Origin of the sequence: Bacillus sp. RO1 (assembly GCF_012524115.1) — a bacterium.
GTDB lineage: Bacteria > Bacillota > Bacilli > Bacillales > Bacillaceae_I > Sutcliffiella_A.
On sequence record NZ_JAAZWB010000078.1, the window covers coordinates 57,672 to 115,342 of the forward strand.

General features: G+C 39.2%; 62 protein-coding genes and 2 other annotated features (2 of these 64 cut by a window edge). Of the genes, 7 read left to right on the forward strand and 55 right to left on the reverse strand.

Annotated features, from left to right (window positions below; translation table 11 throughout):
• The 6 genes from HC179_RS12880 to HC179_RS12905 form a co-directional block, all read right to left on the reverse strand.
• On the reverse strand, window positions 1–351 hold the 5' end (the start) of the coding sequence (locus HC179_RS12880) for a thiamine pyrophosphate-dependent dehydrogenase E1 component subunit alpha (RefSeq protein WP_168864667.1). It extends 642 nt beyond the left edge of the window; 351 of the gene's 993 nt are visible here — the first part of the coding sequence; its start codon is at window positions 349–351; its stop codon lies beyond the left edge, outside the window.
• A 275-nt stretch (window positions 352–626) separates the two neighbouring features.
• Complete coding sequence (lpdA, locus tag HC179_RS12885) at window positions 627–2,051, reverse strand: dihydrolipoyl dehydrogenase (protein WP_168864668.1); 1,425 nt, start codon at window positions 2,049–2,051, stop codon at window positions 627–629.
• Between the two features lie 16 nt (window positions 2,052–2,067).
• Window positions 2,068–3,195, reverse strand: coding sequence for a butyrate kinase (gene buk, locus HC179_RS12890; RefSeq protein WP_205825323.1), 1,128 nt, complete (start codon window positions 3,193–3,195; stop codon window positions 2,068–2,070).
• Between the two features lie 75 nt (window positions 3,196–3,270).
• Entirely contained in the window at window positions 3,271–4,374 is a 1,104-nt protein-coding gene (gene bcd, locus HC179_RS12895) for a branched-chain amino acid dehydrogenase (RefSeq protein WP_088018743.1), read from the reverse strand.
• A 178-nt stretch (window positions 4,375–4,552) separates the two neighbouring features.
• Entirely contained in the window at window positions 4,553–5,452 is a 900-nt protein-coding gene (gene yqiS / locus HC179_RS12900) for a phosphate butyryltransferase (protein ID WP_168864669.1), read from the reverse strand.
• Window positions 5,453–5,587: 135 nt separating this feature from the next.
• A complete protein-coding gene (locus HC179_RS12905) occupies window positions 5,588–7,639 on the reverse strand; it encodes a sigma 54-interacting transcriptional regulator (RefSeq protein ID WP_168864670.1) in 2,052 nt (683 codons plus the stop codon).
• A 182-nt stretch (window positions 7,640–7,821) separates the two neighbouring features.
• Between HC179_RS12905 and HC179_RS12910 the strand changes: the two genes are divergently transcribed.
• Entirely contained in the window at window positions 7,822–8,064 is a 243-nt protein-coding gene (locus HC179_RS12910; protein WP_148988147.1) for a DUF2627 domain-containing protein, read from the forward strand.
• Window positions 8,065–8,089: 25 nt separating this feature from the next.
• Here the strand turns inward: HC179_RS12910 and HC179_RS12915 are convergent, their stop codons facing one another.
• Window positions 8,090–8,815 carry a glycerophosphodiester phosphodiesterase gene (locus HC179_RS12915; RefSeq protein ID WP_168864671.1) on the reverse strand — a complete coding sequence of 242 codons (726 nt, stop codon included), beginning with the start codon at window positions 8,813–8,815 and terminating at the stop codon, window positions 8,090–8,092.
• A 93-nt stretch (window positions 8,816–8,908) separates the two neighbouring features.
• Between HC179_RS12915 and HC179_RS12920 the strand changes: the two genes are divergently transcribed.
• Window positions 8,909–9,064: a YycC family protein gene (locus HC179_RS12920; RefSeq protein WP_168864672.1), complete on the forward strand. Its 156-nt coding sequence runs from the start codon at window positions 8,909–8,911 to the stop codon at window positions 9,062–9,064.
• A 92-nt stretch (window positions 9,065–9,156) separates the two neighbouring features.
• Here the strand turns inward: HC179_RS12920 and spo0A are convergent, their stop codons facing one another.
• From spo0A to accB, 16 genes are all read right to left on the reverse strand, one after another.
• Complete coding sequence (gene spo0A / locus HC179_RS12925; protein WP_168864673.1) at window positions 9,157–9,948, reverse strand: sporulation transcription factor Spo0A; 792 nt, start codon at window positions 9,946–9,948, stop codon at window positions 9,157–9,159.
• A gap of 272 nt (window positions 9,949–10,220) precedes the next feature.
• Window positions 10,221–11,516 (reverse strand): SpoIVB peptidase, encoded by a 1,296-nt coding sequence (gene spoIVB, locus HC179_RS12930; protein ID WP_168864674.1) that lies wholly within the window; start codon window positions 11,514–11,516, stop codon window positions 10,221–10,223.
• A gap of 707 nt (window positions 11,517–12,223) precedes the next feature.
• Entirely contained in the window at window positions 12,224–12,394 is a 171-nt protein-coding gene (locus HC179_RS12935) for a hypothetical protein (protein ID WP_168864620.1), read from the reverse strand.
• Window positions 12,395–12,917: 523 nt separating this feature from the next.
• Window positions 12,918–14,624: a DNA repair protein RecN gene (gene recN / locus HC179_RS12940; RefSeq protein WP_168864675.1), complete on the reverse strand. Its 1,707-nt coding sequence runs from the start codon at window positions 14,622–14,624 to the stop codon at window positions 12,918–12,920.
• A 22-nt stretch (window positions 14,625–14,646) separates the two neighbouring features.
• On the reverse strand, window positions 14,647–15,096 hold the full coding sequence (gene ahrC, locus HC179_RS12945) for a transcriptional regulator AhrC/ArgR (protein WP_010194884.1): 450 nt from the start codon (window positions 15,094–15,096) through the stop codon (window positions 14,647–14,649).
• 92 nt (window positions 15,097–15,188) lie between these two features.
• The gene (locus HC179_RS12950) at window positions 15,189–16,025 is read right to left on the reverse strand and encodes a TlyA family RNA methyltransferase (RefSeq protein WP_168864676.1); all 837 of its coding nucleotides are present in this window, start codon (window positions 16,023–16,025) and stop codon (window positions 15,189–15,191) included.
• A 6-nt stretch (window positions 16,026–16,031) separates the two neighbouring features.
• Window positions 16,032–17,924 carry a 1-deoxy-D-xylulose-5-phosphate synthase gene (gene dxs / locus HC179_RS12955; protein ID WP_168864677.1) on the reverse strand — a complete coding sequence of 631 codons (1,893 nt, stop codon included), beginning with the start codon at window positions 17,922–17,924 and terminating at the stop codon, window positions 16,032–16,034.
• A 22-nt stretch (window positions 17,925–17,946) separates the two neighbouring features.
• A complete protein-coding gene (locus HC179_RS12960) occupies window positions 17,947–18,546 on the reverse strand; it encodes a hypothetical protein (protein ID WP_168864678.1) in 600 nt (199 codons plus the stop codon).
• 769 nt (window positions 18,547–19,315) lie between these two features.
• A complete protein-coding gene (locus tag HC179_RS12965) occupies window positions 19,316–20,200 on the reverse strand; it encodes a polyprenyl synthetase family protein (RefSeq protein WP_168864754.1) in 885 nt (294 codons plus the stop codon).
• Between the two features lie 12 nt (window positions 20,201–20,212).
• Window positions 20,213–20,449: an exodeoxyribonuclease VII small subunit gene (locus HC179_RS12970; RefSeq protein ID WP_168864679.1), complete on the reverse strand. Its 237-nt coding sequence runs from the start codon at window positions 20,447–20,449 to the stop codon at window positions 20,213–20,215.
• Complete coding sequence (gene xseA, locus HC179_RS12975) at window positions 20,442–21,797, reverse strand: exodeoxyribonuclease VII large subunit (protein ID WP_168864680.1); 1,356 nt, start codon at window positions 21,795–21,797, stop codon at window positions 20,442–20,444. The genes HC179_RS12970 and xseA overlap by 8 nt, the downstream gene beginning before the upstream one ends.
• 85 nt (window positions 21,798–21,882) lie before the next feature.
• Entirely contained in the window at window positions 21,883–22,758 is an 876-nt protein-coding gene (folD, locus tag HC179_RS12980; RefSeq protein WP_168864681.1) for a bifunctional methylenetetrahydrofolate dehydrogenase/methenyltetrahydrofolate cyclohydrolase FolD, read from the reverse strand.
• 27 nt (window positions 22,759–22,785) lie between these two features.
• Window positions 22,786–23,187: a transcription antitermination factor NusB gene (gene nusB / locus HC179_RS12985; RefSeq protein ID WP_168864682.1), complete on the reverse strand. Its 402-nt coding sequence runs from the start codon at window positions 23,185–23,187 to the stop codon at window positions 22,786–22,788.
• A 379-nt stretch (window positions 23,188–23,566) separates the two neighbouring features.
• Window positions 23,567–23,971, reverse strand: a complete 405-nt coding sequence (locus tag HC179_RS12990; protein WP_010194870.1) for an Asp23/Gls24 family envelope stress response protein — start codon at window positions 23,969–23,971, stop codon at window positions 23,567–23,569.
• 21 nt (window positions 23,972–23,992) lie between these two features.
• Window positions 23,993–25,345, reverse strand: a complete 1,353-nt coding sequence (accC, locus tag HC179_RS12995; protein WP_168864683.1) for an acetyl-CoA carboxylase biotin carboxylase subunit — start codon at window positions 25,343–25,345, stop codon at window positions 23,993–23,995.
• Window positions 25,346–25,361: 16 nt separating this feature from the next.
• Window positions 25,362–25,880 carry an acetyl-CoA carboxylase biotin carboxyl carrier protein gene (gene accB / locus HC179_RS13000; protein ID WP_168864684.1) on the reverse strand — a complete coding sequence of 173 codons (519 nt, stop codon included), beginning with the start codon at window positions 25,878–25,880 and terminating at the stop codon, window positions 25,362–25,364.
• 1,009 nt (window positions 25,881–26,889) lie between these two features.
• Between accB and HC179_RS13005 the strand changes: the two genes are divergently transcribed.
• On the forward strand, window positions 26,890–27,867 hold the full coding sequence (locus HC179_RS13005; protein WP_168864685.1) for a nuclease-related domain-containing protein: 978 nt from the start codon (window positions 26,890–26,892) through the stop codon (window positions 27,865–27,867).
• Between the two features lie 62 nt (window positions 27,868–27,929).
• Here HC179_RS13005 and HC179_RS13010 read toward each other — a convergent pair whose 3' ends face one another.
• The 9 genes from HC179_RS13010 to HC179_RS13050 form a co-directional block, all read right to left on the reverse strand.
• Window positions 27,930–28,574: a SpoIIIAH-like family protein gene (locus tag HC179_RS13010; RefSeq protein WP_168864686.1), complete on the reverse strand. Its 645-nt coding sequence runs from the start codon at window positions 28,572–28,574 to the stop codon at window positions 27,930–27,932.
• Window positions 28,575–28,577: 3 nt separating this feature from the next.
• Window positions 28,578–29,246 carry a stage III sporulation protein AG gene (gene spoIIIAG, locus HC179_RS13015; RefSeq protein WP_168864687.1) on the reverse strand — a complete coding sequence of 223 codons (669 nt, stop codon included), beginning with the start codon at window positions 29,244–29,246 and terminating at the stop codon, window positions 28,578–28,580.
• Window positions 29,247–29,252: 6 nt separating this feature from the next.
• A complete protein-coding gene (gene spoIIIAF / locus HC179_RS13020; RefSeq protein WP_168864688.1) occupies window positions 29,253–29,876 on the reverse strand; it encodes a stage III sporulation protein AF in 624 nt (207 codons plus the stop codon).
• Window positions 29,877–29,889: 13 nt separating this feature from the next.
• A complete protein-coding gene (spoIIIAE, locus tag HC179_RS13025; RefSeq protein ID WP_168864689.1) occupies window positions 29,890–31,062 on the reverse strand; it encodes a stage III sporulation protein AE in 1,173 nt (390 codons plus the stop codon).
• A 27-nt stretch (window positions 31,063–31,089) separates the two neighbouring features.
• Window positions 31,090–31,479 (reverse strand): stage III sporulation protein AD, encoded by a 390-nt coding sequence (gene spoIIIAD / locus HC179_RS13030; RefSeq protein ID WP_082380912.1) that lies wholly within the window; start codon window positions 31,477–31,479, stop codon window positions 31,090–31,092.
• A gap of 16 nt (window positions 31,480–31,495) precedes the next feature.
• The gene (spoIIIAC, locus tag HC179_RS13035; protein ID WP_010194848.1) at window positions 31,496–31,699 is read right to left on the reverse strand and encodes a stage III sporulation protein AC; all 204 of its coding nucleotides are present in this window, start codon (window positions 31,697–31,699) and stop codon (window positions 31,496–31,498) included.
• Window positions 31,700–32,026: 327 nt separating this feature from the next.
• Window positions 32,027–32,542, reverse strand: coding sequence for a stage III sporulation protein SpoIIIAB (gene spoIIIAB, locus HC179_RS13040; RefSeq protein WP_168864690.1), 516 nt, complete (start codon window positions 32,540–32,542; stop codon window positions 32,027–32,029).
• Window positions 32,539–33,471 (reverse strand): stage III sporulation protein AA, encoded by a 933-nt coding sequence (gene spoIIIAA, locus HC179_RS13045; RefSeq protein WP_168864691.1) that lies wholly within the window; start codon window positions 33,469–33,471, stop codon window positions 32,539–32,541. The genes spoIIIAB and spoIIIAA overlap by 4 nt, the downstream gene beginning before the upstream one ends.
• A gap of 77 nt (window positions 33,472–33,548) precedes the next feature.
• Entirely contained in the window at window positions 33,549–33,830 is a 282-nt protein-coding gene (locus tag HC179_RS13050) for a YqhV family protein (protein ID WP_148988124.1), read from the reverse strand.
• A 154-nt stretch (window positions 33,831–33,984) separates the two neighbouring features.
• On the opposite strand from HC179_RS13050, the gene HC179_RS13055 reads away from it, so the two are divergent.
• Window positions 33,985–35,490 carry a glycine betaine uptake BCCT transporter gene (locus HC179_RS13055; RefSeq protein ID WP_168864692.1) on the forward strand — a complete coding sequence of 502 codons (1,506 nt, stop codon included), beginning with the start codon at window positions 33,985–33,987 and terminating at the stop codon, window positions 35,488–35,490.
• A 45-nt stretch (window positions 35,491–35,535) separates the two neighbouring features.
• Window positions 35,536–35,709 (forward strand): hypothetical protein, encoded by a 174-nt coding sequence (locus HC179_RS13060; RefSeq protein WP_168864693.1) that lies wholly within the window; start codon window positions 35,536–35,538, stop codon window positions 35,707–35,709.
• 44 nt (window positions 35,710–35,753) lie between these two features.
• Here HC179_RS13060 and HC179_RS13065 read toward each other — a convergent pair whose 3' ends face one another.
• From HC179_RS13065 to HC179_RS13100, 8 genes are all read right to left on the reverse strand, one after another.
• Window positions 35,754–36,461, reverse strand: a complete 708-nt coding sequence (locus tag HC179_RS13065) for a nitroreductase family protein (protein ID WP_168864694.1) — start codon at window positions 36,459–36,461, stop codon at window positions 35,754–35,756.
• A 110-nt stretch (window positions 36,462–36,571) separates the two neighbouring features.
• Complete coding sequence (locus HC179_RS13070; RefSeq protein ID WP_168864695.1) at window positions 36,572–36,985, reverse strand: RrF2 family transcriptional regulator; 414 nt, start codon at window positions 36,983–36,985, stop codon at window positions 36,572–36,574.
• 385 nt (window positions 36,986–37,370) lie between these two features.
• The gene (locus tag HC179_RS13075) at window positions 37,371–37,724 is read right to left on the reverse strand and encodes a hypothetical protein (protein ID WP_168864696.1); all 354 of its coding nucleotides are present in this window, start codon (window positions 37,722–37,724) and stop codon (window positions 37,371–37,373) included.
• Between the two features lie 29 nt (window positions 37,725–37,753).
• Complete coding sequence (locus tag HC179_RS13080) at window positions 37,754–38,056, reverse strand: hypothetical protein (protein ID WP_168864697.1); 303 nt, start codon at window positions 38,054–38,056, stop codon at window positions 37,754–37,756.
• A 178-nt stretch (window positions 38,057–38,234) separates the two neighbouring features.
• The gene (locus HC179_RS13085) at window positions 38,235–38,663 is read right to left on the reverse strand and encodes a hypothetical protein (RefSeq protein WP_168864698.1); all 429 of its coding nucleotides are present in this window, start codon (window positions 38,661–38,663) and stop codon (window positions 38,235–38,237) included.
• 51 nt (window positions 38,664–38,714) lie between these two features.
• A complete protein-coding gene (gene metG / locus HC179_RS13090; RefSeq protein ID WP_168864699.1) occupies window positions 38,715–40,361 on the reverse strand; it encodes a methionine--tRNA ligase in 1,647 nt (548 codons plus the stop codon).
• A gap of 54 nt (window positions 40,362–40,415) precedes the next feature.
• Window positions 40,416–40,685, reverse strand: a binding site (T-box leader).
• Between the two features lie 373 nt (window positions 40,686–41,058).
• The gene (locus HC179_RS13095; RefSeq protein ID WP_168864700.1) at window positions 41,059–41,790 is read right to left on the reverse strand and encodes a class I SAM-dependent DNA methyltransferase; all 732 of its coding nucleotides are present in this window, start codon (window positions 41,788–41,790) and stop codon (window positions 41,059–41,061) included.
• A gap of 651 nt (window positions 41,791–42,441) precedes the next feature.
• Window positions 42,442–42,813, reverse strand: a complete 372-nt coding sequence (locus HC179_RS13100; protein WP_168864701.1) for a hypothetical protein — start codon at window positions 42,811–42,813, stop codon at window positions 42,442–42,444.
• 280 nt (window positions 42,814–43,093) lie between these two features.
• On the opposite strand from HC179_RS13100, the gene HC179_RS13105 reads away from it, so the two are divergent.
• On the forward strand, window positions 43,094–43,948 hold the full coding sequence (locus tag HC179_RS13105) for a glycerophosphodiester phosphodiesterase (RefSeq protein WP_168864702.1): 855 nt from the start codon (window positions 43,094–43,096) through the stop codon (window positions 43,946–43,948).
• Between the two features lie 74 nt (window positions 43,949–44,022).
• Here the strand turns inward: HC179_RS13105 and lysS are convergent, their stop codons facing one another.
• From lysS to HC179_RS13170, 13 genes are all read right to left on the reverse strand, one after another.
• Complete coding sequence (gene lysS, locus HC179_RS13110) at window positions 44,023–45,480, reverse strand: lysine--tRNA ligase (RefSeq protein ID WP_168864703.1); 1,458 nt, start codon at window positions 45,478–45,480, stop codon at window positions 44,023–44,025.
• Between the two features lie 285 nt (window positions 45,481–45,765).
• Window positions 45,766–46,034 (reverse strand) — a binding site (T-box leader).
• Between the two features lie 79 nt (window positions 46,035–46,113).
• The gene (locus HC179_RS13115; RefSeq protein ID WP_168864704.1) at window positions 46,114–47,265 is read right to left on the reverse strand and encodes a PstS family phosphate ABC transporter substrate-binding protein; all 1,152 of its coding nucleotides are present in this window, start codon (window positions 47,263–47,265) and stop codon (window positions 46,114–46,116) included.
• A 113-nt stretch (window positions 47,266–47,378) separates the two neighbouring features.
• Complete coding sequence (locus tag HC179_RS13120) at window positions 47,379–47,870, reverse strand: arsenate reductase/protein-tyrosine-phosphatase family protein (RefSeq protein ID WP_168864705.1); 492 nt, start codon at window positions 47,868–47,870, stop codon at window positions 47,379–47,381.
• A 16-nt stretch (window positions 47,871–47,886) separates the two neighbouring features.
• Window positions 47,887–48,852, reverse strand: a complete 966-nt coding sequence (locus HC179_RS13125) for a quinone oxidoreductase family protein (protein WP_168864706.1) — start codon at window positions 48,850–48,852, stop codon at window positions 47,887–47,889.
• 24 nt (window positions 48,853–48,876) lie between these two features.
• Window positions 48,877–49,599, reverse strand: a complete 723-nt coding sequence (locus tag HC179_RS13130; protein WP_168864707.1) for an alpha/beta fold hydrolase — start codon at window positions 49,597–49,599, stop codon at window positions 48,877–48,879.
• A 58-nt stretch (window positions 49,600–49,657) separates the two neighbouring features.
• On the reverse strand, window positions 49,658–50,104 hold the full coding sequence (locus tag HC179_RS13135; protein ID WP_205825318.1) for an NUDIX hydrolase: 447 nt from the start codon (window positions 50,102–50,104) through the stop codon (window positions 49,658–49,660).
• A 15-nt stretch (window positions 50,105–50,119) separates the two neighbouring features.
• Complete coding sequence (locus HC179_RS13140; protein ID WP_168864708.1) at window positions 50,120–50,596, reverse strand: GNAT family N-acetyltransferase; 477 nt, start codon at window positions 50,594–50,596, stop codon at window positions 50,120–50,122.
• A gap of 76 nt (window positions 50,597–50,672) precedes the next feature.
• The gene (locus tag HC179_RS13145) at window positions 50,673–51,596 is read right to left on the reverse strand and encodes a hypothetical protein (protein WP_168864709.1); all 924 of its coding nucleotides are present in this window, start codon (window positions 51,594–51,596) and stop codon (window positions 50,673–50,675) included.
• 61 nt (window positions 51,597–51,657) lie between these two features.
• Entirely contained in the window at window positions 51,658–52,116 is a 459-nt protein-coding gene (locus HC179_RS13150) for a hypothetical protein (RefSeq protein ID WP_168864710.1), read from the reverse strand.
• Between the two features lie 26 nt (window positions 52,117–52,142).
• Window positions 52,143–52,604, reverse strand: a complete 462-nt coding sequence (locus HC179_RS13155; protein WP_168864711.1) for an SRPBCC family protein — start codon at window positions 52,602–52,604, stop codon at window positions 52,143–52,145.
• Window positions 52,605–52,844: 240 nt separating this feature from the next.
• Entirely contained in the window at window positions 52,845–53,276 is a 432-nt protein-coding gene (locus tag HC179_RS13160; RefSeq protein WP_168864712.1) for a hypothetical protein, read from the reverse strand.
• Window positions 53,277–53,644: 368 nt separating this feature from the next.
• Window positions 53,645–54,607, reverse strand: coding sequence for a lysozyme inhibitor LprI family protein (locus HC179_RS21290; RefSeq protein WP_346775143.1), 963 nt, complete (start codon window positions 54,605–54,607; stop codon window positions 53,645–53,647).
• 49 nt (window positions 54,608–54,656) lie between these two features.
• Entirely contained in the window at window positions 54,657–54,836 is a 180-nt protein-coding gene (locus tag HC179_RS13170) for a hypothetical protein (protein ID WP_168864713.1), read from the reverse strand.
• Window positions 54,837–55,053: 217 nt separating this feature from the next.
• Here HC179_RS13170 and HC179_RS13175 point away from each other — a divergent pair, with 217 nt between their 5' ends.
• The gene (locus HC179_RS13175; RefSeq protein ID WP_240948528.1) at window positions 55,054–56,835 is read left to right on the forward strand and encodes an extracellular catalytic domain type 1 short-chain-length polyhydroxyalkanoate depolymerase; all 1,782 of its coding nucleotides are present in this window, start codon (window positions 55,054–55,056) and stop codon (window positions 56,833–56,835) included.
• Window positions 56,836–57,041: 206 nt separating this feature from the next.
• Here HC179_RS13175 and HC179_RS13180 read toward each other — a convergent pair whose 3' ends face one another.
• Both HC179_RS13180 and HC179_RS13185 read right to left on the reverse strand, forming a co-directional pair.
• Entirely contained in the window at window positions 57,042–57,215 is a 174-nt protein-coding gene (locus HC179_RS13180; RefSeq protein WP_168864714.1) for a hypothetical protein, read from the reverse strand.
• A gap of 369 nt (window positions 57,216–57,584) precedes the next feature.
• Window positions 57,585–57,671, reverse strand: partial view of a carbonic anhydrase gene (locus HC179_RS13185; protein WP_168864715.1) — the 3' end only. The gene runs 387 nt beyond the window's last position; the window shows 87 of its 474 coding nt (coding positions 388–474); the start codon falls outside the window, past its right edge — the gene reads right to left on this strand; its stop codon occupies window positions 57,585–57,587.

Here is a 57,671-nt window from a genome sequence, read left to right on the forward strand (position 1 = left end):
GCGGTTTTTCTTTTGACCAAAGTGACCTGGCATTTGACGTCCGCCTGAGTTTGGATCTTCTGCTTTTGCGAAACCGGAAAGCATTAATTCCGTTGCTGTCATACCAAAAGTAAGTACAACACCCATGTCACGGTAGTAAGGTAGTACGTAGTCTTTTTCGCGATCTAGAGCGAATGCCGCTCCTACTTGAGCAGCTTCTTGACCTTGGCAGGAGATTACGAATGGGATTTTCCCTGCACGGTTAAGTAACCACATGCGCTCATCGATGCGGCGAGCTAATAACATTGTTTCAAACATTTCTAGTACATTTTCATCTGTAAGCCCTAGAGCTTGGTGACGATTTTCTGCCATTTAAGTTTACCTCCTATATGTAGAGAGTTGGTAGCGTGTAGCTCCTCTAACAATTAAATCAATATCGATGTAGGCTGTTGATTTCCGCTGCACGCACTCGCTTTCCGCGGGCGGTCCGGGAGCCTCCTCAGGCTTTGCCTTCCGGGGTCTCCCATGTCCCTTCCTCCCGCAGGACAAGGAATGCTTCGACAGCAAGACATCGCACGAAGAAAATGCGTAGCATTTTCGAGGAGTCTCGTGCCTTCCGCTTCAATCAACGTTCCTTCTTGCAATTTTTAAGAATGTATCGCTTTTCCATCTACTGCAAGGGCTGCTTCGCCGATAGCTTCAGACAAGGATGGATGCGGGTGGATAGTGTGTCCGATTTCCCATGGTGTAGCGTCAAGGACGCGCGCAAGGCCAGCTTCAGAAATCATATCTGTAACATGCGGTCCAATCATGTGAACGCCTAGGATATCATCGTTTTCTTTGTTGACTACCAGTTTCACAAATCCATCAGATTCACCATAAACAAGTGCTTTTCCGATTGCTCGGAAGGAGAATTTTCCAGTTTTTACGTCGAAGCCTTTTTCTTTTGCTTCTTCTTCTGTATATCCGACAGATGCCACTTCAGGACTTGAGTACACACATTTTGAAATCATGGAATAATCGATTGGCGCAGGATTTTCATTTGCCATATGCTCCACTGCGACAATTCCTTCGTGTGAAGCAACGTGTGCAAGCTGTAAACCACCGATAACATCACCAATTGCATAGATGTGGGATTCTTTTGTTTGGAAAAAGTCATTTGTATTAATGAAACCTTTTTCTACTTGAATGTCTGTATTTTCAAGGCCAATGCCTTCTACGTTAGCTTGACGGCCAACGGATACTAGCATCTTTTCTGCCGTAAAGGATTTCTCTTCTCCTTTATGCTCCGCTTTGATTGTAACCGAACCTTCAGCTTTTTCTAAAGTTTCTGGTAGAACCTTCGCACTAGTTACCACTTTAATGCCACGCTTTTTCAACAAACGTTGCATTTCTTTGGAAACTTCTTTATCTTCTGTTGGCAGTACGCGATCAGCATACTCTAGTACTGTTACCTCTACGCCGAAGTCATCTAGCATGGACGCCCATTCAATACCGATTACTCCTCCACCAACGATGATAATTGATTTAGGAAGTTCTTCTAGTGATAATGCTTCATCAGAAGTCATTACTTGTGCCCCATCAATTTCAAGTCCAGGTAGAGAACGTGGACGAGATCCCGTTGCCACAATTACGTTCTTAGGGATTAGCATTTCATTCTCATCACCATTTTCAAACTCAACGGAGATTGTTCCTGGCATTGGAGAGAAAATAGAAGGTCCTAAGATACGCCCTGTTCCGTAAAACACATCGATTTTACCTTGCTTCATTAGGTGTTGCACACCACCGTGAAGCTGGTCGATGATTTTTTGTTTGCGTTCTTGCACTTTGAAGAAGTCTAGTTTCACTTCTCCTGAGATTACGCCGAACTCTTCACTGTTCTTTGTTTGCGCAAACACTTCTGCACTGCGAAGTAATGCTTTACTTGGGATACATCCTGCATGAAGGCATGTTCCGCCGATTTTCTTCTTTTCTACTACTGCTGTCTTTAAGCCAAGTTGAGATGCACGAATAGCCGCGACATACCCGCCTGTTCCGCCACCTAGGATGACTAAATCATATTCTTGTGCCATTATTCCTTGCTCCCTTCTAGCTCTGTACTACTTTTGTGTCTACGACCGTACCAGGGTATTCTTTTGCTTCTTCTTCCCCACGTAATACGCGAAGTGCTCCTTCTGTAAGAGCTTGTAATTCATTTTCGCCTGGTTGTACAATGACGTCTGCAATCCAGCTAATGCGCTCGGAGATCTGTTTTACAAACCCTTTTCCGTAGGCTAGTCCACCTGTCAAAATGATGGCATCTACTTTCCCTGCCAGTACTGCACTTGCTGATCCGATTTCCTTGGCAACCTGATAAGCCATTGCATCATATACTAAAGCGGCCTTTTCATCGCCTGCTTCAATCATTTGTTCGACTTTCACTGCATCATTGGTTCCAAGGTAACCAACAAGGCCTCCTTGTCCTACTAGCTTCTTCATTATTTCATCACGATAATAGTCACCAGAGAAACATAGTGATACAAGATCACCAGCTGGAACTGTTCCAGCACGTTCTGGACTGAACGGGCCGTCTCCATGAAGACCGTTATTCACATCGACAACTCGGCCTCCAACGTGTGTCCCCACTGTGATACCTCCACCCATGTGCGTGACAATCAGGTTCAGATCTTCGTATTTTTTACCAAGATCTTTGGCTACCCTGCGTGCAACGGCCTTTTGATTCAAGGCGTGGAAAATACTTTTGCGCTCGATTAGAGAGAATCCTGAAATACGAGCGATGTCAGACAGTTCGTCCACTACCACCGGGTCAACGATAAAAGATGGGATATTCAACCCTGTAGCTATTTCATAGGCGATGATTCCACCAAGATTAGATGCATGCTGACCAGCAAAACCTATCTTCAAATCATGTAACATTTCTTTATTAACAGAGTATGTTCCCCCTTCGATTGGACGTAGAAGTCCACCGCGACCACATACTGCACTAAGTTTGGAAATGTTGATCCCTTCTTGATCTAATGTCTCAAGAATGGTCGTTTTTCTAAATTCATATTGATCATAGATACTTGCAAAGGAATTAATCGTTTCGCTATCGTGACGTAATGTTTTTTCAAATACAGAACGTTCATTATCAAATACGCCGATTTTCGTTGATGTGGATCCTGGATTGATGACAAGTATGCGATATTCCTTTTCTAACACTGTTGAAACCTCCATTTCAGACGGACGGCAAACGAGAGAATTCATCATCACCCCGTTTGCCCCTTCTGAGAAACTTAATATTTGTTTATATTAGCGTCCGTTACGACGGCTTAAAATATGATGTCCATTTTGTAAAAATTGACTACGAGAATTTTTCATTCTTTCAATACGCTCTTCAGCAAGACGATCTGCCGCACGGTATGTTGGGATACCGTCACGTTTTGCAATTTCAATAACTCTCTCAATGTTGTCGTAGATTCCTTCTACTTTTTTCATTGCACGCTCACGGTTGTAACCGTATAGCTCATCCGCTACGTTAATAACACCACCAGCATTGATTACATAGTCAGGAGCATAAACGATACCCATTTCATGGATGATATCTCCGTGTTTTGTATCAAGCAACTGGTTATTAGCTGCACCAGCGATAACTTTTGCTTTCAATTGAGGAATCGTTTCGTCATTGATTGTTGCTCCAAGTGCACATGGTGCATAGATGTCGCAGTCTACACTGTAGATGTCGTTGATGTCTACTGCTCTTGCACCGAACTCTTCAACTGCACGGTTAACAGCTTCTTTATTGATATCTGTTACGATAAGCTGAGCACCTTCTTCGTGAAGATGACGGCAAAGGTTGAATGCCACGTTACCTACACCTTGAACAGCTACAACTTTTCCTTCTAATGAATCTGTACCAAATGCTTCTTTCGCTGCAGCTTTCATTCCGCGGTACACTCCAAATGCTGTTACAGGAGATGGGTTACCGGAAGAACCGAATGCAGGTGATACGCCTGTTACATAGTCTGTCTCTTCATAAATCAAGTCCATGTCTGCTACAGTTGTACCAACATCTTCTGCAGTGATGTAGCGTCCGTTTAATCCTTGGATGTAACGGCCGAAAGCACGGAACATTTCTTCGTTTTTGTCAGTGCGTGGGTCACCAATGATAACTGTTTTACCTCCACCAAGGTTCAATCCAGCTGCAGCGTTTTTGTAAGTCATCCCTTTTGCAAGACGAAGTGCATCTTCAATCGCTGCACCCTCATTTGCATAAGTCCACATGCGTGTTCCACCAAGTGCTGGCCCAAGTGTTGTATCGTGGATAGCTATGATTGCTTTAAGTCCTGATTGTTTGTCTTGGCAGATCACCAGTTGTTCGTAGTCGTAAGTCTCCATATATTTGAAAATTTCCATGATAAAATTCCTCCCCAAGATAGTAAATGATTTTTAGTTTTAGAATTTGCTCTACACCGCTGTTGATTTCCGATAAAGGCTTCGCTTTCCTAGGGGCTGACGAGAATCTCCTCAGCTTCGCCTGTGGGGTCTCCGCCTTTTTCTCCAATCAGTAGCTATGTTTTTTATGAACTTTGATTTATTTCACAGAACAAACCGCAAGGGCTAGTGAGTTTAGTTTACTCTCTGCTGAGTCAGCTCTGGATGTTAACACAATCGGTGCTTTTGCGCCGGCAATGATTGCTCCGACTTTTGCTTTTGCAAAGTAGATTAATGATTTATATAAGACATTTCCAACTTCAATGGTCGGAACAAACAGGATGTCCGCTTGTCCTGCCACGTCACTTTGAATTCCCTTGTGCTCAGCAGCAAGTGCTGATACTGCGTTATCCAATGCTAGTGGGCCATCAATGAGGCAGTCTTTTATTTGACCTCTATTATTCATTTGTGTAAGAAGTGCTGCATCCACCGTAGCTTGCATCGCTGGGTTCACTACCTCAACAGCAGCGAGTGGCGCAACTTTCGGGAGTTCAATCCCTAGCGCTCTTGCCACCTGAACAGAGTTTTGAACAATCTGCACTTTTTGTTGAAGATCTGGTGCCACATTCATTGCTGCATCAGTTACAAATATTAATTGTTCATAACCCGGCACTTCAAATGCGGCAACATGGGATAACACATTCCCCGTACGCAAACCATACTCTTTGTTTAACACTTCTTTAAGAATGGTTGCTGTTGGGACATTTCCTTTCATCAGCACATCCGCTTCGCCGCTTGAAACAGCTTTTACAGCAAGTTCTGATGCCTTCTTAGCACCATCAGCAGAAACAATTTTCAGTGCATGGTGTGATGCATCCACATTGTGTTCTTTCAGTAATGCTAGTATTTTCTCCTCATGTCCAAACAGTATAAAGGAAGCCAACTGCTTGTTTAAGGCATGAGAAACCGCTTCGATCACTTCTTCATCTTCGGCTGCTGCAATTGCTACCACTTTAGAAGTGAGCTGGGTTGCTTTGGTGATAAGTTCCTCTAGTTTCATTTTCTCAACCCTTCCTTTCTACTCCAATATTATCTATGCAAGAAACGTGCCAACTCGTTTTTTGTGAAAACGCTTTATTTTACCGCTTTTCACCAAGCAACATTTTTCATACTGTGCAGTTTTTTGCATGCAACATTATTCAATCATGAATTTCTCCATTTTGTAATAAAGATTTCTAATCGACACTCCCAGCTCTTTAGCAGTCTTTGTTTTGTTACCTTTATTCTTCTTCAATATCTTTTGAATTATTTTCGCTTCATACCCTTCCAGCATTTCTGCTAAAGTGTAATCACTAGTGACTGTTTCAGCTGAATCCTGCACTGCTTTGTCGCCGCTGGTAGCCAAGTCCGGAATATGTTCCATGTCGATAAACACTTCATTAAATTTCATAAAAATAATGGCTCGTCCCAGAACATTTTCAAGCTCCCTCACATTGCCTGGCCATTCGTAGGCAGCAAGGTGATTGATGGCTCGTGGAGTTAACCCTTCCACATTTCTACCGTAATCTTGATTTATTTTTCTTATAAGATGTTCACTTAGCGCTTCTATATCTTCTTTTCTTTTACGAAGCGGGGGAATGTGTATAGGCATTCTATTTAAACGATAATAAAGATCCTCACGGAATGACCCGTCTGCAATCCCTTTTTCAAGATTAACATTCGTGGCAGCAATCACTCTGACGTTAATGGTAATTGCTTTTGTTCCACCTACGCGTATGATTTCATTTTCTTGTAGAACCCTTAATAGTTTTGCTTGAGTATTGGCAGATAATTCTCCAATCTCATCTAGGAAAATACTACCGTTATTCGCTTCTTCAAAAAGCCCTTTTTTCCCGCCTCGCTTGGCACCAGAAAATGCACCTTCTTCATAACCGAACAATTCACTTTCCAATAAAGATTCAGAAAGGGCAGCACAATTAACTCTGATAAATTTGTTATATTTGCGACTGCTTGCGTTATGGATAGCATGGGCAAAAAGTTCTTTCCCCGTGCCGGACTCACCTCGCAATAAAACAGTTGCTGGTGTTTTCGCGCCAAGTTTTGCTTGTTCAATGGCAAGGCTCATCTCTTCAGAAGATCCGATGATATCCTCAAAAGAATACTTCGCTTCGAGCGTTCTGATAATCTGTCTTGCCCGGTCTAACTCAGTGGTAAGCGTCTGTATTTCGGAGACATCATGGATAACACCGACACTCCCTTTTAACTTACCATCCACTATTATTGGAGCGACGTTTACAATGACTTCTTTTTTTGACGGACCTACTTTTAAGTTCACACCACGAACAGCTCTTCTCGTTTCCAGTACCTTCATATGCATACTGTCACCTTCATAAATATCTGCTGTTGCAGGCTTACCAATTATTTGTTGTTCTTCAAGTCCAGTCAACCTCGAGTATGCAGGATTTATCATCAACCCCCTGCCAAATTCATCTACCACGGAAATCGCTTCATCAGACGACTGAATGATTGCTTCAAGCATAGTCTGAATACCTTTTAGGTTTGTCACTTCTTCTGCAAGGTTCATAACTTCTGTGATGTCCTTGAAAACAGCAAAGGCTCCAATTACCCTTCCATCTTCATCAATGAGAGGAGATCTTGTAGTGATGATTTTTTTACCGTTTTCAAGTAGCATTTCTTTGTTTTTTTCTACTTTTTGCGTATGTATCACATCTTGCAGTCTGCTTGTTGGAACATTTTCCAAGATATGTTGACCAAGCATATGCGCTTTTTTTATTCCTACTATTTTTTCAGCACTTTTATTGTAGATGATAACCTTACCGTGTTGATCAACCACCATCAAACCATCATGTAGTAGATTAAATATGAGGTCGCGTTTGTGGGATTCATATTTCATTTTTGCAATCAGTTCTTCTTTTTCTTCCACCAAAGTTGCTGTTATGTGAGCTACCGTTCCAGGAACAAGAACCGTTCTCGGGTTCTTCGCCTCACGAATCTCACGAAATACCTCGTCCGAACCAGTCGCTTCAATAATGATGTCTACCTTCTCAGATAAGAAATCTTTCCAATCTCTCCCGACTGTAATCCCCATGTCTTTTGCAAGCTCCAAGCCAGGTGCCGCCTGGTTGATATCAACAACAGCCAGCAAATGGAACATTCCTGAATGCGTTAACATTTTTAATATCGCAGAACCACCTTTACCAGCACCAACTACTAATACTGTCTGCATAAAAAACCCCTCTACACCTGTTACATATATTCTCTTGCCAAATTGAAAGAAAATTCACAGTCTTCTATAAAAGGTATGAAATTTCTTGCACACTTTTATCTTAATAGTTTTTACTCTTCTATGCAAGGTATTTTCTGCTATAATGGAAACCGAAAGCTTTGAAAGTGAGGCCAACAATTGATATGCAACGAATAATTGCTTTAATTATTTTATTGATTCCAGGAATCATAGCTGTATATGGAATAAAATTGATGCGTGACATGGTATTTAATATTGCACACCCATTAATCCCCTCTTTAACCTTACAATTCATTATCGGATTTCTATTTTTTTTAGTGGGATTATGGTTTGTCGCTGGTTTCATTTTTCACAGAGACCGCAAGCGGAACAATGTTCAAAAACGGTTCCAAAAGAGAGAGAAATAAGAAAACCGGCTGCAGAGCAGCCGGTTTAATTTTGATATTTTAACTGTACAGCCTTCTTCGGATAATCCGTGAAGAATCCTGCACACCCTTCTTTGAACAATCTATTCATGACTTTTTCATCATTGACCGTAAAAGGCCTGACAGGTACTCCCGCATGTTGAGAGCGCTGAATGATACTAGTAGTTGCTGCCTTAATATGAGGATGAATACCGCTTCCCCCAACCCATTTTGTATAATCCCACGGTTTATAGATTCCTTCCATATACAAAACAGCTTTTTCTATGTTTGGCGCTAACGTATTCAATCGAGCGATACTGTAGTGATTAAAGCTTGAGAAGATTACCAGGTGAGCCATCTTATATTTTTCTACTAAATCAAGGACTTTCTCCTCCATGCCAGCATATGGAAGAATGCTGTTTTTCAGTTCTATATTCACAATCGTCTGCTTTCTTGAAGCCCACTCCATCACTTCTTCCAATGTAGGGATTTCCGCATGTTTGTATTGCTTTTTAAATTTATGTAGAGCGTTTAATTTCTTTAATTCATTTAATGTTAAATCTTGTACAAAGCCTTTGCTGTCTGTTGTTCGATTCACTTTTTCATCATGTATGACAACAGGAATGCCGTCTTTGCTTAATTGAACATCTAATTCAATCCCATCTGCTCCGTCTTTATATGCTTGTTCAAAGCTGATCATCGTATTTTCCGGATGAGTACCCGCTGATCCCCTATGACCAAAAATTTTCGTCATTTTTTACACACCTTTCTACTTCAATCTTGTCAGAAATAATTGTAAACGAACGTATTATTTAGTAAAATTTTTAAATGAAGCGAGGTGAACAGAATGCGCCCATTACAAATTTCCGCTGAAACCGCTCAAAAACTTGCTGAGGCTTTAGATGTGCCTATTGAACAAGTCATGCATCTTCCGCAACATATCCTTATTCAAAAGCTTGTAGAATTAGAGCGAAATGAATCTAATAACAGCAATAATGAGTAATCCTACTTTTTTGATATATGTAACATAAAGAAACCCAACATACAAATTGCATGTTGGGTTTTTATTTTGCTGCTACTTTATATCTTACCCTCTCAAGAAGCTCTGTGCTCCAGTCTTAACTTATCCGCAACCATCGCAATGAACTCACTATTCGTAGGTTTGGCTTTTGACATTGATACTGTATAACCGAACAAAGAAGAAATGCTGTCAATATTACCACGTGACCAGGCGACTTCAATCGCATGGCGGATGGCACGCTCTACACGGCTCGCTGTTGTATTGTATTTTTTCGCGATATCAGGATAAAGGACCTTTGTGATGGAGCCCAATAATTCGATATCATTGTACACCATGGAAATTGCTTCGCGTAAGTATAGGTAACCTTTGATGTGAGCAGGCACTCCAATTTCATGAATGATACTTGTAATGTTTGCATCAAGATTTCTACCTTTAGGTTCTGGGCTGGAGGAACGAACAGATGATGAACTCGATCTCTTAAGGATTGGTGAAGCTTTTCCACTCACTTGACGAATGTTGCTCACTAGATTTTCCATATCAAATGGCTTTAAAATAAAATAGGAAGCTCCCAAGTCTACCGCTTTCTTTGTCACATCTTCCTGTCCAAAAGCTGTCAACATAATAACGTTAGGAGATTTTTCTAAGTTTAAGCCACGCATTTTTTCAAGTACTCCTAAGCCATCTAGGTGAGGCATAATGATGTCGAGTACTAACACATCTGGATTTTTATCTTGAAGCAACTGAAGACACTCTTGACCATTGTGAGCTACCCCTACAACTTCCATGTCCTCTTGCGCTGAAATATACTCTTCCAATAGACCGACCAATTCGCGGTTGTCACCTACAACACATACTTTAATTTTCATATAACTAGTTTCCTCCTCAGTCCCTATACTTTCATAAAGCATTAAGTCTTAAATTTTATTCTAAATGTTAAATTCGACAATGCAACCTCTTTTCCTTTAAAAAATTTAAAAAACCGTAAAAATTATATAAAATCTTTATTTTTCTCCAGAATACTCTTAAATTCGACGCGAACCGCATTATGTTACATTTATTGGATAATATGTCGAATAATCTTTACCATTTTTATTTTAACGTAATTTTAAGCAAAACAAAAGAAAAAAAGTGAGCTGCCTTAGCCCACTTTCTTCTCTTTGTCTTTTTGATAAATATCAATTCCCGCTTCATTCAGCATCCATTCGATATGAACACCATAACCGCTTGTAGGGTCATTAACGAATACATGTGTAACCGCACCAATCACTTTGCCGTTTTGTATGATAGGACTTCCACTCATTCCTTGAACGATCCCCCCTGTTTTTTCCAAAAGGGCTGGGTCCGTAATCTTTATGACCATCCCCTTGGTGGCTGGGAATTTCTGTGGAATGCTACTCAGAACTTCTACATCAAACTCTTCAACCTTATCCCCTTCGACCACCGTCAAAATCTTGGCAGGGCCTTCCTTCACCTCAGAAGATAATGCGATTGGCAAAGCTTTGTCCATAATGCCATTTTCGATATCTTTATGCAAGGTACCAAAAATACCGAACGGACTATTCCTTGAGATATCACCAATGGCCGAACGATCGCTTGAAAATCGTGCAAGCTTTTCACCCGGAACACCGTTACTACCTTTATCAATGGAAGTTACTGTAGACCTTACGATTTGCCCATCTTGGACAATGATTGGTTTTTTTGTATCCATATCTGATATTACATGACCTAATGCTCCATATTTCATGGTGATGGGGTCATAAAATGTCATGGTTCCAATACCCGCTGCTGAATCCCGTATATATAATCCAATTCTAAAGGAACTTTCTTGCTTGTCTTTTAAAGGAATAAGTTTCGTCTCAATGGTTTCTTTTTCACGTGTGATGACAACATCAAGGGGATTTCCGGTTTTTCCGGACTCTTGTACGAATGGAGCAACGTCACTCATTTGTTCAATGGTTTTCCCATTTATCTTTGTGATGATATCGCCAACCTGAATGCCCGCTATCTCTCCAGGCGATTTTTTTCCATCTTCTGTGTCCACTTGGTGATGACCTACTACCAATACACCTAAGGTATTTAACTTGACGCCGATTGATTGACCACCAGGATACACTTTATATTCAGGTATGACATCTACATTGACTTTCTTGACTGGGATTCCTGCCAGTTGTAGAACAACCTGACCTTCTCCAGCCTGTTTGCCTTGAAATGCTAACGTTTTATCGGTTGCCTCAATCCCGAGAGAGGAGGAAGAATCTTCATTTACTTTGGCAGTCACTGGAACAGATGACTGGAAATGTAATCCTTGTCCTTCAAACATCGTTATTTTATTTGGGATTTGGACATACTCTTTAAATGGTTGACTTACACATAATACCATGACTGAAACAAGGAGAAATACACCAACAATTTTTCTAAATATATCTTCTCTCAAACATTTTCACTCTCCTCGGTCCTATCCCACACCATTCATGGCTACATTATTTAATTTTGCCTTGTCAGGCTACATTTATAACAACGATATTAATTTAAATGCTACCCTTTATGGATAGTTATGTTATTTGAGGGGAATGGGGATAATAATTGGGAGTAGGGATGGGGAATATTTTGTAAATATGGGTCGGCTTTGGAGTCGTCGCTTCGCATGATTTCGCTTTTTAAGTAGCGCCAGGGCAAATGTCCGAAGATTTTCAATAGATGACTGAAGTTTTTGTATTCTAGAACAAAACCAATAGTGCAAAATCGCTATCACGACCGAAAACCACGTCACAAGTAAGATTTTAATCTCTACTCTTGGGATGTTTCTCGCTTTTGGCATAGCTTTGATATATCAGCCTTGGCCGGATATTGCCTTTGCACTTAATCTTTGACCATTTCAATGAAATTTCTATGTGGTCAAGGTTTTCATATCGACGATGAGGACTTCTCTGATCCTTTTTCCTCGTCACTGAGGTGTTCATAAGGGCGATGAGGACCTCGCTTCTCCTTTTTCCTCGTCATTAAGGTCTTCATATTGGTGATGAGGACTTCTCTTCTCTTATTTCATCGTCATTCAGGTCTTCATATCGGCGATGAGGACCTCGCTTCTCTTACTTCTTCGTCACTGAGGTCTTCATAAGGGCGATGAGGACTTCTCTTCTCTTATTTCATCGTCATTGAGGTCTTCATATCGACGATAAGAACCTTTTTCTCCTCACAAAGGTCTTCATATTGGGGTGAGGACTTCTCTCCTCCACTTTCCTCGTCATTAAGATCTTCATTTAGGCGATGAGGACTTCTCTTCTCCTTTTTCCTCATCACTGAGGTCTTCATAAGGGCGATGAGGACCTCTCTCCTCTTACTTCATCGTCATTCAGGTCTTCATATCGGCGATGAGAACCTTTCTCCTCTTACTTCATCGTCATTCAGGTCTTCATATCGGCGATGAGGACTTCACTTCTCCTTTTTCCTTGTCATTCAGGTCTTCATATCGGCGATGAGGACCTCACTTCTCCTTTTTCCTCGTCACTGAGGTCTTCATAAGGGCGATGAGGACCTCTCTCCTCTTATTTCCTCGTCATTCAGGTCTTCATATCGGCGATGAGGACCTCGCTTCTCTTACTTCATCGTCGTTGAGGTCTTCATATCGACGATGAGGACCTTTTTTCTCCTCACAAAGGTCTTCATAACGGGGTGAGGACTTCTCTCCTCCTTTTTCCTCGTCACTGAAGTCTTTCATCCCAACCATCAAGAATGACGCTAAAACTATACCATTATTTTACAATTTCTTAAACAACAAAAAACCGTCCACACCTCTAAGTGCAAACGGCTTACTATAATTATAAGGTCTAATTCCTTACCCCTGCTTAATACTGCCCGCGATCTCCAACAACTCGCGTGCATGCTCCTTCGTCAAAGAGGTAATCTCCACACCCGAAATCATCCTGCCAATTTCACGTACCTTTTCATCCTGATTTAGTCCCCGAACCTTTGTTTTCGTGCGTTCACCAGACACTTCCTTGCTGATGAACAGATGGGTGTCAGACATTGCAGCAACTTGCGGTAAGTGGGAGATGCAAAGAACCTGGGAATCGACAGAAACCTGATATATCTTCTCGGCGATAGCTTGTGCCACCCTGCCACTGACTCCTGTATCAACCTCGTCAAAAATAATGGAGGTAATGCCTTGGTGCCTGGAGAAGATACTCTTTAATGCGAGCATGATCCTGGAAAGCTCCCCACCAGAAGCAACTTTTGCCATTGGCTTCAACGGTTCCCCCGGGTTTGTTGTAAGGTAAAACTCGACAACATCCACGCCATTTCTACCAAACACAACATCACCTGATGCCTTTTCCTTTTTCACATCCATGTTCACATCAAAGATGGCTTTTTCCAAGTACAGGTCTTTAAGCTCTTTATGGATGCTCTTCATCAATTTCTCGGAAGCTTTTCTTCGTGCATCAGTGAGTGATTTCGCTTCAAGTGCTAGATCTTGTTTAAGCGACTCTAATGATTCTTGCAACTGATGAATGTGTGAATCACGGTTTTGCAAAGTCTCGAGCTCTTCTTCTATCTTTGCACCATACTCTAATATCTCCGAAACCGAACTTCCGTATTTACGCTTCAACTGTTTAATTTCATTCAATCTTCCTTCAATAAAATCCAAACGGTTTGGATCATACTCAAGCTGATCTATTTCATCCCTAATACGATATGATAATTCTTCTAATTGATAATAAGAATTGGATATGATTTCATGAACATCTTTAAGGTTTTTATCGATTTCTTCCAGACCTTCCGATTCAGACATAGCTTGTCCAACCCAATCAAGTCCCTTTTGTTCCCCGTGCATCGCGTGGTAACAGTTGTTGAGCGATTGATAAAGGCGTTCATAGTTACTTATTTTGTTTCGTTCTTCCACCAACTCATCTTCTTCATTAATGGTTAGTTGTGCATTGTTGATCTCTTCTGCCTGGAACTGCAATAAATCAAGGCGATGAGCAACTTTTTGTTCATTTTCGGTGAGTTCTAGGAGCCTTTTTTCAACGTCCTTAAAAGAAGTATAAATATTTCTATACTCTTGGAGTTCCTTTTGGATAGCCACTCCGCCAAACTGATCTAAGAGAGAGAGATGCAAGTCCGGATCCATCAATTCCTGATGTTCGTGCTGACCATGCATATCCACTAATGTTTGTCCTACTTCCCTTAATAGTGCAATGGTGACTAGCTTTCCATTAACACGGCAAACACTTTTTCCGGTAGCATGAATTTCTCTTCGCAAGACAACCATTTCGTCTTCTATTTCTATTCCAAGCTCCTGACAAACCTTATAAGCAGGGTGATTTACATCTTCAAGTAGAAATAAGCCCTCTAGTTCCGCTCTTTTTTCACCAAATCGGACAAATTCGTGGGATCCCCTTCCACCTGCCAACAAGTGGATGGCATCAATGATAATTGACTTACCCGCGCCGGTCTCTCCGGTTAAAACTGTTAACCCTTTGTCAAATGATACGGAAAGGGCTTCAATAATAGCAAAATTTTTAATGGTTAACTCAGCAATCATAACATCACATCCTCGCGTGATTTTATAGCATATTTATAAAGCGGTCCGATAACTCTTTTGCATCCTCTGGTGTACGGCAAATGATCAAACATGTATCATCACCACAAATAGTACCTAGAATTTCCGACCAATCAAGATTATCAATTAAAACACCGATAGCATTTGCATTACCGGGCATTGTTTTCATCACAATCATATGACCTGCTATATCTATTTTCACAAACGCATCCATCAATGAACGTTTTAGTTTTTGCAGAGGATTAAAGCGTTGATCTGCTGGGAGGCTATATTTATATCTGCCGTCAAGAAGTGGAACTTTTACAAGATGAAGCTCTTTGATATCTCTTGAAACGGTCGCTTGAGTCACATTGAAACCTAAACTTTTCAAACGATCAACTAGCTCGTCCTGTGTTTCTATTTCGCTGTTTGTAATTAATTCTCTAATCTTTATGTGTCTTTGGCCCTTTGTCATGTTGGCACCCCTTAATAATCTATATAACCTAGCTTTATGTTAATGGAAACCTTTCAATATGTAAAAGAAAAAAGGAACAACCATCGTAATAGTTATTCCCCTTTTTCGACCTTCAATTGTAGGTGCGCATCTGCAACTAGAGCGGATATGGAAGTTTCGAGATTATTTTCTGCGTTTTCTTCTGTATGTCCATTCCATTGCAAATGAAGGAGGAATTCAATGTTACCCTCTCCTCCCTTAATCGGGGAGTAAGAGGCATTCATCACGTCATACCCTTCCTTCAAGCTGAAGTCAATAATCTTATCCATCACCGCTTCGTGTATCTTCGGTTCACGGACAATACCTTTTTTGCCGACCTGCTCTCTTCCTGCTTCAAATTGAGGCTTAACAAGCGCCACTACGTCGCTGCCTGATACAAGCAGGGTTTTTAAAACCGGTAATATTAGTTTCAATGAAATAAATGAAACATCAATGCTGGCAAAATCCGGCATGCCTTCATTTAAGTCCACCGGTGTAACGTATCTGAAATTGGTTCGTTCCATCACCACTACCCGTTCATCTTGACGGAGTTTCCATGCCAGTTGATTATACCCTACATCAAGTGCGTAGCTAAGCTTTGCTCCATTTTGCAGGGCGCAATCCGTGAATCCACCTGTAGAAGCACCGATATCAAGAAGTATCTTGTCTTTCACATCCAAGTTAAAGACTTTTAGTGCTTTCTCCAGTTTTAAACCACCTCGACTAACATATGGCATGACATTGCCTTTGACTGTCAACGGTGCATCTATTGCTACTTTTTCACCAGGCTTGTCCAGCCGTTGTTCGTTTGAAAATACAAGTCCTGCCATTATGGAGCGCTTTGCCTTCTCACGCGTTTCCACAAGCCCGCGCTCCACTAAAAGTACATCTACTCTTTCTTTTTTCGCCATATATTCTTAAGCCCTTTTTTGTTTTCTTCTAGCTGCAATCAATTTAACATTTTCCACGACTTTTTCTGTTGTTAAATCTATTTCCTGTAGCAGCTCCTTCACACTTCCATGCTCAATGAAGCGATCCGGAATTCCCATTCTTACGATACGGTTCGTATAGCCATTATCGTTTGCAAACTCGACAACCGCACTACCGAATCCACCTTGAAGAACTGCTTCTTCGATTGTTACAAAAGGTATTCCTGATTTAAAGAGGTCGTGCAATAACGCCTCATCCATCGGTTTAATAAATCTCGCATTGACAATTTTTACTGACAGGTTTTCCTTTTTCAGATAATCGGCAGCTTCAAGTGCCATTCCGATTGTCGTTCCAAATGTAAGGATGACTGCATCCGTTCCTTCTTTCAGAACTTCCCAAGAACCAATTGGCAGCTCTTTTAATTCCTCATCCATTTTGACACCTAATCCGTTTCCACGTGGATAGCGAAGTGCAATCGGGCCATCGTCATACTTATTGGCCGTATATACCATGTGTTGGCCTTCGTTTTCATCTTTAGGCATCATAAGAACCATGTTTGGTAAATGTCTTAGGAAGGCGATGTCAAATACACCTTGATGTGTTTCGCCATCTTCCCCAACTAAACCGGAACGATCAATCCCAAAGAAAACATTTAAGTTTTGACGGCATACATCATGCACTACTTGATCGTAACCTCTTTGCAAGAAGGTGGAATAAATGGCTAGGAATGGTTTCATTCCTTGTGTTGCTAGACCAGCTGCCATCGTGACAGCATGCTGCTCTGCAATTCCGACATCAAACATGCGATCTGGAAATTCTTTTGCAAAACCTTCAAGCTTAGATCCTACTGGCATTGCAGGTGTCAGGGCCACGATACGCTCGTCTTCACGCGCAAGTTTACGGACTGTTTCACTGACTACACTGCTCCACGCTGGCGGACCGCCAACTGGCTTCAGGAAATCACCTGTTTCAATTTTATACGGCCCAGTTCCATGCCACGTACCGATAGTGTCCAATTCAGCCGGCTCGTAGCCTTTTCCTTTTTTCGTAACCACATGAATAAGGACAGGGCCTTCTGTTTTCTTTGCATATTTTAGATTTTCAATTAAATCGTTGTAATTATGTCCATCAATTGGTCCAAGGTAAGTAAAACCAAGTTCTTCAAAAAACATCCCGCTGACAACAAGGTACTTCAAACTGTCTTTGATGCGCTCAGCCGTTGACGCCAGTTTCCCGCCAACTGCAGGTATTTTCTTAAGAAGCACTTCCAGTTCGTCTTTTACCCAATTGTACTTACCAGCAGTACGCATTCTTCCAAGCGCACTATGCAATGCACCGACATTTGGAGCAATGGACATTTCATTATCATTTAAGATAACAATCATGTCTTTCTTTTCATGACCAATATGATTTAATGCTTCTAGTGCCATTCCGCCTGTTAAGGCACCATCGCCGATAATCGGAATAACATACTCATCGGTTCCTTTGATGTCACGAGCGGCCGCCATACCCATCGCTCCAGAAAGAGAGGTGGAAGAATGTCCCGTTTCCCAAACATCATGCTCAGACTCATTCCTTTTCGGAAACCCACAGAGACCTTTATATTTACGCAACGTACCAAAATCACAGGCTCTTCCTGTCAAAATTTTATGGACATAGGCCTGGTGACCAACATCCCATAAAAACTTGTCTTTAGGGCTGTCAAACACTTTGTGCAAAGCAACAGTGAGTTCGACTACCCCAAGGTTCGGCCCGATATGGCCGCCTGATGTGGAGAGCTGTTCTATCAGAAAACGTCTGATATCCTCGCTAAGGCTCTCCAGTTCATCTATAGACATTTTCTTTAAAAATTGCGGATTTTTAATCTTTGTAAGATCCAAAAGGGATCACTCTCTTTCCTTGCTAATTTCGCTTATTTTTACGCTTTTTATTTTCTTTTAAGACCACAATGTTAAATTTGTCTTCTAGTATATAAAACAGCCTTCCCACTTGAAACAGAATAGGTGTAGAATACCGAATTGCCATCGACTTTCCAAAAGCCTTTCCTCCAACTGTAACAGCTGCCACAACGCTTGTGAAGACAACAGCCACAATATAATGGAACAAAGAGTCTTCGGTTTGCCCCACCGAAAGGGTGAAGGAAATGACTACAATGGCAGATGCAGTTCCACTGATAATCCCAGAAATATCACCGATAACATCATTACAAAAACTTGCAAACCGATCCGCATTCCTGACAATCTGTATGGCTTGTTTGGAACCGTTTACCCTTTCCGCTGCCATCGCATGAAATGGAGTTTCATCTGCAGCTGTGGAAGCAATACCAAGCATATCAAAAAAAATACCGATAAAGACGATGATAAATACAATGACCATCCCTACTGCCCATGTTACTCCTGAAAGTAAGTAGGTGGAAACGATTGAAAAAATAGCCGCTAACACGAGTGTGATAACGGCGATAGCTAAACTCCAATTTATTGCATCTTTCCATTTATTAACCATAGTATAAAATCCCAACTCTATATAAGTAAGCTTTTGTAGTTATCTTACATTTTATTATAGACAAAAATTTTTAATCCACCAAACTTCAATAGTTTTTATGTAAAAGTGGTCATGCATTGAGTAAAAACTGCGGCTTAGGTCCAGTAGGTTTTCCCAAGCAAGTACCAGATGTCGCCATACTGGCGGTTTCCCTTTAAACCTGCCTTAGCCGTGTCGCCATCGACTAGACTGGATTACCACTTAGTCCGCACTATAATCCCCAATACATGTCTTATATTTAGAACAGTCTAGGAGTTTTCCTCTACAGCCCTTAAACCTTGTCTTAGCCTCTTTTGCAGAACGGATTTCATATGGAATACATAGATAGATTCACCGGCCTAGTGAAAAAATCCCCTACCATAATCCCCTCCGATTCCACTCAAGGCAGGCTACGCTGCTTATACCTAACCCAGTTAGATATAATACAGGTTTATCACCATTCCACTACTTGCTCCCCAAGGGGATTAACAAGCGTAAGAATGGGCCTCCACGGAAGTAGGGTCTTCGCCCACATGCCATTGTGGATCGCCCTACTACCTTAACTCCCAGCATCAACCCAAGGCTGGGCGCCTCAAGCCGACACAAGGAACTTCATCGATGTGCCCTTTAGCGGATTTTTAGGCCCGCCTTCAGAAAAGGTGGACTGACTAGAATACTGCACCACTCATTTGTACCATATACTATACCACAAAAAGAGGAAATGCTCAATTTTGACTGCTACTTTTGTCGATTAATGGTCCCTTTTGGCAATTAGATCGCAAAGTTGTACCAAAAGATCAGACTCTAATGGTATGTCAGATAGAATTTGCTTCGCCTCATTAATATGATATTCCAACTTTTCTTTTGCGCCATTCATGGTTAGTAGAGATGGATAAGTCACTTTTTCGTTAAGGGTATCTGACCCTACGGGCTTACCAATCTTAGACGCATCCCCTTCAATATCAAGAATGTCATCCCTGATTTGGAATGCAAGGCCTAAGTGGTCGGCGAATTGTTCTAATTTCGAAATCTGTTCTTCTGTTGCATCCCCCAGTATGGCACCTGCAACAATGCTATATCCGAGAAGCTTCCCTGTTTTGTTTCTATGTATATATTCAAGGTCCTGAAGTGAGAGTTGTGCGCCTTCTCCCTCCATATCCGCAACCTGTCCTCCGACCATACCTCTTGGCCCTGCAGCTTTGGCTAACTCTTTCATCAAGGTAACAACTTTCATTGGCTTGACGTCTAGATTCAATAGATCCTCCATGACCTCAAAGCTATGAGTGAGTAGGGCATCACCAGCCAGTATTGCCATCGCTTCACCAAACATCTTATGATTAGTAGGCTTTCCGCGTCTAAAGTCGTCATCATCCATACTCGGAAGATCATCGTGCACTAGAGAATAGGTGTGTATCATCTCCACGGCACAAGCTACTGGTATTCCCAGTTCTTCCGGTTTTCCAAAAGACTTTAACGTCGCAAGCACTAACAAAGGTCGAAGTCTTTTTCCGCCTGCTTTCAGTGAATAATTCATGGATTCCAGTAAAACTTCTGGTGCTTGAACAGAATTCATATAGGAATAGAGGGCATCCTCCACCAATTTCTTTCTATCTTTCATAAAAGTTTGTAGATCCATCAGCTGTGACAATTAAGCTTCATCCTCCTGTACTTGGAATGACTCCAATTCACCGTTTTCTTTCAAAATCTGCTCCATCTCTTCCTCTACATGAGAAAGCTTGTCATGACAAAGCTTGGACAATTTCATTCCTTCTTTGTAAAAAGAAATGGCTTCTTCTAATGGAACATCACCTTCTTCAAGTTTTTCTACAATGGTTTCCAAATCTTTCATTGCTTCTTCAAATGTAACTTCCTTTTTTTCACTCATTTCCTTTTCGCTCCTTCACTTCTTGTATTTCACATTCTAATCGGCCATCTTGAAGGTGAACTTGAATGGTATCTCCTTTTTCTGCCTGATTCACATTTTTAATAATAGTGCCATCTTCCTGGTATGCAAGACTGTAACCCCTGTTCATTATTTTAAGAGGACTTAAGGCGTCCATTTGGGAAAGTTTATGTTGAAATTCCCATTGTTTCTTTTGGAGTGTTTGTTGCATCTGCCTCGTTAGCAACTTCGTCTGCTGTTCAAGTGTAAGTTTATTTGCTTCCCATTGCTTTTTAGGATGGTTTCTAGCAAACCTTCCGGCAAGTTGCTCCCACTTATCATGCTTGCGTTCTGCCATTCTTTTCATCGCCATTTCTAAATTATCCATTGTGCGATCTAGGTCTTGTTGCTTTTGCGCATATAGATTCTTCGGAAACCTGAAGGCATACGATTTTTGTAAAGCTATCAACCTGTCTTTGTAATGTTGCATTAGCTTGTTGGAAGCTCTGTGCAACCGGAATTTACGATCGGATAGTCTCTCCATCAATTCGTTTATATGCGGAACAGCCAATTCTGCCGCTGCAGTTGGGGTAGGTGCACGCATATCCGCTACGAAATCAGCTATCGTAAAGTCTGTTTCATGTCCAACTGCTGAAATAATCGGTAGCTTCGACGCAAAAATTTCTCTAGCTACGACTTCTTCATTAAATGCCCATAACTCTTCAATGGACCCTCCACCACGGCCCACAATAAGCACATCAAGATTAGGTATTTTGTTAGCCGTTTGAATGGCCTTCACGATGGAAGGAGCTGCATTCACCCCTTGTACTAATGCGGGGATAACGATTATTTTCGTTAGTGGATATCTTCTCTTCAAGGTAGTGATGATATCCCTGACAGCTGCTCCCGTTGGGGAAGTGATGACCCCTACAGCACGCGGGTATTTTGGTAGCGTTTTTTTGTAATCAGGAGAAAACAACCCTTCCTTGGATAGCTTCTTTTTCAGCTCCTCATAAGCTAAAAACAGACTACCAACGCCATCTGGCTGCATTTCTTTTATGTACATCTGATAGGATCCATTTGCCTCATAGACCGTAACTTCCCCACGAACAAGGACCTTCATCCCTTCTTGCGGTTTAAAGGCAAGATTGCGGTTCTGCCCGGCAAACATGACTACCTGGAGTCTAGCGTTTTGGTCTTTTAGCGTGAAGTACATATGCCCTCTGCTATGTTGCTTGAAATTGGAAATCTCCCCTTTCAGCCATACATCTTGCAAATGAGGGTCCACATCAAACTTTCTTTTTATGTATTTTGTTAAAGCAGTAACCGTTAAGTACCTGCGTTCACTCATAATCGTTAACTCCTTTTTGAAGCATGGTGATACGAAAAAAAAGACGGAAGAACCTTAAGTCCCATCCATCTTCTAAGATACCATATTACCTGGAAAACGTCTTGTTTTCACACGCCTCGTTTTGTGCTGATTGTAGCGTATTATGCAACAACATCGTAATCGTCATTGGACCGACCCCTCCAGGAACAGGTGTGATATAGCTTGCTTTTTCTTTCACCGCTTCAAAATCCACATCTCCACACAGTTTACCTGTATCTAGTCTATTAACGCCAACATCAATCACAATAGCCCCACCCTTCACGTATTGAGGACCGATTAGTTTTGCGCGACCAACTGCAGCAATTAAGATATCAGCCTGTTTAGTAATGGAAGCCAAATCCTTTGTACGAGAATGACAATAAGTAACAGTCGCATCCTCTTTTAAGAGTAATTGCCCTACCGGCTTCCCAACTATATTACTTCTTCCAATAACCACGACATGCTTCCCAGAAATAGAAACGTCGAGTGACTTAATCATTTCCACTATTCCATATGGCGTACAAGGGAGAAATGATTTCTGATCAATCATCATTCTACCGATATTTACAGGATGAAACCCATCCACATCTTTATTAGGGGAAATATGTTCAATAACAGCCAGTTCGTCTATGTGATCAGGCAAAGGTAATTGCACCAGAATGCCATGCACAGAAGCATCACCGTTAAAATGAGTGATTCTTTCCAGCAATTCTTCTTGTGTGATTGAACTTGGATATTTTTCCAAAATACTCGTAATACCAGCTTCCTCACAAGCTTTCTGTTTCGCTCGAACATAGGATTGAGAAGCAGGGTCCTGCCCTACCAAAATAACAGCCAAGCTTGGTTGGATATTCTTTTCCGTATGTAGCTCAGTAACCTTTTCTTTAATAAAAGCTCTCTTTTCCTTTGCAAGATCTTTACCTGATACTATAACTGCTGACATGAATAGCTCCCCCTTTTATGCTACTACTTATGCATTATTTTCAATGGTAGTTTTTACTTTAGATAGGACTGCGTTAATAAATCCGCTTGATTTGTCATCACCAAATGTTTTAGCAAGTTCTATCGCTTCATTCATGCTGACATTAACCGGAATTTCTTCAACAAACATCATTTCAAAAACAGTCATGCGAAGAATGGTGCGGTCCACTGTTCCAAGGCGGTCAAGTGACCACTTCTCCAAATGGGATTTCAACGTGGAATCGATTTCTGCCTGATGCTCTATCGTGCCAAACACGATACTGCTTAGGAAAGCATCCGCCTTTTCCCCTTCTTCTAATACATTTGTGATTGCTTCATCAGGCGCAATATCACTTAAATCCATTTGAAAAATGGCTTGAAGCGCCTTTTCTCTTGATTCACTACGTTTCATTGTTCGATCTCCTTATCGTGCCTATACTAGTATAAAAAGATAATAGCACATTTTTATAAAAAAACACATGTTTTTCATTCGTTTTTTAGCTAAATTACATACAAAATGATTCTACTTTCATTAAATGTTCGGAATTAACCGTTTTCATCATTTGCTCTGGGGGAGCTTGAAAGGTGTCATTCTTCTATTTAATTATGTCAGTTTCATCTTTACCGAGATAATACCCTACTATACTTTTCAACAAAGTCTAGTTAAAAGTAGCGACTAAAATTGTACCTAATTATGTGAGCGAACACAAGGGAAACTTGGCATGGTTACTTTCCTATACAAAAAAATTGTAGACACCCATCTATGAGAGTGCCTACAAGGTGACGTACTATTAAATTTCTTGTTCTACTTCCACTTCATTCTTTTGTGCTTCAAATTGTACGCCGACAACATGAATATTAACTTCTGTAATTTCCAAAGCAGTCATATTCAACAATGCTTGACGAATGTTGTCTTGTACTTTTTGTGCAACTGTCGGGATGGAAATGCCAAACTGCATCACACAAAATACATCCACTTTAATACCTTCTTCGGAAAGGTCTACTTTTACACCTTTACCGTGATTCTTCTTCCCAAGTCTCTCTACCACACCAGCAGCAAAGTTACCACGCATCGACATGACACCTTCTACTTCGGAAGCAGCAATACCGGCAATAACTTCGATGACTTCAGGAGCAATTTCAACTTTACCAAGTGAATTGTTGTTTTCCATTTCTAATAAGTTTCTTTCGCTCATAATTAACCCTCCTAAAAATAGTTAAGAATTCATGACATCATATTTCTCAAGAAATTTCGTATTAAAGTCCCCATCTTTGAATTTTTCGTGGTCCATAAGCTTCAGATGGAAAGGAATCGTAGTATGAACGCCTTCAATAATAAACTCGCTTAACGCACGTTTCATTCTTGAAACGGCTTCTTCACGTGTTGCTCCATATGTGATTAGCTTTGCCACCATGGAATCGTAATATGGCGGTATGCTGTAACCAGGGTAAACAGCCGAATCCACTCGAACCCCAAGACCACCTGGCGGAAGATACATCTCAATCTTCCCTGGTGAAGGCATAAAGTTCTTTTCTGGATTTTCTGCATTTATACGGCATTCAATCGACCAGCCGTTGAAAACAACATCTTCTTGCTTAAGAGATAATGTTTCACCAGATGCAACCCGAATCATTTCCTTGATTAGATCCACCCCTGTTACCATTTCCGTAACAGGATGCTCCACTTGGATACGGGTGTTCATTTCCATGAAGTAGAATTTTCTATCTTGATAGTCATAAATAAATTCTATCGTACCTGCACCCATATAGTCCACTGCTTCAGCAGCTTTTACTGCCGCTTCACCCATTTGCGCACGAATCTCTTCATCAAGGACAGGTGAAGGTGTTTCTTCTACAAGCTTCTGAAGACGGCGCTGGATGGAACAGTCACGCTCACCAAGGTGAATCGTATTACCATGACCATCTGCCATTACTTGAATCTCAACGTGACGGAAGTCTTCAATGAATTTTTCCAGATACACACCAGGATTACCGAAAGCAGTTGCCGCTTCCTGTTGCGTAATAGAGATACCCTTTTTCAATTCCTCTTCATTTCTTGCAACACGGATACCTTTTCCGCCTCCGCCTGCCGTTGCCTTGATGATAACCGGATACCCAATATCGTTAGCAATTGTTATACCGTCGTTAATATTTTCAATGATGCCTTGGGAACCAGGGACAATCGGAACACCAGCTTTACGCATTGTTTCACGTGCCACATCTTTTGTTCCCATTTTGCTAATTGCTTCTGGACTTGGTCCTATAAATGTAATGTTACACTCACGGCATAGCTCGGCAAAATCCGAGTTCTCTGCAAGGAATCCGTACCCAGGGTGAATAGCATCAGACGCCGTAAGTTTTGCCACGCTAATGATGTTGGTAAAATTAAGGTAGCTGTCTTTTGACGTTTTTGGTCCTACACAATATGCTTCATCTGCCAACTGTACATGAAGGGATTCTTTATCCGCTTCCGAATAAACAGCCACTGTCTCGATATTCATTTCTTTACATGCACGAATAATTCGTACAGCAATTTCTCCTCTATTAGCAATCAATACTTTTTTTATCATGAGTGTCGCCCCCTCCTTATACTGTTTTTACAAGGAATAAAGGTTGACCATATTCTACTAATTGGCCATTATCAACCAAAACCTCGACAATTTCGCCTTTGACTTCTGCTTCAATCTCATTGAACAGTTTCATTGCTTCTACGATACAAACAACAGAGTTTTCGCCAACTTTATCGCCTTCCTGTACGTATGCCGCTTGATCAGGTGATGGAGAAGCATAGAATGTCCCTACCATCGGTGATGTAATTTTATGTAGATTAGTATCTTCCTGTTTTGGTGCCGCTGCTTCTTGTTTTGCTTCAGCTGCAGGTGTTTGAGCTTGCTGAGCTGGAGCTTGTGCTTGTGGTACTGCCTGTGGTGCTTGTTGTTGCGGTACTGCTTGTGGTGCTGGAGCAGCTACTTGCGTGCTCAGCACAGATTGCGCCGCATGCTTTTTCATTTTAATTTTGGAACCTTCATTTTCATACGTGAATTCATCTATATTGGATTGGTCTATCAACTTAATAATTTCTCTGATTTCTTGGATCTTTAACATATTTCCTTCACTCCTCGGTCCTTTTGATGATTAGTTGCTGCATTGATGTTGCTTACTGTTGCCTAGATGTTGCTATGTACATTTTAACAAAATAGTTCATATTCATCATACGATACAAGCTTCCGAAATTCAACTAAAAATAGTAATAGATATTATTACCTAGTGCTAAGTTTGGTTGATGGCGAATTTAGGATGCTAGTGGCTTTGGCGGCATGATGAAAACGCTTTAGTTACTATTATAGGGGATTTTAGTTGTGGTGGATAGGGGGAGTGTTGGGGAATAAGTGACTTTAGCGTGGAAGGTTTTGCAAATGGTGATGCTGATATGCAAGGAATATTGTTAACTTGTTAGGTGACTTTGCAGAGTGTCCGAAGTATTTTGAGTCTGACCGAAGTTTCATACCTAAGTGTCCGAATATCCGTCCAAATCGGTATCAAAATGTCCGAGGTCTCTAGTAATTTGTCCGAACCATTTTAAACGCGCTCAAAACGGCTTCATTTTATGATTTTTCCTCAAATTTCACTTTCATCTCCCATAAAATTTAGGCAGCAGCCCGTCCACAATATGTGATTTTCACTAAATGTCCAAAGTTTACCGGAAGTTGACCGAAGATTCTCGAAAGTTGGCCAAAGATTTTGTATAGTTGTCCAAAGTTTCAAGAAAGTTGACCAAACCTATTTTTCAAATGACCAAACACCCCCAATTCTTGTCCGAACGACCCCACCTAATTGTCCGAACACCCGTCCAAATCAGTATGAAATTGTCCGAAGTCACAAGTAGTTTGTCCGAACCATTTTATACACCCCTAAAATACCCTCATTTCTTAAGTTTTTCCGCTAATTTCCCACAACTTTGCACCAAAAGTTCAAAAGATTAATTTGCTAAAAGCTTTCTAATAAAACCCACCCCCAATACAAAAGATTCTCAGAAAATTTGACAAGTTTTGCAGGAAAAAGCTACCTCAATGTCAAAAATAGTAACATCTGAAAGAAATGGAGCTGCATGCCTATGATCATATTAAAAGAGCGTGAAATGTCTTTAAAAATCAAAGTGTTAGAAGCCTTAAGTCGGCGCCTCCCACATTCTCACCCCATATTGCCCAAAATAAAATCAGATCTCGGTAAAAACATAGCTGGTTTTAAAGGAGAAGAGTCACTTAATTACTACTTGGAATTGTTACCCGAAGAAGAAGGAGAGTTTTATGTTTTACAAGATATAAGGCTACCTTATAAAGGGCATCACTTTCAAATTGACACACTTCTGATCTTCCCAACTTTTATCCTCATATTAGATGCTAAGTATATGAAAGGCACCCTTGAGTTTGACCCAGCCTTCCAACAACTCATTCAAAAATTCACCGAAAATGAAGTCGATAAAACTATCACCTACTCCGATCCTATTATCCAAGTACAAAATCAACTCACTAAGTTCAAAAGCTGGTTAAAAGACTATAAAATTCAGCCTGGTTCCTGTGAAAGTTTAGTAGTCATTGCGAACTCAAGAGCAGAGATAAAATGTATTTCGCACCCAAACCTCGTTAAAAACATGGTTGTCCGTAATTCCGGGGTTGAAGCAAAGGTTACAGACTTCACCAAAAAACACACTAAAGAAACCTGGGACGCAAAAAATGTGCGTAAACTAAGCTCGCTTATAATCAAGAAGAACGAGCCCATCACTTCTATAGATTTGGAAAAAGATTATGGAGTATCTCCAGATTGTATACTAAAAGGTGTGCAGTGCCAGAAATGTTTTCATATAGGTTGCGAGAGAATATTTGGTTCTTGGTTGTGTCAAAAATGTAACAACACTTGCAAGGAGGCACACATCAAGCTACTTCAGGACTATAGGCTATTGATCAGCCCTACTATCACTGTTTCCGAGTTTCAGAAAATAACTGAAATTAAAAACGAACGAACTGCCAGACGTTTATTGCTTTCATCAGATCTATCGTATTCAGGTAACACCAGTCAAAGAGTCTATTTTTAATAAACCAAAACAAAAAACCGAAGCCCCACAATTCCCAGGGCTTCGGCCTTTGCAACAATCTATTATTCGGCGCCTTCTTCCGTTACTGGTGGGAAGTCGAAAGCGATGTCTTCGTTACGTACGTCTTTGAATTCTTGGCGTACCATGTGATAGATGTCGTTTGCCATTTGTGGCGAGTGTGCTGCTGTTTTGACTGTTACTCGGATTTTGCCGTCTGTCACGCGTACAAGTGCATCATCTACGTCCTTATGGGAACGGATCGTGGACTCTAGGATTAGTTCTTTTTCAGAGATTTGTGCAAGTTCGTTGTATTGGTCAACTGCTTTGGAGATTTCTTCTGCTGGTAGTTCTGTACTTGCCATCATTTCTTTTAATTCTGCACGGTGAACGCTGCGAAGGTTTTCCAATTCATAGCGCATTTCTGCTAGTGTCTCGTCAGAAGAGATATATTTTACTACAGCACTGCCATCTTCCTCTGTCGCTTCTTCGCCTTCAACGCCTTCAGTTCCTTCTTCTTCATCAGTGCCAGCTGCTTCACCTTCTTCACCGCCGTGATTTTCAGCTGATTCAGTGGCTGCTGGTTGTTCTGTGGCGTCATTTGCCAGTTGTTCGCCAGCTTGTTGATCACCGATAAAGTAGTAAGCGGATAGGACAAAAACGAGACTTAACATAGTTAGTAACCAAACGGTTTGTTTTTTTAATAACATGGATTATTCCCCCTCGGATTTTTTTGGAAGTACTGCTACCTTGTGCTGTGGTACGTCTAGCACTCTGGTGACAGCCTCCAAAATCATTTGTTTTACATGTATATTTTCAGCGCCCTTTGCTACAATCAGAACTCCACGTATGACCGGTTTTTTGGTTTCGGTTACGACCGGAATTTCTTGTTCATTTTTCCTGATGACGAGGACTTGTTCATCTTTTGAAGTATCAGTAACATCACGTTTTCCCCCTTGCTGGTCTGTTTCGACCGTGTTTTGCTGGGAGGTGGTCACGTTTTTCTGAAAGACTTTTTGCTCGGAAGCATCCACGTTAACGACGACAGATACGTCATTGACGCCGGTGATTGCCTCGAGTGCATCTTTCAGCTGATTCTCAAAGCTTGCCTCGTAATCAGAGATAGTAGAAGGTGCGTTGGCATCGTCATTTTGTCCAAATACCGGTTCATCTTTCGGTTCTTCCTGCTTCATGGCTGGCAGAACCCCGCCGCCAGGAGAAGTTGCACTGTCTCCTCCAAAAAACAGATTTCCAAATAAGATGAATCCTACACCAAGGACGAGTATGACCGTCATGTATTGGTATTTTGCTTTTTTATCTTTTGACTGATTGGTAAGCAGAGATTTTAGCCATGGAATGAATGCTTGGTTTTTCTTTTCCACCTTGTACTAATCCCCCCCTTCGACTGCTACTGAAATATTGGTTGGTTGTAGTTGCCAACGATCTGCTAGGAAATTTGCTATTTTTCCTTCTTCTTTTGAGGAAGGAGCTGGTTCCTTTTGTCTGGAGGTGTCAATTTGAACAGGTTTTACAACTTGAATGGCTGTCTCTTCTTCCGCTTGTTCCAGTAGAATCACAACGGATTCTATATTTTCTTCAATAGGCAATTCGGTAAGCTGGTCCTCATTTTTCACGACAACTTGCAAGTCTTTCACAGTTACACCATAGCTTTCTCTCAACTCCTCCTCCACATCTTCTTTCATTAGGACAGCCGCTTTATTTAAAATGTATGCAGCATGGGAGGCTTGTATTTCTTTTTTCTTCATTTCTATTAAATTTTCTGTGTTTTCTTTTGATGTGTAGGAAGAATGCGTGGTCATTTTGGCAAAAAGTTCATCCATATCTGTGGAAAGGAGCTTCAGGATAGGGGTGAGAATAACGACAATCAGTAGAAGTCCAATCACTAGTTTCGTATACTTTTGCATGGAAGAATTCGGAAGCAACATTTCTACTACCGTTGCTAAAAGAATAAATAGGATGATACTGGTGATCCATTCTGTTAAGTAACTCATTAACTCTCCCCCCTTACCTGACCATCACGGTAATATTTCCTGCTGCTATGATGACCGTGATACTTAAGAAGAACATAAAGGAGACAATAGCCAGTGCAGCAAAAATGTAGATAATGCTTTTGCTGATAATATCGAGACATTTTATGACGGTACCGCCACCCAATGGTTGAAGAAGCGCCGCGGCAAGTTTATAGATAATCGCAATAGATAGAATTTTCACTGCCGGGAATGCAGCTAATAGAATCAAAGTCGCCACTCCAAGGATCCCGACTGTATTTTTTAATAACACAGATGCTGTAATCACGGTATCTGTGGCATCTGTAAACATTCTGCCGATTACAGGAATAAAGTTTCCGGTCACAAATTTTGCGGTACGAATGGCGATTCCATCTGTCACTGCTGCAGTTGCACCTTGGACAGAGATAACACCAAGGAATACCGTTAGATAGATTCCTAGAATTCCAATGCTTACATTTCGGAGTAACTGTGCAAGTTGGGTGACTTTGTAATGTTCACTTAGCGTACTGACAATGCTTAATATTGCTGAAAGAAACAACAGTGGAAGCACAACATATTGAATAAGCAGGCCACTGGTATTCATTAAAAATAGGATGATTGGATGAAAAAAAGCTGCCGATACCAATCCACCTGATGAAGCAATTAGAGCGATGAGGAGTGGTACTAAGGCGATGATGAACCCTGTCATGGCGGTTATTGCTTCTAGTGTGTAGGAGATAACGATATGAAAACTGTTGAGGGCGATGATGATCAGGACCATGAACACAACACTATAGGCGACTTTACTGACTGTTTTTTGCTCAAAGGCATTTTGAAGCGTTTGTAGGAACATGCTGAAGATGGTGAGTAAGATTAGACTGCCAAGCAGTTTGCCGTTTGCCAAGAGTTCATGAAATAAGTATTTCATGAAGCCTTTTGACCATTCTTCCAAGGAAAAGGACTTGTCCCCTTTTACAAATTCCATGAATGATCCTTTTTGGCTTTCTGGCAAAAATCCACCGTACTCTTCCATCACTTCTTCCCAGTACACCTTGATTTCCTCTACATCAATTCCTTCTATTTGTTCTGTTACTAATTCTGATGGAGAAGAGGGTGAGGCTTGTACTATTTCAAATGGAATGAACAGTAGGATCAACAAGGCTGCAATGATTGCAAGAATGAGTTTCATTGATATGCTCCCCTCTGAAGTTTCATTTTAAGAAGGAATGAGATTAATGATGGTTTCAATGATGACGGTCAAAATGGGAATGGCCATTGCCAAAATTAATATTTTCCCGGCCAATTCGATTTTAGATGCGATGGCTCCTTGGCCGGCGTCCTTTGTGATTTGTGCACCAAATTCTGCGATGTAGGCGATTCCAACAATCTTCAGAATGGTTTCGACGTAGATCAAATTGACATTGGCATTAATCGCAATCCTCTCAAGCATCCTAATAACATCAAACACTTGCTCTACTAAAAATAAGAAAATCGCACAGCCGACAAATACGACTAGCATAAAGGCAAATGTCGGCTTTTGCTCTTTTACTACTAATGCAAGAAAGGTGGCGATTAAGCCAAGACCTACTATTTGGAGAATCTCGATAGGTCAACACCCCTTATCATTGGAACAGGAATACCGATTTGATTCTTTTGAATAAATCGTCTACGATGCTTGCTACCATAAAAAGAATGTAGATGAATCCGAGTAGGGTTACCCAGTGTGCGTATTCTTCTTTGCCGAGTTGTTTTAGCACGGTGTGCAGGAAGGCTACGACGATGCCGATGCCGGCGATTTTAAATATTACGTCTACTTCAATGCCCATGGACGCTCCTCCTATTTTTTCGGTTTGCTTTTGGGGATTTCTCTTAAGTTTAGTCGTTGATTACCGCTGCAGCGGCTCGCTTTCCACGGGCGGTCCGGGAGCCTTCTCGGCTTTCGCCTGCGGGGTCTCCCCTGTCCCTTCCTACCGTAGGAGTCTCGCCGCTTCCGCTACAATCAACTTGTCGTGTTTACGCCGCTGTTTCTTTACGCAAATGACTCCGCTTTCCGCGGGGCGACCTTGAGCCTCCTCGGCAAGCCTGCGGGGTCTCAACACAATCCGTAGCTAGAAGACCTCAATTATAAACAGTACCTTCTATTTCTTGTCCGGCTATATCAACAAAATCACCAGCAGTAAGCCTGATAGGACCCCGAGGCTTTTGACCATTCGTTCGTAGCGGTTTTGTTTGTCGCGGGCTTCTAGTTCTTCGCGTTCAAGGTGGGTTAATGCCAGTTGGATGTGCTTTTGTTGGGTGTAGCGATCGTGTTGGCCGAGTGTTTCGCCGAATTGTTTCATGATTTCGAGTTCGGCCGTTTTATAAGCGGTGTTTTTCCAAACATCATCTAAGCTTTCTTGCCAGGCTTCTTTTACTGTAAGACTTGCTTTATCTAATTTATTGGCGAAGCTTTCAAAAAACCATGAAAGTGGTTTTTCCAATTGCTTGGAGATGTTTTTGGTCGCATCCGCAAGTGGAGTGTGACCATACATGATTTCAGCTTCAAGCGATTGCAATGCTACTTTTAATTGTCTTAGTTGTCTTGGTCTTTCTGTCAGGTGCCTTGCTGCTTCAAAACCTGCCCAGGAAGTTGCCACGAGTATTAAAACTGCTCCAACTAATTTAATCAACGTCTCACACCCTCTTCCCGGAAGATCTCTTCCCCCACCTCATTAACTATTCTCTTGATGGAGCCTGGTCCATTGGATCTGGTCAGTTCCACGAATCTTTTTACTGCCTGGTATGATAAGATTTCTCTAAGACTAGGTCTGCTTTTTAATTCGTCAAAAGAAAAAGCATGAACCGACATGAGAAGCCCCACTCCTGCATTGACTGCTTCCATTACTGCTTCGCTGTCTTCCATTCTTCCTATCTCATCAACAACGATGACATCAGGGCTCATGGAGCGAATCATCATCATCATGCCTTCTGCCTTAGGACAGCCATCAAGCACATCTACCCTTTGTCCCAAGTCATGTTGAGGAATTCCATGTACACAACCTGCAATTTCAGAACGCTCATCAACAATTCCCACTTTGCATGATGCCACTCGCTTTTCCTCACAGCCTGAGCTCATCATCCTTGCCAAGTCCCTTAATAATGTTGTCTTTCCTGTTTGTGGAGGTCCAATTACCATTGTGCTCAACCATCTACCTTTTTCGTAAAGGAATGGCATCAGAGGTTCAGCAACTCCAATCTTTTGCTTGGCAATCCGAATATTAAATGAGGAAACGTCACGGATAGCCTTCACTTTCCCCTGTTCTGTAATCACTTTTCCAGCTAGTCCAACACGATGTCCTCCCGTAATAGTGATATATCCACGCTTGAGCTCCTCTTCCAGTGCATAGATGGAATGCTTACTAATTTTGTTCAGTATGTGAATAGCATCCGTTGGCGTCACTGTATACGAGGGAAAATAGGGATTCCCACCTATGATCAATTCCAGTGGGCGATGTACACGAACTCGGATTTCTTCCATTCTCTCCAGTAACGGTGGAGAAAGTGTATTAATAACACCGGTTATTTCCGGCGGTAAAACGGTCGTAATACTTGCAAGCATACGTATCCCCTTCTTGTCCTATTATTACTTACAATGTATGCGCGCTTGGACAATATATAACAACGGAATACATTTTCTCACTTATATATGCCAAATAAAATAAACCCCAACCCAATCGCTATATAAATCATTTTTGAAAAGGAAATCTCATCCGCCATGCTAATCAGACCTATCATCATGGTTGAAATAAAAATGAGGGGCCCTACAACAGCCAACATCGAGTTCACCACAATAGCTTTTTTCACATCATTTAAACTCAGCATGATAATGGCGGCAGTAATTTCTAATAACCCGGAAAAGATTCGAATTCCTGCCATGGATAGAACGGACGGGTCGAAATGACTTAATATTTTTTTCATGATCCTTTTGTCCTCCCTCTTGCAGCTGCACAATTAGAGCATCTTGTACAACCTATGCGAAGGATTTTGAAAGAAGAAGTAAATTTAATTTGAAAGGAATGAAGTAATTTAGGGAATGCTAGCGAAAGGAATACATAGGAAAGGCGTGGATGTTATGAAAGGAATCGGTAAAGTTTTTTGGATTTCCGTTATCATTGCTGCTTTGTTTGTATTAATTGGGGTTATTTTTCCAGAGCCCTTCAGTAAAGGAATGGATCAGGCAAATTCATTCATTCTAAATGTTTTTGGCTGGTTTTATCAACTGGCGGCTACTTTCTTTCTTTTATTTGCCTTGTTCCTCATCTTTAGTAAATACGGCAAAATAAAGCTAGGAAAAGACAAAGATCTCCCAGATTACTCTACCTTGACCTGGTTTGCAATGTTGTTCAGTGCAGGAATGGGCATTGGGCTAGTTTTCTATGGAGTCGCAGAACCGATTTCTCACTTCGCCACCCCTCCACTAGGAGAAGGAGGAACTGCTGCTTCTGCAAAATTAGGTCTTCGTTACACATTTTTACATTGGGGATTTCATGCATGGGCCATCTATGCGACCATTGCTCTTTCCATTGCGTATTTCAAGTTTAGAAAAGACGCTCCTGGATTGATGAGTGCCACTTTATATCCTATTTTGGGGGAGAAAACAAATGGAGCTCTCGGAAAAACAGTAGATATTGTTGCCGTTTTTGCAACCGTTTTCGGAGTTTGCGCATCCCTCGGTTTAGGTGCACAACAAATTAATGGCGGACTGAATTATTTATTCGGCATTCCAAATAACTTCGCCATTCAACTGACCATCATGGCGATTGTGACCGTTCTATTCATTATCTCAGCAGGAACAGGCCTATCTAAAGGAATTAAATACTTAAGTAACACGAATATGATTTTGGCTACGCTTCTATTGTTTACTATGTTGTTCATCGGCCCTACAACCTTTTTGTTAAATTTATTTACCACCACTCTCGGAGATTATATTCAGAATCTCCCAAGCATGGGACTTCGGCTTGCTCCATTCAATAAGGAAAATGCCGAATGGATAGAAGGTTGGACAATTTTCTATTGGGCATGGTGGATTTCCTGGTCACCGTTTGTCGGAACCTTTATCGCAAGGGTGTCAAAAGGAAGGACAGTAAGGGAATTTGTCATTGCGGTGTTATTGGTTCCGACACTTGTATGCGCATTTTGGTTCAGTGTCTTCGGAGGAACCGGCATTCATATGGAGCTATTTGAAGGGGTCAAAGTGTCCGCTCAAAGCTTTGAAGCTGGACTCTTTTACGTCTACAAATTACTACCATTTGGTACTGTTTTATCTATTATTACCATTCTGTTGATTGCAACCTTCTTTATTACAAGCGCTGACTCTGCCACTTTCGTGCTGGGCATGCAGACTACTAACGGAGACATAAATCCACCTTTCTTTGTAAAATTAACATGGGGGTTAATTCTCTCTGCCTCTGCTGTTGTGTTGATGTATTCGGGTGGATTGGAAGGTCTTCAAACTGCTATCATCGTGAGTGCTTTCCCTTTAACTTTTGTATTGTTGATGATGGCCTTCGCTATTTTCAAAGCATTTCGCTTAGAGGTTAAGGGGAAGGTTCCTTTGAAAAAGACGAAGGAGAGTTGAGTTGGCAAACTTAATTGTACCACTTTGCGGAAAGGACGATTTGCTATGAACTTTAAAAGTGAATTACAAGAAGCACAAGATATCATTCATAAAGCACACCATCACTTAAAACAAGTTAGTTCAACTACTGCAGAATCTGAAGCTTGCTATTTTGCAATAGAAGAACTTGTGAAAGCTCAACAGAAGATCCAACAGGTTCAACAACAAATCAATGAATAAAAAAAGAGTGCGCATCTTCCAATGAAAATGCGCACTCTTATTTATTAATATCTATCCCAATTGACAACCTCATCAAGAGGGAGACGTGTTTTCTCAAATCCTGCTTTCGCACCCTTACCTAAAGAGATTAACATAATGGCCTCATAGTTTTCCGGCACATTGAATGCTTGTAAGAATTGTGCTTCATCGTAACCGCCCATTGGGACTGTATCATAGCCTTTAGCCTTTGCTGCCAGCATTAATTGCATCGCAACAAGGCCACCATCAATGTGCGCAATTTTTGCCAAGCGTTCTTTTGAGAAGTTCCCGTAACCATCAAGAATACTGTTCACATACATGTCTTTCACGTCTTCTGGCATTCTTCCTTTTTCAGCGATTGCACTATAGATACGGTCAGCATTTTTGTATGCTTCTCTATCTCCAAGTACAGCGATAACAACGGAGGCATCCACAATTTGTTGCTGGTTATTGGCGATCGGTAACAAACGTTCTTTTTCCTTTTGATCTTCAATAACTAGGAATCTCCATGGTTGAAGATTGCTAGATGACGGCGCTAATGTAGCTGTTTCAAGAATCTCAAGGATTTCACTTTTATCTATTTTGAATTCAGGATCATACTGTCTAACTGAACGGCGTTCTTTTGCGACTGTCAGAAAATCTGTATCTTCTAACTGCTTTGGCGCTTCTTTGGTTGTATCAATTTCTTTTACTTTATTTAAATATTCTTCTTTACTCATTGTGTTCTTAGACATATTCATTTCCCCTTTAACTGTATTTTCTACAAGAACAGTATATGTGGTTAACTGTTCCCTTGTCAACTACAGTTAATCATGACAAAATAAAAAAGCGAAACAGCTATGTTTCACTTTTTCATTAGATCAGCTATGGTCTTTCGTTCTAAACCCGCTACGACCCAGCCTTCCATTTCATCACGCAATGTACAAAGGGATTCGCGAGTAGTGGGAGCAAAACAATCTTTGCTTTCTACATTAAAGAATCCTTTAGGAAACGTTTCTGCTTTCATTGCATCATACACTTCGGACAATTTGATTTCACTTGGATCCTTTACAAGATAATAGCCACCGTCCCGGCCCTCTTTCGCCTGGATCAATTCGGTTTTAACCAGATGCCTTAATATTTTTCTTAAAAAGACAGATTTAGAATTAAGCTTCTCTGCTAATTCTCCACTCGGACATCGGCCTTCATTATTAGCAAGCACGACAAGTGCCTGAATCGCCACACTGAACCATCTTGTACTCGTTACCTTTTCAGCCATTGTTTCACCTCTTCATCTACACTTTATTCTGAAACATCTCCCATAAAAAGTCAAAGTGTTTAGGATTTTGATAGGTGAAAAGGGCTAGGGAATTGTTTAACGGTTAATCACTCCGTTCTTCAGTTATAGCGCTGTTAGTTTATCAACGAAGTTATATAGACTGTTGCCCAATAAATACTACTCATTGATAGAAACACAGTTCCAAATACAGTAAGTGCTTTTGGGATTTTTCCATACCAATTAATAATTGCTAACCCTATAACAATGTGAACGATTACAAAAAGAACAACACTCACTTATTCCACCTCTACTAAATTCAGTTTGTTGAAGATTTCTAATAATGCCTTATTAAAGAGTAGATCCCGATTATATTAAAATCGCCTACTTATTGACTGTCTTTCTTTGTTTGCTCAAGGAATTTAACAGCTTCTTCTATATCATAAGTTTTTAATTTTAATTGTTTCAACTCTCCTCCCCCAGTTTCAAAGATAAATACTGCTGGAGCTTTTTCTATTTCATATTCAGGATACTTTTCCTTAGCAGTAGCTAAGTTTATTAAATATTCCGATTTGATAACAGAATAATCGTTACTAATGAATTTGCTAAACTTTTCGCTGATATTTTCTTCTCCTTCGACAATTAGCAAAAAGTATTTCGTATCGGCTTTTTCATTAGAAGAACAACCTAAAATCAAAGCTAACAATAAAAACGAACATTTTAGAATTAATCGTTTCATCATTACTCCCCCAATAGCTTTCACAATCTTCTTTAAAATTCAGAAGGATAAACACTACTTTCTCTTTTCATGTTTTTGATTTCTTGGAGCTCTTGCGAAACATCCATATATAATTCCCTTACTTCTTGCTCGGCTAATTTCGCTTTTATAGTACCATCTAGATAGTCAATTAATCTATCATCAGAATATAAAAACCATAAATCGCCAACTGTTATTTCTTCACCTCTTACAATTACTGCAATTTCAGTATCATCATTATACGATATCAAAGCTTCATTACATCCAACTATGAAAAGCATGCAAGTTAGAAATGAATAAATAAACAACCTTTTCATATTTATCCCACTGTTAAACAATCCTGCCCTATTCCTTAATACCAATTATTTCATAATCTGAAAAGACCTACAATAAATCATTTTATCTATACAAAAAATGAGCGCTCATCCGTTTAACGGGATTGCGCTCGATATTATAGAAATAATCATTCAATGTAAGTACAAGATAGCGAAGGACTTATTCTCTAGTTAAAACTACCCTCTCTTCATAATCCTCCCAGTCTCCAACAGTGAATGTTATCTTCTTTTTCTTATCTATATACTGACATCCCTCGCACACCATTCTTTCAACTTTGAACACATTTGATTCCTTCAGTGAAAATATTCCACCCACACCTAGATTTTCTCCTTTGTCAGTGAATGAATAGTACATAGTTGGTAGGGTCTTTATTTTCTCATTATTCCCTTTGTATCTAATTTTTGTGTCATATTCTATCTCTGTTCCGACAAGATACAATTGGTGAACAACAAGCCAGTTTTGATTTTCCCCTTTAAATGTTATTGAATTTGCTCTTCCAAACAAATTTGTATTCTCAGCACTCGCATAAGTAAATCCTGAAATTAAAACTAATATAACTAGGTATAACAATCTTAGTGTCTTAATCATTAATTTCCTCCTAGTTTTTAGCTTAATATTCAGCATTACTCATCAAACTATTCAACTCTTTTCAAATTTACTTTTCTCATTTAACCTCTCCAACTCTTCATCCATTCTTTTTACATCAATTCTGTCAAAAAGTGGTCTTATTTCTTGCAGTTTTACCGATAATACCTCTATTTCTTCCCATCTAAGTTCTTTCAATCCCAACATCACTTTCACTTTTTCACTAGAAAAAGGGAGAAAAGGATTTAACAACTGCGTGAGGTTTGCAATGATATACACACAATTAGCAATCGTTTTATCACAGGAAGGCTTATCTTCTTTAATTTGAATCCATGGCTTCTGCTCATCAAAATATTTATTGGCATGCCGCACGAATACAAAGACTTGCTCTAATGACTTTTTAAATTGTCCCGCTCTTATTAAGGAGGCAATTTTATTATAAAGCTCCATCACCATATCCTTGATCTCTGGATTAATTTTCCCATTTGGTGATGTTCCTTCGTATGATTTATCAATAAACTTTAACGTTCGATTAACAAAGTTTCCATATGCTCCTAGTAATTCACTATTATGACTATAGATAAATTCCCGCCATGAGAAGTCAGTATCTCTATTTTCAGGGGCATTGATTGTTAAGAAATACCGGATAGAGTCTGCATCATATCTTTCTACCATACCCGGAACCCAAACAGCCCAGTTTTGACTTGTCGATATCTTCCGTTTTTCTAGTGTTAAATACTCATTGGAAATAATATGTGTTGGTAAAGCTGGATTATTTACTCCCATTAAGATGGATGGCCATATAATTGTGTGGAATGGGATGTTATCCTTGCCGTGAATGTAGTAAGAAATGGTTTCTTTATTCCACAGGTCTTCTATCTTTTCGTTTTGTTGTTTTGCCCATTCCTTACTCGCTGTTAAGTAGCCTGCCACCGCTTCAATCCATACATATATTTTCTTCCCTTCAAAACCTGCTACTGGAACGTCAACCCCATTAGGCAGATCGCGCGTCGCTGCCCGATCTGGCACACCATCATTTAGATATCGTTGTGTTAGGCTAATCGCATTTTCTCGCCATCTATTTTCTTGTTCTGCAGTACCCACAAAAGATTCCAAACGTTTTTGAAATTGACTAAGGGAAAAATAAAAATGCTCCGTTTCCTTGATAGCTGGTTGGTTCCCACATATCTTGCATCGCTTTTCTAGTAAATCCAGTGGATCTAGAATGGCAGAACAATTATCGCATTGATCCCCTCGTGCTTTAGCGCCGCAATTAGGACATAATCCTTCGACAAAACGATCAGGTAAAAATTGTTGATCTGTCTCACAATATGCCTGTTCAATTGTCTTTTTGTATAGGTACCCATTTTCAAGCAGTTGTAAAAATATCTCCTGTACGGTTTTATGATGGTGATCTGCGTCTGTCCGTGTATACAAATCATAGGTAAACCCTAGCTTTCGAAAAGACTCCGAAAATTCTTGATGATAGCGATTTGCTATCGCTTCCGTTGTTGTATTTTCATGGTTGGCTCTTATGGAAATCGGCGTCCCGTTACAGTCACTTCCTGAAACATATAAGACCTTTTCTCCTTTTTGCCGATAATACCTTGCTAAAATATCTCCAGGTAATAGTGCAGCTATATGCCCTAAATGTAAGGAACCATTAGCATAAGGCCATGCGCCTCCAATAAAAATAGTCATTGTCTCATCCTCCTAAACTCAAATAAAAAACCTCGCCCATAGACAAAATGATTGTCTAAGGACGAGGTTTATCTCGTGTTACCACCCTAATTTACTAATAATTCGCATTATTAGCCTCCATAAGTACGGAGTGAAACCAAATCACTCTTATACTCTGACATTTGTAACGAGTGCCAAATCTCGTCAAAGTCTAATTCTTACTCAGAAAGTCGACTTTGCTGCTCCAAGGCCATTTTCAATCAACTATTCTCTGCTTCTTTTCAGCTACCGAAGCTCTCTGTAAGAAAATGAAGGTTGATTTACTTTCCTTATCATAGCGTTTTGTACATATATTTTCCTTATTATGACACATGGGATGGAAATGTAAAAGATGTTTTTACATTTTTATTGCTTATCATTTTCTTTTAGGAAAGACTTAATAAAAGTTAAGAATTATATCAAAAAATCGATTAAAAGAAGTAAAAATAGCACGATAAAATAAAAACGGAACGTACATTTCTGTGAGGAAACAGACTATATTAAGTATCCCAGTCACTAGTATTAAGATGAAATATCGATTATCCATTGTAAAATGATTATATCCATTGTAAAGACACATATATCAATTGTAAAAACGATTTATCCATCATAAAAAAGATTTATCCATGTTTACATCCGCTTTATCCATTGTAGCTAAAATTTAGACTTGTGTTCCAACTTATTTCACACAAGCAAACACCAAAACAACTGGGATCCGCTGCCTTCTAACAAATTCTTCTTCACTATTAAAATTCTCGCGCTTCGGTGTACCTTCGCGTAAATCAACTACCGTAAAACCAGCCCGTCTTAATGCTGTGTAATACTGTTCGATCGTGCGATGATACTTAACCACCACTTGGTTAATCCATGGCTCTTTCCTTTCACCAATACGGAAGTAATCATCCACAATCCAATTACCACGCTTATCTCCAGCCTCCTTACTGGCAAAAGATGAGGTTGTAAGCGGATGTTGAATGCTGAATACAAATCTCCCATTCTCTTTAAGGGATTGATAAATGTTTTGAAACAGGAGGTCAATGTCTGATACATAATGAATGGCAAAACGCGAGGTTACTAAATCGTATGACTCACTCGGATAATTAAACGATTCCATTGTTTCGTTATGTATAGTGGCGTCAAGTCCAAGTAAGTTGGAGAGGGCTGCTTTTAGCATTTGTTCAGAACCTTCTACTCCAGTAAAGTGCCTTGCCCCTAGTTGCAGTAGTTCTTTACCAAATGACGCATCTCCACACCCTAAATCTAAGATGGTCTTATTTTCGATGTTCCCAACTAATTCAGACATAATTGGACCTTCAATAGCATTATTGGGACTGTCTTTTCTATTTCTTCTATTCATATAATTTGTAAAAAAATCCGATTGATCGTAAACACTAGATCCCCTGAATTCCATTGAATCATCTCCCCATTCTTGTTTTAAAACATCCCCTTATAGTTAGATCATTTTCTGTCCCTTATACCTTTAAAATACAAACTCGACAGAACAAAAGCCCATATTATTAGCAACGGTGCCACCACAAATAATCCTATTAAATCTGTTGTAAGATTCCACGGTACGAAAGCATTCCAGAATACTCCCGTAACCTTCCATAATAGAAAAAATATTAAGATGGTAAATACAAAATATATTATTTTTTCTAACCCTTTTCTCAATGTAGGGAATCCCTCCCCTTTTTTTCCTTCTATCAATCAATGTATTAAGGCCCATATACAATCATAAATATCATTAGACACAGGTTAAATACTATCAATATCTTTCCAAAGAAATTTTTAAAAGCTAAAACAGAAAAAACATAGAAATTACAAATGAAGGAATCCCTACTTTTGAGGGGAAATACGTAAAATCTAAAATCCCTACCATGGGAACCAGTAAAATAAGGATGCATATTGAAGTAAATACGAATGAACAAAGACTTGCAAGAGTTAGATAACTAAATGTGACCATACTTCTTATGTGTTGTTTTTCAGAAATATTATTAGACATCTTAATCTCCTTTTTATGAATTTATCAAAATGCACAATTTATCTAATAATCTCGATTAAATCACCCTTCAACAATTGCAAGGTACTTAACAATTACTCCATTAGCTTCCACTAATAATATGTCACCTCTTTCCTTGGCAGAGAAGATTTTTGATCCCACCGGTAACTTATTGGACATCCAATCTTTAAAGTCTGTACCTTCCTTACTTACCTTTTTTATTTCACCAATTTGCGTGCCTTTTGTTAAGGTTAATTCTTCAACCCAATCAATATTAGTTTTATAGATTACCCCTTCATACTGGAAGATATCTGCAGTGGAGTCTAATCTTAAAATTTCTTCTGCATCAATACTATCAACTCTTACTTCCCCACCTACCGAACATCCATTTAGTAATATTATGGCACCAATTACAAAAAAACATTTTTTCACCACACATCTTCCCCCCTAAAAACACGTCCTAAAGTTGACAGCACTTGGCTTTGAATCTTAATTCCAATTATTTCAAAAGAAGCTAGATAACTCAATCTTTTTTGTCAGAATTGTTAATAACGCTCTAGAGTGATAATTGACAAAAGCTGGTTCAAATATGTCAGTCCTTCTTGATTTTGTCCTCAAAACTTTACGACCCATTTACGCCCCTGTAAAAGAAGTTTCATGCTTCGTTGCTACAGTAAAGAAGTAGTTCATTTACAAATAGGAGGGCGTAAACATCATGAAAAAAGGATATAAAATGACAATCGGCGCACTAGCACTAAGTTTATCTGTTATAGGGACTGGGTTCACAGCGGATGCATCTGAAAAAAATAAAGAAATCCTAAACGTTGCACACCGTGGAGCTTCAGGTCATGCGCCAGAACACACCATAACCTCTTATAAAATGGGTGAAGAAATGCATGGTGACTATATTGAAGTCGATCTTCAGATGACAAAAGATGGACAACTCATTGCCATGCATGATGAAACACTAGATAGAACGACGAATGGTAATGGGCAGGTAAAAGATCATACCCTTGAAGAAATTAAAAACCTAGATGCTGGAAGCTGGTTCAATGAGAAATATCCTGAGAAAGCTAACCCAGCTTATGTAGGTCTAAAAGTTCCTACATTAGAAGAAGTTTTTCAAAAGTTTGGAAAAAATGCGAACTATTATATTGAAACAAAGTCACCTGAAGTCTATCCGGGAATGGAAGAAGCACTATTAGAATTAGTAAACAAATATGGAGTCGACAAAGATAAGCTACTTGTTCAGTCATTCAGTCCAGCGAGCCTAACAAAGATGAACCAAATCGATCCATCCGTTAAGTTAGTACAGCTTATGTGGTACACATCACCGGCAGCAATTTCAGATGCTGAGCTACAGGCTGTTAAAAAATATGCAATCGGAATTGGTCCAAACAGTTCAATGATTGACCAAGAATACGTCCAAAAAGCCGTGAAAAACGGACTTGAAATTCACCCGTATACCGTTAATGAAAAAGAAGATATGAAAGAACTCATTGAGTGGGGAGTAACAGGAATATTTACAAACTTCCCAGACCGTTTGCATGAAGTGATAAAAGGTAATTAAAGAAAATCTTCTGATAAAATACTGCACCACAATTGTTGTACACAATTTCAATTGGTGGTGCAGTTCCAGAATAATTATTTCTTAGTTAACGGAAATAACACACAGTCCTTAATCGTTTCACAATCTGTTAGTACCATTAATAATCGTTCAATCCCAAATCCCCAGCCGGAAATCGGAGGCATCCCATATTCCATCGCCAATAAGTAGTCTTCATCCATTTCCATGGCTTCTACGTCACCGCCACTTTTCAGAATGGCTTGTGCCTCTAATCGTTTCCTCTGTTCCATAGGGTCTACTAATTCTGAATAGGCATTGATGATTTCAGCACCATTAACTACTAATTGAAACCGATCTGTATTTGCTGGATTGTCATCATTTGCTCTGGCTAATGGTGATAAATCAATAGGATGGTTAACTAGAAATGTTGGTTCAATTAAATGTGGGCGACACACTTTTTTGTATAGAAGGTCAATGAAGTTCCCTCTTCCTAATGTCTCGATTTCCTCGCCTTCTAAATAAATATCTCTTCGTTTTGTTTCTTCATATAAGCTTTTCACATCTGAATATAAATCAATATCTATGCCTGTATCCTTTAAAATTAAATCTCTAAATGAGACAACATTCCACTCTAATGAAAAATCAATCGATTGTCCTTTTATGCTAATAATTGTTGAGTCAAATGTTTGTTTGAGGACATATACAATCATTTCACGCATGAGCTTCATCGTATCCTCATAATTCCAATAGGCTGCATAGCCTTCTACCATTGTAAATTCTTGAAGATGCTGAGGGCTGATTCCTTCATTTCTAAAGCATTTTGCAATTTCGAATACTTTTGTAAATCCCCCCACAATTAGCCTTTTCAAATAAGTCTCTGGAGCGATTCGTAAATTAAGTTCTGTATCTAACGAGTTATGGAACGTATTAAACGGGCGTGCTAAAGCACCAGAAGAAGTATGTTGCAATACAGGTGTTTCCACCTCCAAGAATTCTTTTTCCTCTAAAAATCTACGTACAGCACGCACTAATTTTGTTCGCATTAGCATGCGGTTTTGTGTTTCTTTTGTCATAATTAAATCTATATATCGCTGTCTGTATCGTGTATCTGTATTAGTTAATCCACGCCATTTATCCGGCAGTGTGTGTAACGCTTTCCCAAGCAGCTCAAAGTTTTCAATACGTAGCGTTTTCTCATTTGTATTAGTAGAATACATCTTCCCTTCTACACCAATAAAATCGCCTATATCAAAATAATCGAGGAAATCTCTCATAGCCCGCTCCCCAACCTCGTCTTTTTTCAGAAGAAGTTGCAACTTACCTTGCATGTCTGCTATGGTGATGAAGCTAAATTTACTAAACTGACGAATCCCCATGATTCTTCCTGCAACCCGGATCCCAGATGTCCCATCCTCAAGTGAAGAGGCTTCGTATAGCTCGTAATTTGTCTGGTACCTTTCAGGATAAACGGGAATTCCCTGCGACCGTAAAGCCTCTAATTTCTCCATTCTAAGAGCTGTTTGTTCTTGACTCATTTTTCTTCAACTCCAATTTATATTAATTTATTTTCCAGCTGCCATACTATTTTTTTAAAAAAGGCTCTGTTAAACACCGCTGTTGATTTCCGCACTAGGCTTCGCTTTCCTAGGGGCGTTTGGGGAGCCTCCTTGGCTTGTGCCTGCGGGGTCTCCCCTAAAACGCTATCTCCCTTAGGAGTCTTCGCCTATTGCTCCAATCACCAGCTAGGTTGCTGCAAAAATCAACAGTATTCTTTAACAGAGACAAAAACAAAAAAAACTCCCACCCCCAAGATTATTCATCTTGAGGACGAGAGTTGTTAACTTCGTGGTACCACCCCAGTTTGTTGACATGTTGCCATATCAACCTCTTCGGGTACTTCTGTTTTTAACAAACAAGTATACCCTATCTCTATAACGGGAGATTCCATCGCAGTATCACTAAGAATAAATCTTAGATCCGTGCAAAGGCTCCGAGGCTTTTTTCATTAAGATCATTATTGCTTCTTCTCACCTACCGAAGCTCTCTGGAAATAATGAATCTTAATTACTCTTCTCTTCACAGCCGTACATTCCGTATGTTTTTTAGAATATTAGCACAAATAATTTGTTTAGGCAATAACTCTTCATGTTTTAAAAAGAAAATTACTTTTAATTATGGTATGGAACATATCCCGACTTTTCAACAAGCAATTGCCCTTCTTCAGATGTAATCCACTCTAGAAATGATGCAATATTAGGATTTGTTGCACTGGAGAGATACACGGCGTAAAACGGACTGACAAAAGGATAGGTATCCTTTTGAATAGATTCAATAGAAGGTGCAACACCGTCTACCTTTAAGTGCTTAATCTTGTTGTTTTTCACCATCGTTTCCGAGAAGAAGCGGAAGGAGAAGCCAATCGCATTTTTCCTATTTTCATAGTCTAGGGTTTCTTCAATAATTCCCCCCATACCTGAAACTCGTTGATCACTAGGTGGGTCCATCAACCTTTTGGCTCCCATTACTTTTCGAAGCATCTGTTGGCTCCCACTGTCTTCTGGTCGTTGAAAAGCTAAGATAGGCTCGTCACTTCCACCAAGCTCCCTCCAATTCGTAATCTCACCTGAATAGATTTTTTGGATATCCTCCACGGTAAGATTACTAACTGGATTGTCTTTATGTACAAAGAAAACAAATGCTTCCTTTCCAACTGGGGTTAACAACAGCTCCACGTCTTTCGCCTTTGCTTGAGACTGGATAGAGCTTGGGGGTTCTGGAACAAAAATCAGTTCTCTTTCTTCTTTTAGGAGACCAGCCCAAGCTCCTGAAGTCTGGGTGGATTGCACTTCACTCATAGTAGAATCATATGTGCCTTCTGGATAAACAGCCTGAGCGAAAGCGGCAAACACAGGGTATAAAGCAGTCGATCCGTCAAGCTTTAAAAGAGGTTCTTCTAGCTGCATGGATGCCTCTTTACCTAAATCGGCAACACGATCATTATTTTGGAATGGTTCATATTGGGTTAGATCTACGTCCTGGGTGCTCATGATTTTTAAGGAATGGTGATACCATGCTTTACCGCCTTCGACCGTGACAAAAAGAACAAAAATACTAATCAAACATATAAACGTGTACTTTACGGCTTTTTTAGTAAACTGCCCCCACACCGATAAATTTACGTAAATAAGCAGGGTAAGCACAAATGCTGCTGAAACAAGGCCGTAAAGATCCTTACCAGTAGAAAATAATAAAATGATGGTTCCGTAAAAGCCCAAAAACATAATGGCAATTGAAATAATAAACGATGCAATAACTCTCATGGTTTCTCCTTTATGAATATGTTTTTGTAATAACCCCCTATTTCCATTTACTTCCTTTAGGGTAATTTTACACTAAAACAGTAAAAGTAACCATAATTATTTTTATTTTTAGATTATTTACTAGGAAACCTCTCCTTTTTATAGTGTAATATTCTATTAAGATTCCTTACTAACAGCGGAATTGCTTCATTAATATAATCAACCATATCAGTAATCTTTACTAAATAATTTCCATTTTGATCGGGAGGAGGCACAGTTAAAGAACTTTCATCTCCTTTATAGATTTCATTAAAAAGGTAAATCTTCTCATTATATTCTTGCAGTATGTAATCCCTATGTTCTTTGCCCATTCCGATAATTACATCAAACTCACCAATCAATTTTTGATGAAATTGAGTTCTGCTAAATCCTTCTGTTCTAATGTTTAATTGTCTCATCCTATCAAAATGAATATCGGAAAACGAACTCAAATCACTATTAGCTTTAAATCCCGCTGAAGCAACTATAATATTTGTTATATTGTTTTGTTTTAAAAAATGCTTCATACAATATTCAGCTGTAACACTTCTTGTGAAGTTATCTGTACACAAGAACAAAACTTTCACAACGTGAATCTCCTCTCTACATCTTAATCAAAATCTTCCCTTCATAGTTGCGACTCTCTATTAGCTTATGTGCCTGTGCTGCATCCTCTAATTTAAACACACGGGCAATTGGTAACGTGATTTTTTCTGAAGCAAAAAGTTCTAAGATTTTCTCTGCTACTTCAGCTAACCTTGCTGGATCATGTTTTCTCGTTGTACCCAAGCTGAATCCTTTGATATTTCTACAGCTACTATGAACATCACTTGTTTTAAAGTTTCCTGCTTTGCCGCTGCTATTCCCAAATTGAACAAGCGTGCCGTATAAAGCTAAACACTCTAAGCTTTTACTTGTTACCTCACCAGCAACAGAATCAAAGATCACATCAGCACCTACATTATTGGTCAACTTTAGAACTTCTTCTGCAAATGATTCATAGGTACACACAACGTCTGCACCTAAATTTTTCACATAATCTTTTTTGTTAAGATTTCCAACTGTTCCGATAATTTTCTTTACACCAGCTAGTTTGGAGAGTTGTACTAACATGGAACCTACCCCACCTGCTGCACTATGTATCACAACGGTATCCGTTTCTTTCACTTGGCCAATTTGATGGATTAGTATATACGCTAAAATAGAGACGGTGGGTGCTGATGCAGCTTGTTTGAAAGAGAGAATATCTGGAATTTTAAAAACCAGTTGTTCATTCGCTACAACATACTCTGCATATGAACCATTTTTCGGAAAAGCTATTACGCGATCGCCCTTTGAGAATGCTGAATCATCGGAAACCTCCTCAATTGTCCCAGCAACATCCAATCCAAGTGTTAATGGAAAATCACCCTTCTCTTTGTTACCCATGCGTTTTTTTATGTCTGCATAATTTACACTCGTATATTCTGCTTTTATTAAGACTTCATTTTCCCGAATCTCTGGTAATTCTAGTTCTGTATATAAGAGTACATCTGAATTACCAAATTCATTCTGAATGACCGCTTTCATGTTAATCTCCCTTTCAAATTCAATTTACGTATGCAGCCGATCCAAGTCTACTAAAAAATCAGTGACAGTTTTAATGAATCTATCATAATCAGGGATCCATAATTCGTGACCTGAATCTGAGAATTCAACCACGTTCACATTACTCAAATTATTCTTGTATTTTTCTGTAGCCCACTCTTTTAAAAGAGAGTTGTTTGTCCCACCTTTTATAATAAGAACCGGACACTTTATCCTCTGTAGATCCTCCCATAATTCAACTTCTTTTGACTCTTTTTGGATTGCTCTAACGACGTGTTGACGCTCTTCCTTAACATATCCCTTTGATAAAACCGTATCAACCCATGACTCTGGAATAGTAGGATACTTAGCTGGATAATCGCATATAATTAACCCTTTTATATGTTCAGGGTAATTAGATGCATGCTTAATTGCGAATGGTACTCCCATAGAGTACGCCATTAAACAATAGTCTTTAAGTTGACTTTCTTTTATCACTGCTTCAATATCTGAAACGTGATCTTCCAAGCTATATGCTGAAAGAGGAGCATCGCTTTTCCCATTACCCCTGAGACTGATTGACAAACATTGTCTAGGTGATAATATTCCCATCTCATTCTCGAAATGTTCAGCAAACCCTAAAGCACCAGGAATATATACTAAAGGTGTCAGGTCAGAAGAATAATCCGTTGATTCAAGGTAATGAATGGATATATCTTTGTTTTTGGAATAACGCTCACTCACAGACATGTTATCTCTCCTTATTTTTATATGTATCTATTAGCATTAAACACCAGTTATAAATTAATTATATATATTCAAGTACTCTAATATCCGATTCATTTATGTAGCCTATTTCTTCTTTTAAGTCCCAAAGCCTTATTTCAGATGTTTCTTCATTCTCTATAAATGATTGAAGCTTTTCCAAATCAGTTGAATAGACGGGATTGTAACAAATTTCTCCACTAATTACTTTTTGGGATTTTAATAGCCCCTTAAATTCTAGATCTCTTACTTGTTGACCTGTTTCCTCGAACAACTCTCTAATCGCACATTCCTTCGGAGTTTCATCGCCTTCTCTACGCCCTGCCGGTAATTCCCATTGTTCACGCCATATGTTGTAACACATAAGATATTTACCTTCACATTTAATAACAGCAAAGGAACCGGCTAAAGGCATATAATCAAATATTTCTTCTTCAGACATACTAATGAAATTTAGAAATTCTCTTCCATTATTCTTAGTTAATTTCAAATGGTTCCCTCCAGGTCAGTCCAGTATAATCTCCATTTTTCTACTCTTCGTTGCCATACCAATTGACTCATAAAATTTAATCGCAGAAGTATTTTTTTCTGTTACTCCCAACTCAACACTCTCAATATTCAAGCTTTTTCCAAATTCAAAAACATAGTGCATTAGTCTTTTTCCGATACCCTTCTTTCTCTGTGTTTCGGCAACACATAAACTGTTTATAAATAGTATTTTTCTCGCATTCACAAATGAATTTTCAATTATATCTTCTTCCTTCATCACAACGAATCCAACTATTTCATTGCCTATAGTTGCCACAAAAATATGCTGCCTGGCATCAGATATCTGGCTTTCAAAGAACTCTTGACCGACAGGAGTAGAATTCTCTTTGTATAGATCCGGTCTTTCATAAACATGCAGTTCATGAACTTGCCTGAATAACGGCAATAGAGAATTGTAATCGCTTTTGATGGCTTCTCGGATACAAATATCCATATTTATCGTACCTCTCCATAATTGATAATTCAAAACCATACTTTTGCATAGATTAAACATAGGGTTCGAACTTCTGTTAACTTGTCTTTTTATGAAATGTAATTAAAGTGGGTGCAGGCGCAAATGGAAAGAACTTTAACATTTCTATAGAGAAATAATCAGTTGAATCTATTTCTGCTTCAATAGAAATAATCCCTTTTTCCTTAGCAAAATTTATTTGGTAATCTGTTAGCATTAAAATTAATTTAACATTCCCTTTGTCCCTTGTACCTCTCCAACCAAATCCCCATTTTTCTGGTACATTAGAATAATGCATTAAAGAGTAAGCAATTATTTCATTTTCCTCCATTACAATAAAACTCCCATTTTCAACTAAATCCTCATTAAAGATAATACCTTCCCATTTATCAATGCTAAGTTCCGCAACAGGATTTGCAGTATGAGCTTTTTCATAATTTTCTTTTACAAGTTTGATCAACTGATTCCTAAGTTTTGGTTGAACACTTAAACTTTTTAAGTCATTTATGTATATATCCTTTTGATTAAGTTTTGGAGATGGGAATACTTCTAAATTAATGTTGGAGATCTGAATTATTGGCATATAGGTCCTTCTTACTTCCATGAAATTACTTTGTTCATAAAACGTTTTCAACCTATAAGACGTTTCCCAAATTGATGTTTGTAAAGGAATTTTAATAGCTTCGTAGTTCATTAAAGATCTAATTAACACAGTTTCAATTTCATATCCCAAACGTGGTTCTGTCACCATTGCAAAGTAAGTACAATAAGGATGAAAATTAGATTTCCAAGCGGTTATCAAACCCACTAAATTTTCATTTTTATAAGCTTCATACGAGCAAATGTTGTATTTAGTGTTTACCCCTCTCAAGAAATAGTGCTGGGTAAAATGGTCATCCCCCATCCATTTAGAGATTACGTCTTTTAGATCCTCGTTATCTAGTGATATATTTGCTTTAATAATATAATTATTATCTATCATAACTTCATCCCCATTTGTTCTCTCATTAGAGAATCCTCTATATCCCCATTCATGCTTACTTTTACTCTTTCTCGTGAACTTTCACAAATACCGAACCGAACAGGTTATCACCTACATACGCGTCTAATTTCCACAACCCACTTTCAGGAAGAGACATCATAGAAGGTACGTGTTGGTCGGCACCATTGTTTGCCCCACCTAACGGCCTATCCAATATAGTAAATGGTTTCTTATCGTTTTCGTGGGTAGCTGTTATCTTAAACTTACCTTCCAGCTCCTCATTGTCACCCCATAGATGCCACATGTATTTTTGTTCTTTGTTTGGGTAAAATCTATCGTTTTCACTATCATCATATATAAAACCGATTCTTCCTTGCTCTCCAATCATCGTATATCCACCAGATTCAAAAAGTGCACTTTCCTTCCATTCTGTGTCTGTGTCTGTTTTTTCCGAACATCCTAGCAATAAAGAGGCTAAAACAACAATCAAATTAAGTAACAAAAATTGTTTTCTTTTCATCTGATACCTCCTATTTTTAAATCCTTTTAATGTTGATTCAACTTTTCAGCTATTTTTTTCAACTCCTCTGCACGCGAAACAATGAATTTTCTCATATATCTCTCTAAAAACAACTTGTCGGCAGCAACGCCAATAATACCGAATGGTGACTTGTATTGGAATTGATCTATCATTAACGTCCCACCATCCGCTTCCAAAAATTGATGAGTGTGGATAAAAGACTGGAAAGCTCCCTTCACCATAACATCGATAAACTTATGAGGTGGTTCCATCAATGTCACTTTAGCTGTTAACCTTTGTTTTATTCCCAAGTGAGTTGCTTCCCAGGTGACAGTATCTCCTTGTTCTAATAAGCCTTCTGTTACTCCGCCAACAGCTCTTTCCTTTGTTTTAGAAGTCGTTTGAGTATGAATATCTACGTTTCTGGCTAGATCAAAACATATTTCTACAGGTGCTTTAATAAATTGTTGATGCTCAATCTGAGGCATTTTGACCTCTCCTTTATGAATACTCACTAACTCTATAATTTCATTTTATGTTTTTAATTCTTGTTAAAATCTCTGAAACACACATTGCTATACTTGCATTTAACATTATTAATACAGAACCTATCATTGTTGTATCTTCATAATTAGTAAAATAATTCATTACAAAGAAAATAAAACTAAAGAAAAATATAATAATGCCAAAAACAAATAAAAATCTATCCATAAACTCACTCCAGCCAATTAATCTTCATCTTTCACTTCAATCACAAACAAATAATTTATTGCAACCCTAGAATTCCATTTTGTAGCTATTTTATAGACATATACCCCCTCACTTTGAGGCGTAGTAAGTTCAAAATCACGCAAAACTACGTTCTCTTCTTGAGGAATCTCATCCTTCCAATACGATAAATAAACTCTCTTTGGCATGTCTTGATAATATATTTTGATGATTTCATTTGGTTTTACAACCATCCACTCTAAATCTTTATAAATTTCAGGAGGTTTGTTGGTGTCTATCTCTTCTATAGGTATACCTGAAAAACCAATGTAATCTATATTCTCACCATCAATTGTTATATCTGAACTTACACTAATATCAGAGTTACATCCAATCAAGTTGATTAAAAAAACAAGTAATAAAGAATTACGAAGAAAAGAAGATATTCTCATTACCTTCCCTCATTTTGTATTGTGTTTATTTCTAGGTATTTATGCGGTTCAATTATTTTATAAAACTCCTTTGTTGATAAACAGTGATTATTCTTGATTGCTCTTTTCTTTATTCTGAATATAAATCTTCTGTAATGTTAGGTGAATATCATTCAAAATGAAAAAGATAAACAACAACATAACAAAAGTTATTATCTCACCCGTAAAAAAAGACACTGCACCAGTAATTATTAAGAAAACTCTATACATCCAATTAATCTTCATATTCAATCCCCTTTTTAAAATCGAAGGTGTCAGAGAAATTAATATTATTTTCATCATCAACCCTTCTACCTTAACAATCGGTCTAATGAGTTTTTAAGTTACAGTCACTTCATATAATCCTCAACTAATTCATAGCATCTTTCTTCCGTAAGGTTAGCCAGCACAGCTACGTATTCCAGGTGTTCCTGGGTACCACCTTTAAATTTGTGCGATGCTTCCAAAGCACTATCATCTCTAAATTCTATCCAGTTCCGCTGTTCTTCTCGTAATTGACTCATTTCTTTTTCCGAAAGTAGCTTCCCTAATTCACCATAAATTTCATTTAATAATTCATCCCAAAGCTCCCATTTATCATTTTCCACCTTTTTCAATGCATATGTAGAAGAATCTGTTGCTTTCAATTCTTCCGTTTCTTTTTTAGTATCATCTAATTGTTGAAGAAACTTTTCTTTTAAACTGGTATTCTCTTCCTCCTTTACTTCAGCTGGTTCATTGTTGGATGAGTCCGCGTTTTCAATTAATAATCCATTCTTATCGTAATACTGATAAGCAAATGTAAAATCCTTCTCCTCTTTAGGCATCTTTGTCCAAGTCGCGGAGCTTTTGTATAAGGAAAACTCTTCAACGAATACGTGTTGATTGGCTAGCAATTCCATTTTTGAGATCTCGTTATCATAAGTTGCAATGGTAAGAACAAATAGATTGGTTTGATTATCCATCCTATTACTCAAGGGTATTAGAAAGTGTGAAAGAGATCCTTCTCTTTTCTCTGCAGAACTCCATTTATAATTACCATACTTATCTCTTATAAAGTGAATGTATGCTGGAAGGTTATTGCTTAAAAATGCAACTAACCTCTCCTCACCTACATCTTTGATATCTATAATTTCAATTGAAGTGTTTTCATACATATCTATCGACTGGATTGTTTGGACAATGGATTTCTCGTCATTTCCATTTATGTAAAAGGAACTATTAAGGTAGCTAAAAGCTACGAAGATGAACCCAATCACCAAGGCCACAATCCATAAAGATAGCCTTCTATTTTTTATTTGTATAATGCTCACCGACCTCCTCTATCCCATACTTCATTACTAACACCAATGAACTTTGTTATTATACTTCTCCCTTTTTTATGGTTATTAGTTTTAACATGACAAAATGAATCACAGCAATAGTAAGTAAAAAATCTCTATATGCCTCGTTTGACCCTCCAAATAACGGAACAACCGTATAAAAAAATACGAATGAACTCAATAGTAATAGAAGAACATAGTATTCCATTTTCAGTTCCATTTTTTCTCCCCCTAGAAACAGCATTTAATTAAACTCATTTCAATCATCTCAAATTCCCAATATTTCCACAATAAGTAATTTTACATTTTTCACCAATCCCTTACCCGCTGTTAAGAATATGAAGAAGATTCTTTCATTCTTTATAATAATTGTAACTCTCCAGTAACTCTTCTCTTTTACACTACAAATATTAATCTAAAGGGGTTGATTTCCTTTTATGTCAGGTAAACGTTTGTGGCTGATGTCTCTTGCTTTGGTGTTGGTATGTGCAAGTACACTGTTTCCAGGTTCCTACTCTGCTGCAGGTCAGTTTATTAACGGTTCATACGGTGGCAAACCTTATAAACTATATGTTCCAAATGGGTACGATTCCAATAAGAGCTATCCTTTATATGTCTTGCTTCATGGGTGCACACATGACGCCAGTCAATTTGCTACAGGAACAAAGATGAATGCCCTTGCAGATGAGAAAAATTTCTTAGTTCTATATCCGGAACAAACAAGTAGCGGGAACTCAAATAAGTGCTGGAACTGGTTTGAAACAGCGCATCAGTCGCGGGGAAGTGGGGAGCCTGCAATCATTGCTAACATGGTAAATACGATAAAAAGTAATTATTCAATTCAGGAGAATCACGTGTATGTAGCTGGACTTTCAGCAGGTGCTGCCATGAGTGTCATCATGGGTGCCACTTACCCTGATCTTTTTTCCGGTATTGGTGTCGGAGCAGGCCTCGAATATAAAGCAGCTACAAGTATGACCGGTGCTTTTTCAGCGATGTCAACCGGCGGTCCAAGTCCAATTCAGCAGGGAAATGCAGCCTATCAGGCAATGGGAGGTCGTGCAAAAGTATTACCCGTCATTGTTTTTCATGGAACCTCGGACTATACAGTCTATCCTGTTAATGGTGATCAGGTCATATCACAATGGTCCATCACAAATGATTTAGCCCATAACGGAACAAATGATAGTTGGATTGATGACCAGCCTGAGCGAACAGTGAACTTAACTGCGTCTGGAGGAAAAAATTATAGTATCAGTGATTACGAAGGTAGAGACGGTAATGTCTGGATGAAGAAAGTTACCGTCCACAGCATGGGGCATGCCTGGTCCGGCGGCAGTTCACAAGGTAGCTATACCGACCCTCAAGGTCCTGATGCAAGCCGAATGATGTGGGAGTTCTTTAACTCTTTTACAAGTGACGATGGTGGCGAAAGCGATACAACTGCTCCGATTACCTTTGCCAATCCAAAAGGAGGGACTTATAACCAATCTGTACAGGTAGAACTACAAGTAAATGAAGAAGCTTCTACTTTTTACACAACTGATGGCTCAGAACCGAATATTCAATCTGAATTATATACAGAACCGATTCAACTCACAGAGGATACTACTCTTAGATTTTTTAGTCGTGATTCATCAGGGAATTCTGAGACTATTAAGCAGGAAATCTATGTGATTAATGAATCAACTCCTCCAAGTGAAGCCATTACAATTCCTTCACTTTCGTTGGAAGATGGATTTGCTGGGCAATTCACAGCTGATGGAAAAGGTACAGGTGACATCAAAGTAGGTGATAAAGGAATGTACAACACAGACACATATAGAGGCATTCTATCATTCGATACGAGCAGTCTTGGGCAAACAACCATTGATTCTGCAGTCATTCGTCTATACACTAAAACTCTCACAGGTACAGTATCATCTATTCAAGCCGATATTAAAAATGGAACTTTTGGTAGTTCGGCGATTGAACAAAGCGATTATTCTGCAATTGCAAGTCTGAATAACATCGCGAGCATCCCATCACCTGCTGCCTCTGGATACATCGATTTGGTCCTGACGGCCAGCGCATTGTCAGAAATAAATAAAAGTGGGAAAACTCAAATCAGATTGAAAGCCGTAACTACTCCAGGCTTCAATAAAAACCAAATAGAGTTTTATGGGGGAGGAAATGATGCACAGTCTCCTGTTTTAATTATCAATGGGCTAAAAGATTGATGGAAAAGGAAAATACCTTTAAATATCTGTTGTTCTTAAATGATCAACTTAGAAAACGATTAGTGAAGTAAATCACTAGTCGTTTTCTTGATATGCAGCTACTTATACTGTGATTTGGCCGCAGCAGGTCGCTCGATTCCTAAATAAGCCAGATTATACTTCAATCTGCCCCCTTTAATTCAAGAGACTAACAAATAATTCTAACCTTAGCCCTTTCTTTCAGTAGTTGAGCCGTTTCTTTCTTTCATCATTTCTAACTCAATTTGTTTCTCTTTCAAATCAATTTCTCTTAATTTTTCCTTATGTTTCAATCCATTCTTATGAGCATAATAAATTAGAGAAAATGCAACAATTAACGGTAACCATAGCCATTCCAACATTATTCCCCCTCTTTTTCATTAACTAATAATGTAATATCATTCATACCTGATTATTTCTGTTTTAGAATTGAATAACCCTTTCAGGTCCTTTGATCCACTTATTGGCGATCGCTGCCCAGCAGCTTAATACCAATTATTTCAAACCTTTAACATTTACTCAAGATATTTTCCATAAAAAAGAAGCTTACCATACTTTAGTAAGCGTCCTTAACGTTTAGAAATCTACATCGGTAGTTTTCCAGTTATTATATTTATATAAACCTTAGCTCCCTGATCCTTAATGGTTTTTCATTATTTGAGCATCGAGGATGTCAAAGAGGGTGTTGATGTAAATTTATCTATTGTTGTATATCTCAATTCTTCACTGACTTAAGTTTGATAATTGTAGATTTCTTTATTAACAATATATCCATGTACTTTTATTGAGGTTGGGAGCAATGGGTGCTTTTTTATCAA

What these genes read in the sequence shown, in the direction of transcription:
- HC179_RS13170 (WP_168864713.1), bottom strand. Translation starts at nt 54,836, where the DNA reads ATGGAACTGAAAATGGAATACTATGTTCTTCTATTACTATTGAGTTCA.
- accB (WP_168864684.1), bottom strand. Translation starts at nt 25,880, where the DNA reads ATGTTAAAGATCCAAGAAATCAGAGAAATTATTAAGTTGATAGACCAA.
- HC179_RS13010 (WP_168864686.1), bottom strand. Translation starts at nt 28,574, where the DNA reads ATGTTATTAAAAAAACAAACCGTTTGGTTACTAACTATGTTAAGTCTC.
- HC179_RS13065 (WP_168864694.1), bottom strand. Translation starts at nt 36,461, where the DNA reads ATGTCTAAGAACACAATGAGTAAAGAAGAATATTTAAATAAAGTAAAA.
- folD (WP_168864681.1), bottom strand. Translation starts at nt 22,758, where the DNA reads ATGTCAGCAGTTATAGTATCAGGTAAAGATCTTGCAAAGGAAAAGAGA.
- nusB (WP_168864682.1), bottom strand. Translation starts at nt 23,187, where the DNA reads ATGAAACGTAGTGAATCAAGAGAAAAGGCGCTTCAAGCCATTTTTCAA.
- HC179_RS13150 (WP_168864710.1), bottom strand. Translation starts at nt 52,116, where the DNA reads ATGAAAAGAAAACAATTTTTGTTACTTAATTTGATTGTTGTTTTAGCC.
- spoIIIAE (WP_168864689.1), bottom strand. Translation starts at nt 31,062, where the DNA reads ATGAAACTCATTCTTGCAATCATTGCAGCCTTGTTGATCCTACTGTTC.
- spoIIIAA (WP_168864691.1), bottom strand. Translation starts at nt 33,471, where the DNA reads ATGCTTGCAAGTATTACGACCGTTTTACCGCCGGAAATAACCGGTGTT.
- accC (WP_168864683.1), bottom strand. Translation starts at nt 25,345, where the DNA reads ATGATAAAAAAAGTATTGATTGCTAATAGAGGAGAAATTGCTGTACGA.
- HC179_RS13115 (WP_168864704.1), bottom strand. Translation starts at nt 47,265, where the DNA reads ATGAGAGTTATTGCATCGTTTATTATTTCAATTGCCATTATGTTTTTG.
- HC179_RS13060 (WP_168864693.1), top strand. Translation starts at nt 35,536, where the DNA reads ATGAACTTTAAAAGTGAATTACAAGAAGCACAAGATATCATTCATAAA.
- HC179_RS13160 (WP_168864712.1), bottom strand. Translation starts at nt 53,276, where the DNA reads ATGAGAATATCTTCTTTTCTTCGTAATTCTTTATTACTTGTTTTTTTA.
- HC179_RS13095 (WP_168864700.1), bottom strand. Translation starts at nt 41,790, where the DNA reads ATGGAATTCAGGGGATCTAGTGTTTACGATCAATCGGATTTTTTTACA.
- HC179_RS12960 (WP_168864678.1), bottom strand. Translation starts at nt 18,546, where the DNA reads ATGGTTAATAAATGGAAAGATGCAATAAATTGGAGTTTAGCTATCGCC.
- HC179_RS12990 (WP_010194870.1), bottom strand. Translation starts at nt 23,971, where the DNA reads ATGAGCGAAAGAAACTTATTAGAAATGGAAAACAACAATTCACTTGGT.
- HC179_RS13130 (WP_168864707.1), bottom strand. Translation starts at nt 49,599, where the DNA reads ATGTCTGTGAGTGAGCGTTATTCCAAAAACAAAGATATATCCATTCAT.
- HC179_RS12965 (WP_168864754.1), bottom strand. Translation starts at nt 20,200, where the DNA reads ATGGATCTACAAACTTTTATGAAAGATAGAAAGAAATTGGTGGAGGAT.
- HC179_RS13155 (WP_168864711.1), bottom strand. Translation starts at nt 52,604, where the DNA reads ATGCCTCAGATTGAGCATCAACAATTTATTAAAGCACCTGTAGAAATA.
- HC179_RS12905 (WP_168864670.1), bottom strand. Translation starts at nt 7,639, where the DNA reads ATGCAGACAGTATTAGTAGTTGGTGCTGGTAAAGGTGGTTCTGCGATA.
- HC179_RS13175 (WP_240948528.1), top strand. Translation starts at nt 55,054, where the DNA reads ATGTCAGGTAAACGTTTGTGGCTGATGTCTCTTGCTTTGGTGTTGGTA.
- metG (WP_168864699.1), bottom strand. Translation starts at nt 40,361, where the DNA reads ATGACTATTTTTATTGGAGGCGCATGGCCTTATGCTAATGGTTCCTTA.
- HC179_RS12950 (WP_168864676.1), bottom strand. Translation starts at nt 16,025, where the DNA reads ATGGCGAAAAAAGAAAGAGTAGATGTACTTTTAGTGGAGCGCGGGCTT.
- HC179_RS13080 (WP_168864697.1), bottom strand. Translation starts at nt 38,056, where the DNA reads ATGAAAAGGTTGTTTATTTATTCATTTCTAACTTGCATGCTTTTCATA.
- HC179_RS13070 (WP_168864695.1), bottom strand. Translation starts at nt 36,985, where the DNA reads ATGGCTGAAAAGGTAACGAGTACAAGATGGTTCAGTGTGGCGATTCAG.
- HC179_RS13005 (WP_168864685.1), top strand. Translation starts at nt 26,890, where the DNA reads ATGATCATATTAAAAGAGCGTGAAATGTCTTTAAAAATCAAAGTGTTA.
- HC179_RS13125 (WP_168864706.1), bottom strand. Translation starts at nt 48,852, where the DNA reads ATGAAAGCGGTCATTCAGAATGAATTTGGTAATTCAGATGTACTCTTA.
- HC179_RS12920 (WP_168864672.1), top strand. Translation starts at nt 8,909, where the DNA reads ATGCGCCCATTACAAATTTCCGCTGAAACCGCTCAAAAACTTGCTGAG.
- HC179_RS13050 (WP_148988124.1), bottom strand. Translation starts at nt 33,830, where the DNA reads ATGAAAAAAATATTAAGTCATTTCGACCCGTCCGTTCTATCCATGGCA.
- lysS (WP_168864703.1), bottom strand. Translation starts at nt 45,480, where the DNA reads ATGAGTCAAGAACAAACAGCTCTTAGAATGGAGAAATTAGAGGCTTTA.
- HC179_RS12910 (WP_148988147.1), top strand. Translation starts at nt 7,822, where the DNA reads ATGCAACGAATAATTGCTTTAATTATTTTATTGATTCCAGGAATCATA.
- HC179_RS12915 (WP_168864671.1), bottom strand. Translation starts at nt 8,815, where the DNA reads ATGACGAAAATTTTTGGTCATAGGGGATCAGCGGGTACTCATCCGGAA.
- recN (WP_168864675.1), bottom strand. Translation starts at nt 14,624, where the DNA reads ATGATTGCTGAGTTAACCATTAAAAATTTTGCTATTATTGAAGCCCTT.
- HC179_RS13145 (WP_168864709.1), bottom strand. Translation starts at nt 51,596, where the DNA reads ATGATAGATAATAATTATATTATTAAAGCAAATATATCACTAGATAAC.
- HC179_RS13140 (WP_168864708.1), bottom strand. Translation starts at nt 50,596, where the DNA reads ATGGATATTTGTATCCGAGAAGCCATCAAAAGCGATTACAATTCTCTA.
- bcd (WP_088018743.1), bottom strand. Translation starts at nt 4,374, where the DNA reads ATGGAAATTTTCAAATATATGGAGACTTACGACTACGAACAACTGGTG.
- lpdA (WP_168864668.1), bottom strand. Translation starts at nt 2,051, where the DNA reads ATGGCACAAGAATATGATTTAGTCATCCTAGGTGGCGGAACAGGCGGG.
- HC179_RS13075 (WP_168864696.1), bottom strand. Translation starts at nt 37,724, where the DNA reads ATGATGAAACGATTAATTCTAAAATGTTCGTTTTTATTGTTAGCTTTG.
- spo0A (WP_168864673.1), bottom strand. Translation starts at nt 9,948, where the DNA reads ATGAAAATTAAAGTATGTGTTGTAGGTGACAACCGCGAATTGGTCGGT.
- HC179_RS12935 (WP_168864620.1), bottom strand. Translation starts at nt 12,394, where the DNA reads ATGAAGACCTCAGTGATGAGGAAAAAGGAGAAGAGAAGTCCTCATCGC.
- HC179_RS13085 (WP_168864698.1), bottom strand. Translation starts at nt 38,663, where the DNA reads ATGATTAAGACACTAAGATTGTTATACCTAGTTATATTAGTTTTAATT.
- ahrC (WP_010194884.1), bottom strand. Translation starts at nt 15,096, where the DNA reads ATGACAAAGGGCCAAAGACACATAAAGATTAGAGAATTAATTACAAAC.
- spoIIIAF (WP_168864688.1), bottom strand. Translation starts at nt 29,876, where the DNA reads ATGAGTTACTTAACAGAATGGATCACCAGTATCATCCTATTTATTCTT.
- yqiS (WP_168864669.1), bottom strand. Translation starts at nt 5,452, where the DNA reads ATGAAACTAGAGGAACTTATCACCAAAGCAACCCAGCTCACTTCTAAA.
- HC179_RS12970 (WP_168864679.1), bottom strand. Translation starts at nt 20,449, where the DNA reads ATGAGTGAAAAAAAGGAAGTTACATTTGAAGAAGCAATGAAAGATTTG.
- spoIIIAC (WP_010194848.1), bottom strand. Translation starts at nt 31,699, where the DNA reads ATGGGCATTGAAGTAGACGTAATATTTAAAATCGCCGGCATCGGCATC.
- HC179_RS13180 (WP_168864714.1), bottom strand. Translation starts at nt 57,215, where the DNA reads ATGTTGGAATGGCTATGGTTACCGTTAATTGTTGCATTTTCTCTAATT.
- HC179_RS13055 (WP_168864692.1), top strand. Translation starts at nt 33,985, where the DNA reads ATGAAAGGAATCGGTAAAGTTTTTTGGATTTCCGTTATCATTGCTGCT.
- HC179_RS13105 (WP_168864702.1), top strand. Translation starts at nt 43,094, where the DNA reads ATGAAAAAAGGATATAAAATGACAATCGGCGCACTAGCACTAAGTTTA.
- buk (WP_205825323.1), bottom strand. Translation starts at nt 3,195, where the DNA reads ATGGAGGTTTCAACAGTGTTAGAAAAGGAATATCGCATACTTGTCATC.
- xseA (WP_168864680.1), bottom strand. Translation starts at nt 21,797, where the DNA reads ATGAGTGAACGCAGGTACTTAACGGTTACTGCTTTAACAAAATACATA.